The sequence below is a fragment of the Micromonospora chokoriensis genome (assembly GCF_000718555.1).
Lineage (GTDB): Bacteria > Actinomycetota > Actinomycetes > Mycobacteriales > Micromonosporaceae > Micromonospora > Micromonospora chokoriensis_B.
Window position 1 is genome coordinate 168567 of sequence record NZ_JOAN01000011.1, and the last position, 57671, is coordinate 226237.

At 71.7% G+C, this 57671-nt stretch carries 53 protein-coding genes and 1 riboswitch (2 of these 54 cut by a window edge); of the genes, 26 read left to right on the forward strand and 27 right to left on the reverse strand.

What is annotated here, in order from left to right; all coding sequences use genetic code 11:
* On the forward strand, positions 1-53 hold the end of the coding sequence (gene glgA / locus IF46_RS0116530) for a glycogen synthase (protein ID WP_030489245.1). 1153 nt of this gene lie to the left of the window's left edge; the window shows 53 of its 1206 coding nt (coding positions 1154-1206); its start codon lies off the left edge, out of view; the stop codon is at positions 51-53.
* A 14-nt stretch (positions 54-67) separates the two neighbouring features.
* Complete coding sequence (locus tag IF46_RS0116535) at positions 68-562, forward strand: hypothetical protein (protein WP_051723954.1); 495 nt, start codon at positions 68-70, stop codon at positions 560-562.
* Here the strand turns inward: IF46_RS0116535 and IF46_RS0116540 are convergent.
* Positions 534-1487, reverse strand: a complete 954-nt coding sequence (locus tag IF46_RS0116540; protein WP_030489247.1) for an inositol-3-phosphate synthase — start codon at positions 1485-1487, stop codon at positions 534-536. The genes IF46_RS0116535 and IF46_RS0116540 overlap by 29 nt on opposite strands.
* Before the next feature lie 120 nt (positions 1488-1607).
* Between IF46_RS0116540 and IF46_RS0116545 the strand changes: the two genes are divergently transcribed.
* Entirely contained in the window at positions 1608-2846 is a 1239-nt protein-coding gene (locus IF46_RS0116545; protein WP_051723955.1) for an HNH endonuclease signature motif containing protein, read from the forward strand.
* A 181-nt stretch (positions 2847-3027) separates the two neighbouring features.
* On the opposite strand, the gene IF46_RS0116550 is transcribed toward IF46_RS0116545, so the two are convergent.
* From IF46_RS0116550 to IF46_RS0116570, 5 genes are all read right to left on the reverse strand, one after another.
* On the reverse strand, positions 3028-3765 hold the full coding sequence (locus IF46_RS0116550; protein ID WP_051723956.1) for a hypothetical protein: 738 nt from the start codon (positions 3763-3765) through the stop codon (positions 3028-3030).
* A 104-nt stretch (positions 3766-3869) separates the two neighbouring features.
* Positions 3870-4028, reverse strand: a complete 159-nt coding sequence (locus IF46_RS34405) for a hypothetical protein (protein ID WP_157563085.1) — start codon at positions 4026-4028, stop codon at positions 3870-3872.
* A gap of 164 nt (positions 4029-4192) precedes the next feature.
* The gene (locus tag IF46_RS32585) at positions 4193-4846 is read right to left on the reverse strand and encodes a helix-turn-helix domain-containing protein (RefSeq protein ID WP_051723957.1); all 654 of its coding nucleotides are present in this window, start codon (positions 4844-4846) and stop codon (positions 4193-4195) included.
* A gap of 16 nt (positions 4847-4862) precedes the next feature.
* A complete protein-coding gene (locus tag IF46_RS0116565) occupies positions 4863-5060 on the reverse strand; it encodes a hypothetical protein (protein ID WP_030489250.1) in 198 nt (65 codons plus the stop codon).
* Between the two features lie 179 nt (positions 5061-5239).
* On the reverse strand, positions 5240-5692 hold the full coding sequence (locus IF46_RS0116570; protein ID WP_084597937.1) for a type II toxin-antitoxin system VapC family toxin: 453 nt from the start codon (positions 5690-5692) through the stop codon (positions 5240-5242).
* 106 nt (positions 5693-5798) lie between these two features.
* Here IF46_RS0116570 and IF46_RS0116575 point away from each other — a divergent pair, with 106 nt between their 5' ends.
* On the forward strand, positions 5799-7979 hold the full coding sequence (locus tag IF46_RS0116575; protein WP_036392285.1) for an alpha-1,4-glucan--maltose-1-phosphate maltosyltransferase: 2181 nt from the start codon (positions 5799-5801) through the stop codon (positions 7977-7979).
* Positions 7967-10069, forward strand: a complete 2103-nt coding sequence (gene glgB / locus IF46_RS0116580) for a 1,4-alpha-glucan branching protein GlgB (protein WP_030489253.1) — start codon at positions 7967-7969, stop codon at positions 10067-10069. Before IF46_RS0116575 ends, glgB begins: the two co-directional genes overlap by 13 nt.
* Before the next feature lie 407 nt (positions 10070-10476).
* On the opposite strand, the gene IF46_RS34410 is transcribed toward glgB, so the two are convergent.
* Together IF46_RS34410 and IF46_RS0116585 are read right to left on the reverse strand one after the other, a co-directional pair.
* Positions 10477-11079: a hypothetical protein gene (locus IF46_RS34410; protein WP_157563089.1), complete on the reverse strand. Its 603-nt coding sequence runs from the start codon at positions 11077-11079 to the stop codon at positions 10477-10479.
* Between the two features lie 56 nt (positions 11080-11135).
* On the reverse strand, positions 11136-12176 hold the full coding sequence (locus tag IF46_RS0116585; protein WP_030489254.1) for an App1 family protein: 1041 nt from the start codon (positions 12174-12176) through the stop codon (positions 11136-11138).
* Positions 12177-12344: 168 nt separating this feature from the next.
* Here IF46_RS0116585 and IF46_RS0116590 point away from each other — a divergent pair, with 168 nt between their 5' ends.
* From IF46_RS0116590 to IF46_RS0116605, 4 genes are all read left to right on the forward strand, one after another.
* A complete protein-coding gene (locus IF46_RS0116590; RefSeq protein WP_030489255.1) occupies positions 12345-14000 on the forward strand; it encodes an ArnT family glycosyltransferase in 1656 nt (551 codons plus the stop codon).
* Positions 14001-14065: 65 nt separating this feature from the next.
* A complete protein-coding gene (gene yaaA, locus IF46_RS0116595) occupies positions 14066-14863 on the forward strand; it encodes a peroxide stress protein YaaA (protein WP_030489256.1) in 798 nt (265 codons plus the stop codon).
* A gap of 105 nt (positions 14864-14968) precedes the next feature.
* A complete protein-coding gene (locus IF46_RS0116600; RefSeq protein WP_051723958.1) occupies positions 14969-15703 on the forward strand; it encodes a hypothetical protein in 735 nt (244 codons plus the stop codon).
* 131 nt (positions 15704-15834) lie between these two features.
* Positions 15835-16734: a TAXI family TRAP transporter solute-binding subunit gene (locus tag IF46_RS0116605; protein WP_420063574.1), complete on the forward strand. Its 900-nt coding sequence runs from the start codon at positions 15835-15837 to the stop codon at positions 16732-16734.
* A 9-nt stretch (positions 16735-16743) separates the two neighbouring features.
* On the opposite strand, the gene IF46_RS0116610 is transcribed toward IF46_RS0116605, so the two are convergent.
* The 3 genes from IF46_RS0116610 to IF46_RS0116620 form a co-directional block, all read right to left on the reverse strand.
* The gene (locus IF46_RS0116610) at positions 16744-18174 is read right to left on the reverse strand and encodes a sensor histidine kinase (RefSeq protein ID WP_030489259.1); all 1431 of its coding nucleotides are present in this window, start codon (positions 18172-18174) and stop codon (positions 16744-16746) included.
* Between the two features lie 9 nt (positions 18175-18183).
* The gene (locus tag IF46_RS0116615) at positions 18184-18840 is read right to left on the reverse strand and encodes a response regulator transcription factor (RefSeq protein ID WP_030489260.1); all 657 of its coding nucleotides are present in this window, start codon (positions 18838-18840) and stop codon (positions 18184-18186) included.
* A 107-nt stretch (positions 18841-18947) separates the two neighbouring features.
* The gene (locus IF46_RS0116620) at positions 18948-19259 is read right to left on the reverse strand and encodes a hypothetical protein (protein WP_030489261.1); all 312 of its coding nucleotides are present in this window, start codon (positions 19257-19259) and stop codon (positions 18948-18950) included.
* 114 nt (positions 19260-19373) lie between these two features.
* On the opposite strand from IF46_RS0116620, the gene IF46_RS0116625 reads away from it, so the two are divergent.
* Positions 19374-19712 (forward strand): DUF952 domain-containing protein, encoded by a 339-nt coding sequence (locus tag IF46_RS0116625; RefSeq protein WP_030489262.1) that lies wholly within the window; start codon positions 19374-19376, stop codon positions 19710-19712.
* Between the two features lie 55 nt (positions 19713-19767).
* Here the strand turns inward: IF46_RS0116625 and IF46_RS0116630 are convergent, their stop codons facing one another.
* From IF46_RS0116630 to IF46_RS0116640, 3 genes are all read right to left on the reverse strand, one after another.
* Positions 19768-21525: a CDP-glycerol glycerophosphotransferase family protein gene (locus IF46_RS0116630; protein WP_030489263.1), complete on the reverse strand. Its 1758-nt coding sequence runs from the start codon at positions 21523-21525 to the stop codon at positions 19768-19770.
* Positions 21526-21815: 290 nt separating this feature from the next.
* Positions 21816-23945 carry a DUF6077 domain-containing protein gene (locus tag IF46_RS0116635; protein WP_157563099.1) on the reverse strand — a complete coding sequence of 710 codons (2130 nt, stop codon included), beginning with the start codon at positions 23943-23945 and terminating at the stop codon, positions 21816-21818.
* A 131-nt stretch (positions 23946-24076) separates the two neighbouring features.
* Complete coding sequence (locus IF46_RS0116640) at positions 24077-24715, reverse strand: TetR/AcrR family transcriptional regulator (protein WP_030489265.1); 639 nt, start codon at positions 24713-24715, stop codon at positions 24077-24079.
* A 179-nt stretch (positions 24716-24894) separates the two neighbouring features.
* On the opposite strand from IF46_RS0116640, the gene IF46_RS0116645 reads away from it, so the two are divergent.
* The 4 genes from IF46_RS0116645 (at position 24895) to IF46_RS0116660 (ending at position 29968) form a co-directional block, all read left to right on the forward strand.
* Positions 24895-25788, forward strand: a complete 894-nt coding sequence (locus IF46_RS0116645; protein WP_030489266.1) for an ABC transporter permease — start codon at positions 24895-24897, stop codon at positions 25786-25788.
* A gap of 34 nt (positions 25789-25822) precedes the next feature.
* The gene (locus IF46_RS0116650) at positions 25823-26599 is read left to right on the forward strand and encodes an ABC transporter ATP-binding protein (RefSeq protein WP_036392324.1); all 777 of its coding nucleotides are present in this window, start codon (positions 25823-25825) and stop codon (positions 26597-26599) included.
* Between the two features lie 147 nt (positions 26600-26746).
* The gene (locus tag IF46_RS0116655) at positions 26747-28264 is read left to right on the forward strand and encodes a bifunctional cytidylyltransferase/SDR family oxidoreductase (protein ID WP_030489268.1); all 1518 of its coding nucleotides are present in this window, start codon (positions 26747-26749) and stop codon (positions 28262-28264) included.
* 33 nt (positions 28265-28297) lie between these two features.
* Positions 28298-29968, forward strand: a complete 1671-nt coding sequence (locus IF46_RS0116660; RefSeq protein ID WP_030489269.1) for a CDP-glycerol glycerophosphotransferase family protein — start codon at positions 28298-28300, stop codon at positions 29966-29968.
* Between the two features lie 4 nt (positions 29969-29972).
* Here the strand turns inward: IF46_RS0116660 and IF46_RS0116665 are convergent, their stop codons facing one another.
* The 5 genes from IF46_RS0116665 to IF46_RS0116685 all read right to left on the reverse strand — a co-directional run bounded on the left by IF46_RS0116665 (position 29973) and on the right by IF46_RS0116685 (position 34936).
* A complete protein-coding gene (locus IF46_RS0116665) occupies positions 29973-30719 on the reverse strand; it encodes an alpha/beta fold hydrolase (protein ID WP_030489270.1) in 747 nt (248 codons plus the stop codon).
* Between the two features lie 120 nt (positions 30720-30839).
* Positions 30840-31688 carry a C39 family peptidase gene (locus tag IF46_RS0116670; protein WP_030489271.1) on the reverse strand — a complete coding sequence of 283 codons (849 nt, stop codon included), beginning with the start codon at positions 31686-31688 and terminating at the stop codon, positions 30840-30842.
* Between the two features lie 231 nt (positions 31689-31919).
* A riboswitch (cyclic di-AMP (ydaO/yuaA leader) is annotated at positions 31920-32061 on the reverse strand.
* A 284-nt stretch (positions 32062-32345) separates the two neighbouring features.
* Positions 32346-33116, reverse strand: a complete 771-nt coding sequence (locus tag IF46_RS0116675; protein ID WP_030489272.1) for a hypothetical protein — start codon at positions 33114-33116, stop codon at positions 32346-32348.
* A 131-nt stretch (positions 33117-33247) separates the two neighbouring features.
* Complete coding sequence (locus IF46_RS0116680) at positions 33248-33652, reverse strand: hypothetical protein (protein ID WP_030489273.1); 405 nt, start codon at positions 33650-33652, stop codon at positions 33248-33250.
* A gap of 93 nt (positions 33653-33745) precedes the next feature.
* Positions 33746-34936, reverse strand: coding sequence for an acyltransferase family protein (locus tag IF46_RS0116685; RefSeq protein ID WP_084597931.1), 1191 nt, complete (start codon positions 34934-34936; stop codon positions 33746-33748).
* A gap of 288 nt (positions 34937-35224) precedes the next feature.
* Between IF46_RS0116685 and IF46_RS0116690 the strand changes: the two genes are divergently transcribed.
* Together IF46_RS0116690 and pseI are read left to right on the forward strand one after the other, a co-directional pair.
* Positions 35225-36388, forward strand: a complete 1164-nt coding sequence (locus tag IF46_RS0116690) for a glycosyltransferase family 2 protein (RefSeq protein ID WP_084597938.1) — start codon at positions 35225-35227, stop codon at positions 36386-36388.
* Positions 36389-36521: 133 nt separating this feature from the next.
* On the forward strand, positions 36522-37574 hold the full coding sequence (gene pseI, locus IF46_RS0116695) for a pseudaminic acid synthase (RefSeq protein WP_030489276.1): 1053 nt from the start codon (positions 36522-36524) through the stop codon (positions 37572-37574).
* Between the two features lie 43 nt (positions 37575-37617).
* On the opposite strand, the gene IF46_RS0116700 is transcribed toward pseI, so the two are convergent.
* From IF46_RS0116700 to IF46_RS0116715, 4 genes are read right to left on the reverse strand one after another with little or no spacing between them, the layout of a single operon-like run.
* Positions 37618-38061: a hypothetical protein gene (locus tag IF46_RS0116700; protein ID WP_030489277.1), complete on the reverse strand. Its 444-nt coding sequence runs from the start codon at positions 38059-38061 to the stop codon at positions 37618-37620.
* A gap of 52 nt (positions 38062-38113) precedes the next feature.
* Complete coding sequence (locus IF46_RS0116705) at positions 38114-38869, reverse strand: SDR family NAD(P)-dependent oxidoreductase (protein WP_030489278.1); 756 nt, start codon at positions 38867-38869, stop codon at positions 38114-38116.
* Entirely contained in the window at positions 38862-40136 is a 1275-nt protein-coding gene (locus IF46_RS0116710; RefSeq protein ID WP_051723960.1) for an AMP-binding protein, read from the reverse strand. The genes IF46_RS0116705 and IF46_RS0116710 overlap by 8 nt, the downstream gene beginning before the upstream one ends.
* The gene (locus tag IF46_RS0116715) at positions 40133-40384 is read right to left on the reverse strand and encodes an acyl carrier protein (RefSeq protein ID WP_030489280.1); all 252 of its coding nucleotides are present in this window, start codon (positions 40382-40384) and stop codon (positions 40133-40135) included. Before IF46_RS0116715 ends, IF46_RS0116710 begins: the two co-directional genes overlap by 4 nt.
* Before the next feature lie 100 nt (positions 40385-40484).
* Between IF46_RS0116715 and IF46_RS0116720 the strand changes: the two genes are divergently transcribed.
* A complete protein-coding gene (locus IF46_RS0116720) occupies positions 40485-40994 on the forward strand; it encodes a peptide chain release factor 2 (protein ID WP_030489281.1) in 510 nt (169 codons plus the stop codon).
* 102 nt (positions 40995-41096) lie between these two features.
* Here the strand turns inward: IF46_RS0116720 and IF46_RS0116725 are convergent, their stop codons facing one another.
* Positions 41097-42830, reverse strand: a complete 1734-nt coding sequence (locus IF46_RS0116725; RefSeq protein WP_198041457.1) for a hypothetical protein — start codon at positions 42828-42830, stop codon at positions 41097-41099.
* A gap of 365 nt (positions 42831-43195) precedes the next feature.
* Here IF46_RS0116725 and pseB point away from each other — a divergent pair, with 365 nt between their 5' ends.
* Genes pseB through IF46_RS0116760 form a run of 7 tightly spaced genes read left to right on the forward strand, consistent with a single transcriptional unit; the run spans position 43196 to position 50488 of the window.
* On the forward strand, positions 43196-44179 hold the full coding sequence (gene pseB, locus IF46_RS0116730) for a UDP-N-acetylglucosamine 4,6-dehydratase (inverting) (RefSeq protein WP_030489283.1): 984 nt from the start codon (positions 43196-43198) through the stop codon (positions 44177-44179).
* Complete coding sequence (locus IF46_RS0116735; RefSeq protein ID WP_030489284.1) at positions 44176-45333, forward strand: DegT/DnrJ/EryC1/StrS family aminotransferase; 1158 nt, start codon at positions 44176-44178, stop codon at positions 45331-45333. Before pseB ends, IF46_RS0116735 begins: the two co-directional genes overlap by 4 nt.
* 10 nt (positions 45334-45343) lie before the next feature.
* Positions 45344-46192 carry a hypothetical protein gene (locus tag IF46_RS0116740; RefSeq protein WP_030489285.1) on the forward strand — a complete coding sequence of 283 codons (849 nt, stop codon included), beginning with the start codon at positions 45344-45346 and terminating at the stop codon, positions 46190-46192.
* Positions 46182-48008, forward strand: a complete 1827-nt coding sequence (locus tag IF46_RS0116745; RefSeq protein WP_030489286.1) for a hypothetical protein — start codon at positions 46182-46184, stop codon at positions 48006-48008. The genes IF46_RS0116740 and IF46_RS0116745 overlap by 11 nt, the downstream gene beginning before the upstream one ends.
* The gene (locus tag IF46_RS0116750) at positions 48005-48766 is read left to right on the forward strand and encodes a glycosyltransferase family protein (protein WP_269639326.1); all 762 of its coding nucleotides are present in this window, start codon (positions 48005-48007) and stop codon (positions 48764-48766) included. The genes IF46_RS0116745 and IF46_RS0116750 overlap by 4 nt, the downstream gene beginning before the upstream one ends.
* Positions 48763-49818: a PseG/SpsG family protein gene (locus IF46_RS0116755; RefSeq protein ID WP_030489288.1), complete on the forward strand. Its 1056-nt coding sequence runs from the start codon at positions 48763-48765 to the stop codon at positions 49816-49818. The genes IF46_RS0116750 and IF46_RS0116755 overlap by 4 nt, the downstream gene beginning before the upstream one ends.
* A 34-nt stretch (positions 49819-49852) precedes the next feature.
* The gene (locus tag IF46_RS0116760; protein WP_030489289.1) at positions 49853-50488 is read left to right on the forward strand and encodes an alpha-ketoglutarate-dependent dioxygenase AlkB; all 636 of its coding nucleotides are present in this window, start codon (positions 49853-49855) and stop codon (positions 50486-50488) included.
* Between the two features lie 158 nt (positions 50489-50646).
* Here IF46_RS0116760 and IF46_RS0116765 read toward each other — a convergent pair whose 3' ends face one another.
* The 3 genes from IF46_RS0116765 to IF46_RS0116775 all read right to left on the reverse strand — a co-directional run bounded on the left by IF46_RS0116765 (position 50647) and on the right by IF46_RS0116775 (position 55982).
* Complete coding sequence (locus tag IF46_RS0116765) at positions 50647-51165, reverse strand: TrmH family RNA methyltransferase (RefSeq protein ID WP_084597932.1); 519 nt, start codon at positions 51163-51165, stop codon at positions 50647-50649.
* A gap of 243 nt (positions 51166-51408) precedes the next feature.
* Entirely contained in the window at positions 51409-53892 is a 2484-nt protein-coding gene (locus tag IF46_RS0116770; RefSeq protein ID WP_030489291.1) for a DNA gyrase/topoisomerase IV subunit A, read from the reverse strand.
* A 32-nt stretch (positions 53893-53924) separates the two neighbouring features.
* Complete coding sequence (locus IF46_RS0116775; protein WP_030489292.1) at positions 53925-55982, reverse strand: DNA topoisomerase IV subunit B; 2058 nt, start codon at positions 55980-55982, stop codon at positions 53925-53927.
* Positions 55983-56260: 278 nt separating this feature from the next.
* Between IF46_RS0116775 and IF46_RS0116780 the strand changes: the two genes are divergently transcribed.
* Entirely contained in the window at positions 56261-56959 is a 699-nt protein-coding gene (locus IF46_RS0116780) for a hypothetical protein (protein ID WP_030489293.1), read from the forward strand.
* Between the two features lie 186 nt (positions 56960-57145).
* On the forward strand, positions 57146-57671 hold the 5' end (the start) of the coding sequence (locus IF46_RS0116785; RefSeq protein WP_030489294.1) for a hypothetical protein. 731 nt of this gene lie beyond the right edge of the window; only the first 526 of its 1257 coding nucleotides appear in the window; its start codon is at positions 57146-57148; the stop codon falls past the right edge of the window.

The following is a 57671-nucleotide window of genomic DNA, read 5'->3' on the forward strand; positions in this document are numbered from 1 at the left end:
ACGCCATCGCCCGGCAGACGCTCGACGTGTACCGCTCGGTCGGCGCGGCCTGAGGGCAGCGGGCGACATGCGGTACGACGAACTCGAAGCGGCGATCCGCCAGTTGGTCGTCGCGGCGCGGGAGGACGCGCTTCGCGCCTTCGGCCTGGACACAGTCACCCGGCTGGTCCGCAGCGAACTGCTCGACACCGCCGCGGACGACGAGTTGGACGAGGACGCGTGGGCGGCTCTGGCCACCGCCCGCGAGAACGTCCGCACGGCCAGCGCCACGGAGCTACGCGCACAGCTGGAGCGGATCGACGCAGGCGTCCTCGCCGACGGCAACCTGGATCAGGGGCTCCTGATCGTCATCACCGCGCTCGAACACTGGACCACCTACCTGGAGGAGAACCAGCGCGGGGAGCTGTACGAGCTGGCCATCCGCTCGGTCGAGGAGGTCGACTTCCAGGTCTCGGCGGACCTGGACGACTTCCTCGCCACCCCGGAGATGACCGCCGAGTACGCCCGGATCACGCGCCTGCTCACCACCGACCTCAGATCGCCGTTCCCGGAGGCGACTTGAGCAACGACGTCGCCTCGGCGGAATAACCACCACGCCCCTCCCGGAGTGCGCTGGCCGCGATGCGGACGAGGTCGATGTTGACCCCGGCGGCACCACTGGGATCGTGCACCTTCAGCTTCACGTCGAGGCTCACTGCGGTCTCACCCCAACCCTGCGCCTCAAGGTTGAGGTGAGCCACCTTCTGCGACGCGAGATGCGGCAGGTACCCGAGCGGGGCCATCTCGACTGTGTCAACCGCCGGCAGGGCGTTGAGCTTGGACTGCTTCTTGGTGTTGGGGTTCTCGACCAGGTTGCGGAAGTCCTCGGTGCCGCCCAGATTGACCTGGTATGAGCTGACCAGGGTGAGGCCCCGCTCCTTCAGTAGCCGCAGCAGCGCGTTGTGCAGCACCGAGGTGCCGAACTGGCTGGCCAGGTCGTCGCCGAGCAGCGGCAGGCCAGCCGCCGCGAACCTGTCCAGCAGGTGCGGGTCGCGGGCGACCGGGTCGGCGGTGGTGTTGATCAAGGCGATACCCGCGGTGAGAGCTGCCTCGGCGTACGCCTGGGCGGTCGTTGGCCGGCCACTCGGTGCCGAATAGAGCAGCACCTCCGCCCCGGCCAGCGCCGCCGCGACCCGTCGCACCCCGGTCGCGTCGGTCGTGTCGACGAGGCCCTTCGTGACCGGCACACCTGCTCTGGGCAGGTCGCAGTTCAGCCGAGGGAAGTTGTTGGGCGCCAGGAAGATCGCCTCGGTCAGGTCCCGACCGATCTTCTCCTCGGAGGTGGCGAAGGCCGCCACGACGTCGATGTCGCCCACCCCGAGCCCGTCGATCATCGGCCGGCGGATGCCGACCAGGCTGCCGCTCTGGCGGTAGAGAGCAAGCCCCTGCACCAATGCCGACGTGTTGTTACCGACACCAACGACCGCGACTCTCACCCGTTCGATCATGGCGGGAGGTTACGTCACCCTCGCGCATTCCGGCGGTCCTGATGGTCCGCTGCGGCGGGACGATCAACGGCGCCAAAGCGTGTCGCACACCTGCTCTAGTCCCTGCTTGTGATCGATGCGTTGGAGCAGGCGGAAGCCGCGGTGGCGGCCTGCTTCGACACGCCCGCCTGGGCTGCCTCCGAGCGCGATCTGGTGGCGGCACTGGACGCGGCGCACCGCATCGAGCAACGCCTGGCGGCGGTCAAGCTCACCCTCGTGCGTGAGTTGGACGGTCGAGGCACCGCGACCGCGCAAGGCGCGTCCTCGACCGCCGTGTGGCTGCGCGACCGGCTGCGCCTCGGGGTCGGTGCCGCCCGCCGTCTGGTCGAGCTGGCCACGGCGCTCGACGCCGCACCGGCCGGCGTGCGGGACGCGCTGGCCGGTGGAGCGGTCGACGTGGAGCAGGTCCGGGTCATCGCCGCCACGGTCGAGACCGTCCACACCGCCGCCGGCACGGAGGCTGCCGACAAGGCCGTCAGTGTCCTCGTCGAGTGGGCGGCACAGTTCGATGCCGCCCTGCTGCGCAGGCTCGGCACCCGCATCCTCGACCACATCGCCCCGGAGGTCGCCGACGCCGCCGCCGACGCGGCGCTGCGGGCGCAGGAGTCGCGGGCCGCCCGGGACCGGCACGTCACCATCAGCGAGCAGACCGACGGCCGGTTACGCCTCTGCGGCATCCTCGACACCGAAGCCGCCGCCGCGTTGCGCGCCGCCATCGACCCGCTCGCCACGCCCACCGGGCCCGACGACTCCCGCACCCCGGGGCAACGCCGCCACGACGCCCTGGCCGACGTGTGCCGGCTCGCCCTTCGTACCGGTGAGCTACCCGAGAACGGCGGCGACGTCGCCCAGGTCGTCGTCACCACCGGCTACGACGGGTTGACCCGACAGCTGGGCACCCCCGCTCTCGACACCGGCCTGCACCTCAGCGCCGACGCCGTGCGTCGGCTCGCCTGTGACGCCGCCATCCTGCCCGCCGTGCTCGGCGGCGCCGGTCAACCACTCGACGTCGGCCGACAACGCCGCCTCATCAGCGGCCCGCTACGACGCGCCTTGGTGCTGCGCGACCGCGGCTGCGCGTTCCCCGGCTGCGACCGACCACCGCGCTGGCGCGACGCCCACCACATCCACCACTGGGCCGACGGCGGCGACACCAGCCTCAACAACGCCGTCCTACTCTGCGGCCACCACCACCGGCACCTCCACCACAGCGACTGGAAAGTCCAACTCAGCGGCGACGGCCACCCGGAATTCATCCCACCCGCCTGGCTCGACCCCGACCACCTCCCCCGCCGCAACCACTACCACCGACGCAACTAGTGCCGCGACCACCAACGTTCGCCGGGCTGTTGGTTACGCCAACGCCACTTCGCCCGTCTGCTCGGCGGTGCCACCCGCTGCCGCTCCACCGTGCCGCTCCGGCAACGGCTTTCTCCGCCGGCCACGACGGTTTCCTGCTCACCCGCCTGGCCGTGGCTGCCATCGACTCGTACCGGGCTGGCTAGTCCGGGTAGGAGGGGTCGATCACCATCTCCCGAATCTCGATGATCCCGGGCCAGAGCCGGGAGACCGGGTCGGTGCCGCGGCGCAGCCAGAGAGTTGTGCCGTCGGCGGCCGTCGCGGTCTCGATGACGTGGTCGGCATCCGCCTCGATGCGGCCGGTCTCGACCCGGCCCAGGCCAAGCCTCTCCGCCTCGGTCCGCAGGTCGGCGCGGGCGAGGAACAACAGGGCCGCGCGGCCCGGGTCCACGCCGACCGCGGCGGGCTCGACGCGGGCCAGCCACGGATCCAGCGCCTCCACGGTCCGGGCGATCGTGGTCGCCGGGACGCTGACGAAGAGCCGGGCGACGACATCGGCCTTGGCCGGCTCGATCTCCAGGTTGCGGTCGGGGGTGAGGCCGGTGCCGTGGGTCGCGCCCTCCCAGCCCAGTTCCTGGTCGGCCCGGTCGATCACCAGCCGGGTGGCCGGGGGGCCGGACGGGGGTGCGCTGGTCTCGGCGTAGCGGACGTTTCGCATGTAACCGAAGTCCTGCTCACGCCAGCCGAAGCGGTGCAGCAGCCGGTGTGCCATGGCGTGCATGGCGCGTTCCTCGTTCACCGCGACGAGGGAGCCCGACAGCAGCAGGTCCGCGCGTTCGACGTCGACGTCCACCCCGTCAGCGCCGATTTCCTCTGCGAGCGGAGCGTATCGGCGCAGAGTGTCCGCGGCATTCGCGGTGCCGCGTTCCAGCCTGAGCATCGCCTTCGTCGCGAACGGCGGCTTGCTCCTCTTCGTCACACGTGCTCCTTGGTGGAGAGCCTGGCGAACCGGGCCCTATTGTCCATGTCCCAATTCGCCCGGTGTCATCCGACATGGCGGGTGGCGGCGAGTTGGGCCAGGCCGGCCGGAGCGTCGGCGGACCGCCACACGACAGCGACCAGCTTCCGTACCGCCGGCCGGTCGTGCACCTCACTGCGGGCGGTGCGTTCTGCGTCGAGGACCGCCCAACCCGCGCGGTGCATGTCGCCGGCCCGGGCCGATGTCGCGGGCGATCTCAATTGCCTGGTCGAGCGCCTGGCGGGCAGCACGTTCACTTCCCCCGCCTGCGGCGGCAAGGGCGGCTTGAAGGAGCAGCGTCCCGCGCAGCGCCACGCTGGCCGAGGATCCGTCGTGTGTACCGAGGCGGTCAGCGGCGACGAGCGCGGCATCCAGAGCGGACCGCCGTCGACCACGGGACCGCAAAGCCTGACTCAGTGACACGGTGGCGATGCCGGCCACCTGCGGGTCGTGGGTCGCCAGGGCGACTGTCATTCCCCGGTCGGCGGCCAGCCAGGCCAACTCCCCCTGGTCGACCTTGACCAGCGCCAGCGCGATGAGCGCGTACACCGACACCAGCAGCGCGGGCGGCGTGCGCTTCGCGGGCGGTGTGCGCTTCGCGGGCCGCGTCGAGCAGGTCGGGCAGCAGTGCCAGCAACGCCGGGTACCGGGCATGCCGATAGCTCTGCTCGGCATGCTCCAGCCGGGCCCGCAGCTCCTCGACCAGCGGCGGTCGGTCCCTGCCCGGCAGGTGATAGCGGGCCAGCGCCGTCCGAATCCCGTCCACCCCAGCGGCGACCGGAGTCGGTCGCACGGGCCGGGTGGCCAGCAGAACCTCCACGTCGACGCGCAGCGTCTCGGCGACCTCCCGCAGGTTGGACACCCGCTCCAACCGGCGTACCCCACGCTCGACCTTGTCCACCCAACTCTTCGACTTACCGAGCCGGTCGGCGAACTGCTGCTGCGTCATGTTCCGTCGTACCCGCCACTGCGCGACCCGGCGACCCACCGGCAGCTCGTTCACCGCCGGCCCGTCGCGCTCACCGCAGGACCCCCACCACAAACAGCACGAGTACGACCACCGCGATCGCGACGCCGTAGGAGTACTGCCGCCGGGTGAGCGGCGCCCGCGTCGGCTGGGGCGGACCGGGCACCCGGTCCCCGTCCGGCTGCGGAGGCCGCGCGCCAGCAATGGGGTACGCGGGCGGCAACGGCCCGTCCGGCAAACGCTCGTACAACTGTGCCTCCTCGCGGCACGACGGATTGGAACCCGCCCGCCTGACGCCGTTCAGGACCCTCGCACAACCTAGATCCACTCGGGTTCCAGGAAGCCGCCGCATCCGGCTCGCGCCCATGCCGCGCTTTCATTGAACACGAGTGGATCTTGACGGCGGCCGGGCAGCGGCCGGGCCGGCGATCATTCGTCCGGCGTGGTCAGCGTCAAAGTCGGGAAGTACGTGCGGTACCAGGCCCCGTCACGGGTCAGCAGGTGGTATCGGCACACCGCCACATGCGCCCCGACGTAGAAGTCGGCAAGCGCGGACCGCTTCACGCCGCCCAGTTTCCGGTACCGCGCGTACGCCTTGCCGGCGAGGGAGCCCGCCAGGTAGGGCAGCTCCTCGCGAAGGAAGTCCCCCGCCGGCAATGCCTCGTCCAGCTCTTCGATCCGGTCGAAACGAACCGACACCTCGGCGTACACGATGGGGTTGATCACCAGATCGCCCGCGTCGCGGGCCTCAGCGAGGGCGGTGCCGGACCACTCCGCCCACTTGGGGTCGTCGGTGAGGATGTCCAGCAGCACGTTTGTGTCGACCAGGGTCGTGGTCGCGTCTGGTGAGCGGGCAGGCAGGGCGCGGTCACGTAATACCAACGACACGCGACACGTGTCGATTCGCGATCCGAGCGATGTCACTGCGGGAGCGGCACCTGGGGTGCTTGGCCGCGCGCGAACGGATCTCGCGCAGTAGGTTGGCGGGGTGACTGGACGGTTCCCGATCGAAGACGTCTCCCCCGTCGTCTCGTGCGGGCGATACCCGGCGAAGGCGGTGGTCGACGAGCCGGTTCCGGTGTCGGCGCGCGCCTACCGGGAGGGGCACGACGCGCTGGGCTGCAACGTGGTGTGGGCTGGTCCGGACGGCGTGAGCCGACCGTTCACCCGGATGCGCCCCGGCGAACCCGGCCAGGACCGTTGGCACGCCACCATCGCACCGGACGCCGTCGGCTCCTGGACCTTCTCCGTCGAGGCGTTCCAGGACCCGTACCTGACCTGGCAGAACGCGGTGACCAAGAAGATCGCCGCCGGGCAGGGGCCGGAGGACCTGGCCAACGACCTGGCCGAGGGCACGCGGGTGCTCGCGGCCGCCCGGGATCTCGTACCGAGCGCCGACCGGCCCCGGGTCGCCGACGCGCTCACCGCGCTCGTCGACACCGACCTGCCGCTGGCGCAGCGGGTCGATCCGGCGCTGGCCCTGGCCGACCTGCTCTGGGAGCACCCGGTACGAGAGATGGTCACCGCCGGTGACACGTACTCGATCTGGGTTGACCGCAAGCGGGCGCTCTACTCGGCCTGGTACGAGTTCTTCCCCCGCTCCGAAGGAGCGGTGGGGGACGTCTCCGGCACCTTCGCGACCGCCACCGAGCGGCTGGCGGGGGTGGCCGCGATGGGCTTCGACGTGCTCTACCTGCCGCCGATCCACCCGATCGGCCGGGTGAACCGCAAGGGCCGCAACAACGCGCTCACCGCCGGGCCGACCGACGTGGGCTCACCGTGGGCGATCGGGGCCGCCGAGGGCGGCCACGACACGATCCACCCCGATCTGGGTACGCCGGCAGACTTCCGGGCCTTCATCCAGGCGGCGGCCGCGCAGGGCCTGGAAGTGGCGATGGACCTGGCGTTGCAGTGCGCGCCGGACCACCCGTGGGTCACCGAGCACCCGGAGTGGTTCACCACCCGGGCCGACGGCAGCATCGCGTACGCGGAGAACCCGCCGAAGAAGTACCAGGACATCTACCCGGTCAACTTCGACAACGATCCGGAGGGCATCCGGGCCGAGGTGCTGCGGGTGGTCCTGCACTGGGTCGGCGAGGGCATCCGGATCTTCCGGGTGGACAACCCGCACACCAAGCCGTTCGACTTCTGGCACTGGCTGATCGCCGAGGTCAAGGCGGTCGATGAGGACGTGCTGTTCCTGGCCGAGGCGTTCACCCGGCCCGCCATCATGCACGGCCTCGGCAAGATCGGCTTCACCCAGTCGTACACCTATTTCACCTGGCGCACGACGGCCGCCGAAATGCGGGCGTACTGCGAAGAGCTGATCGAGGCGGCCGACTACATGCGGCCGAACTTCTGGCCGAACACGCCGGACATCCTGCACGAGTCGTTGCAGCACGGCGGCCCGCCGATGTTCAAGATCCGGGCGGTGCTGGCCGCGCTGCTCTCCCCCTCCTGGGGCCTGTACGCGGGCTACGAGCTGTTCGAGCACGTGGCCCGGCCTGGCGCGGAGGAGTACCTGGACAACGAGAAGTACGAGCTGCGGCCCCGGGACTGGGCCGGCGCCGAGGCGCAGGGCCGCTCGCTGGCGCCGTTCCTGGCCACCCTCAATCGGGTACGCCACGACAACCCCGCCCTGCACCAGCTCCGCAACCTACGCTTCCACGAGATCGACAACCCGGCGCTGCTCTGCTGGTCCAAGCACGACCCGGAGACCGGCAACACGGTCATCGTGGTCTGCTCGTTCGACTCGCGCGAGGTGCAGTGGGGCAACACCACCCTCGACATGCCGGCGCTCGGCTTCGACTGGCACGAGCGGTTCACGGTGCACGACGAGCTGACCGGCACCAGCTACGACTGGGGTCAGCGCAACGCGGTGCGGCTCGACCCGTACCTGCAACCGGCGCACGTCCTGATGGTCCGTCGCCCGACCCCACCGAGCGTGCCGCTGCCGGCGGGCGCCGAGCCGGCGGACCTCACCGTCGCCGATGTGCCGGACGACCTGTCCGGCGGCACCGCGCCGGCAGCACCCGCACCGACAGCTCCCGTTCCGACTCCGCCCCGCCGGTCGGGCCCGGTTCCGACCCCACCGCGCCGATCGGCGACCCGCCCGCCCGCCTCCGCACCGACCGACGCCGCCCCGAAGGACGCCCGATGGACCAGCTGATCTCCGGCGCGACGCACGACCCGCACGCGCTGCTCGGCGCGCACCCCGCCGACGGCTCGACGACGATCCGCACGATGCGTCGGGGTGCCGGCGACGTCGTGCTGCTCGTCGGCGACGAGCGGCACCCGATGAAGCGGGTGCACGACGTGGGCGTCTTCGAGGCCCAGGTCGAGGGCACTGTGCTCGACTACCGGGTGGAGGTCGACGGCACCGCCCACGACGACCCGTACCGCTACCCACCGACCCTCGGTGAGCTGGACCTGCACCTGATCCGCGAGGGCCGGCACGAGCGGCTGTGGGAGGCGCTCGGCGCGCGGGTCTTCGACGAGGGCGTCGCGTTCAGCGTCTGGGCGCCCAACGCCCGTGGGGTCCGGGTCATCGGCGACTTCACCGGCTGGTCCCCCGACGACGGCTGGCCGATGCGGTCACTCGGCTCCAGCGGGGTGTGGGAGCTGTTCGTCCCCAACGCCCGGGTCGGGGCCCGCTACAAGTACCGGGTGCTCGGCGCCGACGGGCAGTGGCGGGACAAGGCCGACCCCCTGGCCGCGTACGCCGAGGTGCCGCCGGCCACCGCCTCGGTGGTGCACCACTCGACGTACCGGTGGGACGACGCGGACTGGCTGGCCCGGCGGGCCGAACGGCAGCCGCACCAGGAGCCGATGAGCGTCTACGAGGTGCACCTCGGCTCGTGGCGGCCCGGCCTGGGCTACCGCGAGCTGGCCGAACAGCTCACCGCGTACGTCACCGAGTTGGGCTTCACGCACGTGGAGTTCCTGCCGGTGATGGAGCACCCGTTCGGCGGCTCCTGGGGCTACCAGGTGACCGGCTACTACGCGCCGACCTCCCGCTTCGGCGACCCGGACGAGTTCCGCCACCTGGTGGACCGGCTGCACGCCGCCGGCATCGGCGTACTCCTGGACTGGGTGCCCGCGCACTTCCCGAAGGACGAGTGGGCCCTCGCGCGCTTCGACGGCACCCCGCTCTACGAGCACCCCGACCCGCGGCGCGGCGAGCACCCCGACTGGGGCACGTACGTCTTCGACTTCGGCCGCAACGAGGTGCGCAACTTCCTGGTCGCGAACGCGCTCTACTGGTGCGACCAGTTCCACATCGACGGGCTGCGGGTCGACGCGGTCGCGTCGATGCTCTACCTGGACTACTCCCGCAACCACGGCGAGTGGGCCCCGAACAAGTACGGCGGTCGGGAGAACCTGGAGGCCATCGCGTTCATGCAGGAGGTGAACGCGACCGTCTACAAGCACCACGCCGGCGTCGTCATGATCGCCGAAGAGTCCACCGCCTGGCCGGGTGTCACCCGCTCCACGGCCGAGGGCGGGCTGGGCTTCGGGTTCAAGTGGAACATGGGCTGGATGCACGACACCCTGCTCTACACCTCGAAGGACCCGATCTACCGCCAGCATCACCACCACCAGCTCACCTTCTCCCTGGCGTACGCCTGGAGCGAGAACTACGTGCTGCCGATCAGCCACGACGAGGTCGTGCACGGCAAGGGCTCGCTGGCCGCCAAGATGCCCGGCGACACCTGGCAGCGACTGGCGAACGTGCGGGCGCTGCTGGCGTACATGTGGGCGCATCCCGGCAAGCAACTGCTCTTCATGGGCTCCGAGCTGGCCGACGACCGGGAGTGGAGCGAGGAGCGCGGCCTCGACTGGTACCTGCTGCACGACCCGGCCCGCGCCGGCGTGCAACGCCTCGTCGGTGACCTCAACCGGGTCTACCGGGACACCCCGGCGCTCTGGGCCCAGGACACCGAACCGGCCGGGTTCCGCTGGATCGCCGGCGACGACGTCGCCAACAACACCGTGTCGTTCGTCCGGATCGCCCCGGACGGCTCGACGCTGGTCTGCGTGGCGAACTTCTCCGCCCAGCCACTGCATGACTACCGGATCGGGTTGCCGGCCGGCGGGACCTGGCAAGAGGTGCTCAACACCGACGCGCACCACTACGGCGGGTCCGGGGTGGGCAACCTGGGCGCCGTGCACGCCGAGGACGTGCCGTGGCACGGCATGGTGGCGTCAGCGGCGCTCCAGGTCCCCCCGCTGGGAGCCGTCTGGCTCCGCCAGAGCTAACCGGGGCCACCGAGTCGATCATGGAGTTGTGGTGGGTGACAAAGCGCCCGCACAACACCAAACCAGGCACCACAACTCCATGATCGACGGAGCAGCTCCGCCCCTTCTCCGCGATCTTGCACTTTCTGTCGCGGCATAGGAGGCATTACGCGCAATTCGGCGACCGAAACTGCAAGATCGGCGCGGGCGGGGCGATCCCGTCAGCACCGGACCCACAAATGACGCCGTCCGCTTGATCACTTGATGCTGAGTAGCTCTGTGGATCTCCTGGCAACTACTCACCATCAAGTGATCATGGGTGCGAAGCGTGCGCTGGCGCTGAATTAGCCTCCTTCCGAGAGGGTTCACCGAGAAGGGGCTGCTGGATCGCGTCGGTCACGATCGCCACCACCAACATTGCATGACTGTCATCGACTCAAGGCACCCAATTTTGCTCGAACGAAGTCCGCGACCGCTGCTACGAGCTTGCCTTCGGCGAAACCTTCGCGTGTCGCCCCACTTTCTCGATCGGCAAGGCTGAGCAGCACGAGGAACTGCCCGAATCTGAGCCAGAAGGACGAAACTCTGCATTCCCCGTTCTGGCCGTGTACGCAAATCTCCTCAGCATTGTCGGCGCTGGCGAGAGTAAGTGTCGAAACGGTGACCTGGGAGAAGTCTTCCCGATAACCGCCCTCCGGCCCACCATTTCGCCAAGAGACATCGCCCCAGAACAAGTTTCTGGCCTTTGACACCTCGAGGCGGAGGACAACGCCGCTGTCACCGACCTGCCAGCGCCTGACTTTAGTGCCAGCCGCACCGGGTAGATCGAAATTCTCTTCACCGACCAATGGGGCAGGCACAGAGTCGGCGACGACGGCCGCAGGAACGAGCAGACCCTCCACGTTGAAGTTCCGATTCTCCTGTCGCACTACAGGGCGCAGCCCCCACAGCAGGGCCAAGGCCACGACGACAACGAAACCCAGGAGAAGTGTCGCAGCCCTCTTCCCCGCCGCTGCGCTATGGAAGATCATCACGCGCACGATAGTCGATTACCTGCGCCAGCCTCGGAAGGGCCTTTCGGGTGCGGTCAGACCAGGCCGGCGTCGCGCAGCAGCATCCAGAGGCCGGCGCCGTCCGGGGCGGACAGCCACTTCTGCCCCACCGGCCCCGAGGATGGACGGCCGGCCGGGGCGGGCAGGCTACCGGCCAGCACCGACTGGGTCGGGGAGAGACGGCGGATCGCCACCCCGGCGACGTTCTCCGGGTGGGCGGCGGCGAACTCCCGGTAGATCTCCTGGTCGTGCTGGCCGTCGTCGCCGACCAGCAGCCAGCGCACGTCGGGGAACTCCCGGGCCAGCCGGGCCAGCGTGACCCGCTTGTGCTCCATGCCGCTGCGGAACCAGCGGTCGGCGGTCGGGCCCCAGTCGGTGAGCAGCAGCGGCCCGGCCGGGTAGAGGTGCCGGGACAGGAAGCGGGTCAGGGTGGGCGCCACGTTCCACGCGCCGGTGGAGAGGTAGAAGACCGGCGCGCCGGGGTGCGCGGTGACCAGCCGTTCGTAGAGCACCGCCATGCCGGGTACGGCGGCGCGGGCGTGCTCGTCGAGCACGAACGTGTTCCAGGCGGCGAGTAGCGGCCGGGGCAGCGCGGTCACCATGACCGTGTCGTCGATGTCGGAGAGGATGCCGAACTTGACGTCCGGGTCGAGGATGCGCACCGGCGCGTCGACCGGCTCGGCGTCCGGGACGCTGAGCCGGACCGTGCCCCAACCGGGTGGCAGGTCGGCCTCGACAAGCGTGTCGACGAAGCCACTGCGGTCGGCCTGCGTCTCGTGTCGCACCCCGCCGGCCTCGATGGTCACGGTGACGTGCTTGTTGGGCAGGGTGGTGAAGCTGCGCCAGCCGCGGACCTTGTCCAGCCGACCCCGCTGGCGGGTGTCCGGACGGCCGAGCAGGACCCGGCACATCACCCGCACCCAGCCCGGTGCGCCATAGCCGGTGTACGCGACGATGTTGACCCGCCAGCCGGTGCGCCGCAGCCGACGCTGGACGAGCTGGTGCACGGCGTCCTCGATCCGCGCAGCCCGGTGCAGGTTCGGAACGGCCAGTTGGCCGGCGGGAGTGGGTGGCACGCGCCAACCCTGCCACACGCCGTCAGCCACGGCCACGCGAGCCGGTCACGGCCACGCCGACTGAAGCCGAGCTGCGGCCCGCGAGCCAGCCCCGGCAGCGCCGATCCAGCCCGGCGGCCTGGTCGAACGTGAAACACTCCGGTCGGGACGACGACGGGGGCGTTGGTCGTGTCGCATCCAGAGCAGCACCGTGGGCGATGGCGTCCACGACTCGACCGGCCGGCGCTCGTCGCGCTGCTGTTCGGGCTCGCCGGTGTCGTCTACCGGCTGGTCCTGACGCTTTTCACGGTGCCGGTGTCGAACAGCGACGAGGCGACCTTCGGCCTCGCCGCACTGCACATCGCGCAGGGCCGGGAGCGCCCGGTCTTCCTCTACGGCCAGCACTACATGGGGATGCTGGAGTCGTACCTGGCTGCTCCCCTGGTGGCGCTGGCCGGGCCGAGCTGGCCGGTGTTGCGGCTGCCGATGCTCGCGCTGTACGCGGTCTTCCTCTACCTGATCTACCGCCTGGCCCGCCGGCTCTGCACCCCGTGGTTCGCCGCTTTCGTGGTGGGTCTGCTCGCGCTCGGGCCGGAGCGGGTGGTGCGCGACCAGCTCACCGTCGTCGGTGGGCGGCCGGAGGTGAAGCCGGCGGTGCTGCTGATGCTGCTGATCACCGTGGGGTTGGCTGCCGGCACGGTGCGCCGCCGACGACTCGCGATCGGTCTGTTCGGGCTGCTCGTCGGGTTGTCCGTCTGGTCGGACTGGCTGATCCTGCCGTACCTCGCGGTGGCCGGGCTGGCCCTGCTCTGGGCGGTGCGGCGCGAGTTGCTCGGCTGGTCCGGTCTGCTGCTGGTGGCGGGGGCGGTCGTCGGCGTGGCCCCGATGATCCTGGACAACCTGCGAGCCGGGCCCGGGGACGACTCGCTGTCGGTGTTCCGGGAGGTCAGCACCAAGGCCGGGCCGCTGCCGCCGTGGTCCGACCGGATCCGGGGCGGCCTGCTGGAGGGGGTGCCGCTGGCACACGGGCTCTGCCCGGTGAACGGATGCGCACGCTGGCAACAGTGGTTCGGCGTGCTGTACCCGCTGCTGCTACTGGCCGGCGCGGTGCTCGCCGTGCTCGCGTACCGCCGGGCGGGCGCAACGCCGCGCGGGGAGCAGGTCGGCCGCGCGGCCGCAACGCCGCGCGGGGAACGGGTCGGGCCGGTCGTGCAGCTCGCTCTGGTCGTCGGCGCGGCGTTGACCCTGCTGTCGTACGTGCGCAGCCCGCTGGCCGCGACCAGCCCGCTGGACAACGCCCGCTACCTGTCGGTGCTGCAACTGTCGCTGCCGGCGGTGCTGTGGCCGCTCTGGGTGGCGGCGGTGGCCTGCTGGCGGGGCACGGCCGGGGCGTTCGGGCGGTTCACCGGCGCGCTCTGCACCGCCGTGCTGGCCGCGCTGGCCGCGACCACGCTGGTGATCACCGTGCTCTTCGCGGCCACCGGCACCGCGCCGTCGCGGACCGAGGAGCGCCAGGCCCGGGAGTTGGCCGCCGCGCTGCGCGCCGACGGACCCCACGAGGTGTACGGGGACTACTGGACCTGCAACCGATTGATCTTCAACACGGACGAGTCGGTGGTCTGCGGGGTGCTCGGCGCAGACCTGTCCCCGGGGCAGAACCGCTATCGGCCGTACTGGCGGCAGGTGGGGCGGGCCGAGCGGCCGGGCTACGTGGTGGAGGCCGGCTCGCCGATGGAGCGGCGGTTGCGCGGCCTGCTCGCCGACCGGGCCGACGCCGCGCCGGTGCGGGAGGTCGGCGGTTATCGCGTGTACCACCCCGACACCCCGGTGCGGCCCTGGCGGTAGCTGCGGGTCGTACGCTGGCCGAGCCGGCGCGCGGGGCGCCGCCGTTTCGCCCGTCGAGGAGACCCATGCTCATCCTGCTGCCGCCCTCGGAGGGGAAGGCCGACGCCGGCACCGGACGGCGCTGGGCCCCGGACCGGCTCGCGCTGCCCGAGTTGAACCCGGCCCGCGAGCGGGTGCTGGACGCCCTGGTGGCGCTGAGCGCCGGGCCGGACGAGGAGGCCGCACGGGCGGCGCTGGGCCTCAGCGAGGGCCAGCGGGGCGAGCTGCGGCGCAACGCCCGACTGCGGGAGGCGGCCACCGCGCCGGCCGAGCGGCTCTACACCGGGGTGCTCTACGAGGCGTTGGACCTGGCCTCGCTGCCGGCCACGGCGCAGCGGGCGGCCCGCCGGTCGATCCTGATCAGCTCCGGGCTGTGGGGCGTGGTCCGCCTGGCCGACCGGATCCCGCCGTACCGCTGCCCGATCGGCGCGCGCCTGCCCGGGGTCGGGGCGCTGTCGACGTACTGGCGGGGGGAGCTGACGCCGGCGGTGGACGACGCCGCCGGACGCGGCCCGGTGCTGGATCTGCGCTCCGGCGCGTACGCGGCGACCTGGACGCCACGCGGGGAGCTGGCCGAGCGGACGGTCACCGTGCGGGTGTTGCACGAGCGGGAGGTCGACGGCGTGCCGGTCCGCTCGGTGGTCAGCCACTTCAACAAGGCGAGCAAGGGGCGACTGGTCCGCGACCTGCTCGTCGCCGGCGCCCGGCCGCGCACCGCCGCGGAGCTGGTGGGCGCCCTGCGGGAGTTGAAGCACACCGTCGAGGAGCAGACCGCCGCTCCTGGCCGGGTGCGGCAGGTCGATCTGGTGGTCACCGACCTGTAACGGCCGGGCAGCCGCAAGATTTGCTCAAGGCTGGGCCGGAGCGGTTCCGTAACGGCGACGCAGGAGCCACGGTAGGGAAAACCAGACTCCGACAAGGGAGCTTCGTTGACCCGCGAGACCGCCCTGCTCGACCGGCCCCGCTCCCCGACGCCGCCATCCCCGCTGGACTGGCTGACCCTGGGCGACGCGTTCGAGGCCGCCTGCCTGCTGCGCTGCACACCGCCGCCGACCGCCGCCCGACCGAACGAGGCACCTGCCGCGCACACCCCGGGGGTGGAGTTCAACCGGGAGGACGCCGCCCAACGGATGCGGCAGCTGCTCGCCCGGCTGGACATCCCGGTCACCCACGAGGTGGCCGTCGGCGGCCTGCGCCGCCGCTTCGAGCTACACCAGCTGTGGGTGCCCCGGGAGCACCGGGACGCGTACACCCGGATCTTGGACGCGGGTTGGTGGCAGGGGCGGCGCGAGCTGCTCGGCGGGCCGCTGCCCGGCGCCTCGCCGGCCCGCCGGCGGCTGGTGACCCGGCTGGCGGAGGCGGCCTGGCGTTCGGCGCTGCTGGCCGCCGGGCGGCACGTCCGCCGACACATCCTCGGTGTGCGGCTCACCGATCGGGAGTTGGCCGCGGTGCTGATCCGCAGTGCCGCCGTGCTCGACGTGCCGGCCCGGCTCCGCCCCGGCACCGGCTGCTTCCTGGTCAGCGTGGCCGACGGCTCGGACCGGCAGCGGATCCTGAGCAGCGCGGCGTTGGAGCCGGCACGCGGCCCGGTGACAGCGCGCCGGGCGGCCCCGTCGTCGGCGCGCGGTGCGGTCATGGCGCCGGCAGGTCGCGCAGCCTGCTGAACGGGATCCGAGCACGCCCGCCCGGCAGGGGCTTGCGCGCACTGGTCCGACGGCGCACAGTGCACCGCGTGAGTCGTACCCCGTCGAGCCGGCCCGGCCACCGCCGCGCCGGGCCGGCCGCCCTGTTGACGGTGCTGCTGATCGCGAACCTGGCCGCCGCCAGCTGCCGGGACGCCCCGACCGAGCCGACGACGATCCGGATCGCCACCGGCAGCCCCACCGCGGTCTACTACGCGTTCGGGCAGTCCCTGGCGGCCATCCTCAACCGGGAACTCCCCAACGTGCGGGCGAGCGTGGTGATCACCGCTGCCTCGGCGGAGAACGTCCAACTCGTCGGCTCCGGCGGGGCCGAGCTGGGCTTCACCCAGGCCGACGTGCTGCCGACCAGTCCGCAGAGAAGCCCCACTGTCGAGGCCGTCGCCCGGGTGTACGACGACCAACTGCACCTGGTCACCACGAGCGGCGGCCCGGTCCGCACGGTCGCCGACCTGCGGGGCCGGCGGGTCTCCGTCGGCGCACCCGGATCGGGCACCGAGATCACCGCGACCCGGCTGCTGGAGGTGGCCCGCCTCGGCGGTGACGAGGTGCGCCGAGAGCGGCTCGGTCTGGACGACTCGATGACGGCGCTGCGCTCCGGGCGGATCGACGCGTTCTTCTTCTCCGGCGGGTTACCGGTTCGGGGTATCGAGGCGTTGGCCGAGGCCAGTGCCATCCGGATCGTGGACCTCAGCGAGTGGACCGAGCCGTTGCGCTCCCGCTACGGCCAGGTCTACGTCTCCCGGGACATCCCCCGCTCGGTGTACGGCGTGGACGCGGTGACCACGGTGGCCGACCCGAACTATCTGATCGTCCGGCCAAACCTGCCGGAGCCGTTGGTCCGGGAGGTGACCCGACTGCTGATGGAACGTCGGGCCGAGTTGGCCGCCGCGCATCCGGCGGCGGGGCGGATGAGCCCTCGCTCAGCGATCGTCACCGCGCCGCTGTCGCTGCACCCGGGGGCCGCCGCCTGGTACCGCGCGGCCAAACCGTGACGGTCGAGCTCAGCGCGCCGGGCTCGGTCGCAGCTCGGCGACCGGCTCCTGCTCCGCCGGCTCCACCGAGGGGTCGGGCGTCGGGAACCACAGCGCGGCGACCAGCCCTCGCGACGTCCCCGGGCGCATGGTGAGTCGCCCGTCCGACGCGTCCACGAGCACCGCGGCGATGGTCAGGCCGAGCCCCGCGCCGTCCACGTTCTGCGCGTCCGGGGCCCGCCAGAACCGCTCGGTCGCCTGGCCAAGCTGACTCTCGGTCATGCCGGGGCCGGAGTCGCGCACCTCCAACGCCACCCCGCCGTCGCGGCGGGCCACGGTCACCGTCACCGCCCCGCCCGCCCCGCTGAACTTCACCGCGTTGTCGATGAGCGCGTCCAGCGCCTGGTCGACGGCGGTCGGCACGGTCTGGGCGTACGCCGGGGCGTCGGTCGTGGCCAGCCGCAACGCGACCGAACGGTGCCGGGCCAGTGGCGCCCACGCGGCCACCCGGGAAGCGGCCACCGCGGCGGCGTCCACGGTGACGCGTTCGTTCTCCTCCCGTTCGGCCCGGGCGAGGGTTAGCAGCGCGTCGAGCACCAGCGCAAGGCGGTCGGTCTCCTCCAGGGCGAGCTGGTGCTCGGAGCGACCGTCCGGGTCGGTGAGGCTGGGCCCCAACTCCTCCACCCGCAGCCGCAGCGCGGTGAGCGGGTTGCGCAGTTGGTGGCTGGCGTGCGCGACGAAGGCGCGCTGCCGGTCCATCACGTCGGAGACCACGTCGGCCATGTGGTTGAAGCTGGCCGCGAGGCGGCGCAGCTCCGGCGGGCCCAGGCGGTGCTGCACCCGGGCACTCCGGTCGCCCTCGGCGATCTCGTGGGTGACCGCGTCCAGCTCAGTGACCGGACGCAGCACCCAACCGGCCAGCCCGAACGCGGTCAGCACGCAGGCCAGCACGGCGAGCAGACCGGCCAGGGCGAGCAGCAGCCACCACGCGACGACAGCGCGACGGATCGGGCCAGCCGGGGTCACGATCACCACCGCGCCGAGCACCTCACCTCCGTCGTTGATCGGTACCGCCACCACCACCGGGTCAGTCGTCCAGGGCCAGACCGACTCGGGGGCGCTGGTCTGCTGCCCGGACAGCGCGGTGTCCAGCACCGTCGCGGTCCCCGAGCCGGGCCGCCACCTCGGCGACGAGACCGGGATGTTCCGGTCCCGGTCGACGATCGCCGCGCCGATCCCGTACAGGTCGTCGTAGCTGGTCAACTCCGACTCGATCGGGCCCGGCCCGCCATCACGCAGCGCCGGCCCGGCCAGCGAGGCGAACCGGGTGGCGTCGGCGAGCCGGTCGGCCCGGACCCGTTCGGTCTCGCGGCTGGCCATGGTGGCGGCCAGCGGGGTCTCCAACGCGATGAGCACGAGGACCATCAGCAGCAGGTAGCTGATCACCAGTCGACGGCGCACGTCAGCTCCTCACGCGTCGCGCAGCCGGTAGCCGACGCCGCGGACGGTCTCCACCAGGCGTGCGTCGCCGAGCTTGCCGCGCAGCGACCCGACGTGCACCTCGACCGTGTGTCGGTCGGCCCAGGTGGTGCCCCAGGCGTCGAGCAGGATGCGGTCGCGGGGCACCGCCACCCCGGGCTGCCGGGCCAGCGAGAGGAGCACGTCGAACTCCTTGCGGGTCAACGTGACGGCACGGCCGTCCACGGTCACCGTCCGCGCGGCCACGTCGATGCGGACCGGACCGGCCTCGATGAGGTGCCGCTGCGGCGCGGCGTTCGCGGCGCGGCGCAGCACCGCCTCGATCCGTGCCTGCAGCTCCACCATCGAGAACGGCTTGACCACGTAGTCGTCCGCGCCGAGGCGCAGACCCAGCACCCGGTCACGTTCCTCGCCCCGGGCGGTCACCGCGATGATGCCGAGCTGACTGCTGCGCCGACGCAGTTCCCGGCACAGGTCGGTGCCGTCCCCGTCGGGCAGGGTCAGGTCGAGCAGCACCAGGTCGCACGGGGCGGCGGAGAGCGCGGCGGCGACGGTGGCCGCGTGCTCGACCTCGTAGCCGCGGCGGGTGAGGGCGGAGGACAGCGCAGCGGCCACCCGGCGGTCGTCCTCCACCAACAGGATCCGCACCCGTGCCCCCGTCCGTCGCAGCGCTGTTCTGCGAATGGTGGCAGAAGCGCGCGCAGACCGGGAGGCCGCCCGCCCGCGCTGGGCGGGCTACCGACCGAATACGCGGGTCACAGGCCGAAGGTGTCGTCGGCGATGGCGTCCCGGACGCCGTCGGTGAACCCGCGAAAACCCGGGTCCTCGTGGCTGGCCGGCACGCTGGTGACGGTGACCCCGCTGGCCTGGGTCACCGCGTCGACCAGGGGTGGATAGTCGATCTCGGCATCCTGGAAGGCATCATCGTCCGCCTCGGCCAGGTTGATCACATGCTGTACGTCGTCGGACGGAGTGTCCGGATCCTCGGCCCACTCGCCGCCGGCCCGGTAGCACTCGTCGTACAGCGCGCGCTGGCTGTCGGTCCAGTCATCGTCGTAGCTCTGCATCGCCCATCCCTCCGCGGCCCTTGACCTGAGCATGCCCGGCGGGAGGCGACGGGCGCGGCGGTACCGGCGAAAACCGGGCGAGCGGGCCGACGACAGCCCCGTAGGCTGCCCCTTGTGATCTACAAGCTGCTGTCCAGCGCGGAATGGGACGACGCCCTCGCCGCCGGTGCCTTCGCCGGCTCTGCCGTGGACCGCCACGACGGTTTCATCCACCTCTCCGGCGGCGACCAGGTGGTGGAGACGGCACGGCGGCACTTCGCCGGGGCGACCGGGTTGACCCTGCTCAGCGTCGAGGAAGAGCGCCTGGGTGACGCGCTGCGGTGGGAGCCGTCGCGCGGCGGGCAACTCTTCCCGCACGTGTACGGCCCGCTGCCGGTCGCTGCGGTGGTGGCGGCGCGGGCATTGCCGGCGGACCTTCCGGCCGCCGACGCGGTGGCCGCCCTGCTGGGCTGACCCGGTCGCGCCCGGCCCGACAGTGTCGGACCGGGCGCGTGCTGCCGTATGCGGCTCAGCGGCAGAGCCGGTCGATCTCCTGCTGGAACCGGTCCATCGGGTTCGCGTCGGCGGGGCCGAGCAGGTAGGTCTTCAGCTCCCGGCGGGCCTCGGTCATCGGGTCGTCGCCGGCCCGGGTGACCGTGACGATCTTCTCCAGCTCACCGCAGTCCTTGGAGAGCAGGTACGCGGCCCGAGCCGTCGGATAGTCGCGGCGGAAGTCGTCCTCGGAGAGGCCAGCCGGGTTGGCCACCACGTACGGCCGCTGGCTCTGCACAAAGTCGGAGACCACACTGGACACGTCACTGATCAGCAGGTCGGTCTGGTTGAAACAGTCGAACAGCGCCGGCGTACGGCCGGTGACCACCAGGTGCGCGGTGCCGTCCAGTGAGGACGCGTCCGGGTTGCCGCCGGCAGCGCGGATCGCGGCGACGATCCGGTCGTGCACGGTCTTCGCCGCCTTGGAGCGCGACCCGGTGAGCGGGTGCGGCTTGTAGATCAGGCGGACCCGAGGGTTCGTGGCGAGCAGCCCCTTGACGATTCGCGCACCCATCAGCACCAGCGAGGTGTGGTACGGGTCGTCGTCGAGCCAGCCTTCCCAGGTGGGCGCGTAGAGCACGGTGAACGGGCGGTCCACCGACTCGGCGCCGAAGGTGTGCACCCCGGCGAGCTGCGGCCGGCCAACCTCGACGATGTCCGAGTCGAGGACCCCTACTCCGGCCCGCGCGTAGCGTTCCCGGCCGGCCAGGCCGGCAACCCAGACCTCGTCGTACACCTTGCTGTAGGGGTTGACGCTGGCCTGCTTGTCGCTGTCGCCGTGCCCGACGAAGACGTGCTTCGTGCTCGGCTCGCGCAGCATGTGGATGTTCGCGCCGACGTTTGCGGAGTAGAGCGCCGCGCGGATGCCGCCGAGGTCGAGGTTCATGAAGTCGACCCCGGCCGGTACGCAGATCACCGGCAGCCGCGTGTCGGCCAACTCCAGGAACGCCTCCCGGTTGCGCATCAGCACCACCGCGCGCTGCTGGAGCGCCTCGGTCGGGGCGAGCCACATGTTCGCCTGGTAGACGTCCTTGGCCGGGCCGGCGAAGTAGAGCGCCACCTCGGGCCGGTGGGTGTCCAGCCAACGCTGGACCGCCGGCAGCAGCGGGTCCTGCCCCGCACCCCGGCCCCGGAGCCAGGTCAGCGCGATGATGGCGCCCACCACACCGGTCGCCGCGACCGCCACCGCGGCGGCGACGAAGAACGGCGTCGGATCGTGCTGCACCGCGGCGGCCACGGCCGCCGGCACCAGCAGCAGGTTGAGCAGGGGCATCCGGTCACCGGCGACCGCCGCCGCCCAGGCGGGCGGCTGGGGGGCACCGGACAGTGGACCCAACTCGATGTTGCGCACCATGGCGGAGAACGGGTTACGACGCTCGATCATGGTGGAGAACGCCCCGGCGAAGACCGACACGACCCACACCGCGGCCGGCAGCGCCAGCAGCAGGGTCAACTCCTCGCCGCTGAGCCGCACCTCGGCGGCGACCAGCAGCACGGCGGCGAGGTCGCGGGTCAGCTGTCGGTACGACCAGTGCAGGCCCACCTTCTCCAACAGCAACTGCGACGGGGGTGACCAGCGGGCGACGGCGAACTCGCCGATGATGGCGGCCAATCCGGCGACGGCGAACAAGCCGATCCAGCCGAATACGCCACTGACGAGCATGACCAGGTAGGCCAGTACCAGTAGCGCACTCTGGGCGGCCACTCCGAGGCGTCCTGTCAACGTGCCGAACAACGAGTTTCGCTCCCTACGAGGTTGATGACCGGCTCGGGGCGGGTGGTCCCGACGCCTGGGGGCGTCGGGAACGCGGGCGAACCGAGCCGACATGGTGCGCCGCGCAGCAGCCCGATGTCCCGTGGGCCGGCCTCCAGCGTGTGACTGCGACCTTAACGCGAGAGGGCAGAGAGGTAGCACGTGGGTATCGACGACATTTCGGTCAAAAGCCCTCCGCGTTCCCCCCGAACGGGTCGCGGGGCGGCTCGGCTGTCCAACCGAACCGCCCCGCACACCGCTGTTTTCGCTGCTCAGCCCCCGCTGGTGGTCGATCCAGACGCCGTGGTGCGGTAGCAGATCATGCCGCCCGGAGATTTACGCGAGGCGACGGGAACCAGACCGAGCGCCGGCGCGGCGTCATTGGCGATCGTGTTGGTTCTCCACAGGCAGACCGCGCTCACGTCGACGCGGTCCAGCGCGGCGGCGACCTCGGGAACGGAGGGGACCGGGTCGCTGCCGTCGGCGAACCTGCCCAGCAGCAGCCGATCCGTGGCGAACTGGGTCTGCATGCCGTAGTCGGTGAGGTAGAGGTCCCGTGCCATGACCACCCGAACCCGCGTGGTGACCTGGGGCATCGCCCGCATGACCGAGGTCGGGGCCAGTACCAGGCCGGCCGGCAGGTCCTGCTTGGTGATCCAGAAGGTCACGTTCTTCCGGGTTTCCGGAAGGCGCCAACTCGGCTTGTCCGCGACGACGATGCCCGTCCACATTGGCGCGCCCAGGCTGTAGAAGGCGAGCACCAGGGCGACCGGCAGCCCGAAGGCGAGCACCCGGTTCGCCACGGCGAGCCGCGGCAGCTTGATCACCGCGAGCAGGCCGACGAGCATGGGCAGCGGCACGATCCAGGGCACCCGCCAGAGCACCGCCGCGAGCCCACTCAGGTCAGCGCCCAGCACCAGGACACCCGGGATGAGCAGGACCGTCACGCTCAGCGCGGCGCTGGCGCTCAGCAGGCGCGGGACTCCCGGCCGCAGCAGCAGCGGCGAGGCCCACATGGCCACCCCGGCGATGACGCCGAGCACGCCGAGCCACAGGCTCAACCCGTAGATCTCGCGCGGCGGCAGCACCTCGGCGTACGTGGCGATCACGTTGTCGAGGCCGCTCGTGGTCAGCCGGGTGAGCAGAGCGGACAGGAGCGGGTACGCCGCCGCGGCGGCGAAGCACAGGGCCGCCTCCCGTGGACGGCGCATGACCAGCAGCATCGCCGCGGCCGTCGCCGCCAGCAGTGGCAGCAGGATGACCGCGGTCGTGGTCAGGCCGACAGCGGCGACGGACAGCAGCGCGAGCAGGCCGAGGGCACGCCGGGACCGCGTCTCCAGGTAATCGGTGAGGTACACCCAGGCCAGCGGGACGAGCCCGTGCACGAAGACGCTCTTGCCCTGCGTCAGCCGCGGCAGGTGGTAGGTGTTCAACACGTCCGGCGAGCCGGCCACCAACAGGATGTACGCCAGGGCCACGCCGAAGACCAGCAGCGGACGCCGCGGCGCCCAGCGCAGGACCAGCCGCCACAACGCGAAGATCACGAAGACGGCCAGCAACGGCAGCATGAGGTACCAGGTCACCGAGGCCGCGTGCACGTGCAGGACACGGGCCAGCGCACCGATGAACACCTCGAACGAGGGGATCGGCGGGTTGGCCGACCCGCCGGGGAGGGCACCCTCGGTGAAGAGGAAGTCCCGGAACGGAATCTGGTCGCGTTCGGCCACCCAGACCGACTTACCGACGTAGAAGACATCGTCGAGGGAGACCCGGGTGAGCAGCGTCGCGTAGTACGCGCCGGCCAACGACACGGCGAGCACCACGTAGCCCTGCAACGGCGTGGTCGTCGGGCCGCCGGTCGCGGAGCCGGCGCCCACGGAGGCGCTGCCGCCGGGCATCCCGCCTCGCAGTGACGTCCACGTGGAGACGACCGCGACCACTCCGAGGGCGATCGCCAACCACCAGGTGAGCGAATCGGTGCCGAACGACGCGAGCAGCCCCGCGCCGAGGGCCGCACCGACCGGAAGCGCGTACCGACGCAGCAACGCCGGCCAGCCGAGGCCGGCCGTCGCCGACTCAGGCTCCGCGGCGGACGGGATCTGCTCCTCGACCCTGCGACGCGAGCGCAACCGCCAGCCAACGGCCACCGCGATCACCACGGCGACGACCCACGCGGCGAAGACGACGGAGGGACGCAGGTCCAGGGCCAGGTTGAGGTGGTACAGCAACGTCCACAGGGCGAAGCCGGCGATCGCCGCGTCGGTCAGGACGACGGGCGCGGCGGCCACCCCGGCGTTGAGCCGCCGGATCAAGCCACCGCCGGCTGCGGCCCGAGGGGCGCTCGTACCGTCGCTACGCTCGGTGGGCGTGGGTGCCACAACAACGTCGTCCACTTTCGTCACGGGGCGTCCTTGTCGTCCGGCGGATCAAAGGCGAGGAGAGGTGTCGGCGTGGTGACGGCCGAGTGTCATCGGAGCTTAGCGGAGACGAATTGAAGATCCGGTTCCGCGTACAGCGGGTGTCGCGGGCCTGGTCAGCCGCCGACGGACGCTGCCCGGGGCCGGGGTACGGCGCTGTCGGCGCCGAGTCCGGCGGCCACGGATTCGACCAGGTTGTCGAGGTAGTCGTCGGTGAGCGGTAGGCGGGCGATGGCGAGCCGCCAGTAGAGCGGGCCCACGATGAGGTCGATGGCGGCGTCCAGCTCGGTGTCGGCGGGCAGTTCGCCGCGCCGCACGGCACGGGTGACCAGGTGGCCGCCGATCTCCTGCTGCCGGGTGTGCAGCAGCTGGCGCAGGGTCGCGTCGATGCTGGGGTTGCGGGCCGCCTCGGCCAGCAGGTCCGGGATGATCTGCGACGCCAGCGGGTGACGTAGCGCATGGGCCACCACCTGGAACAGCAGCGCGAGATCACCGCGCAGGCTGCCGGTGTCCAGGGCGGGGAGTTTGCCGTGCGCCGCCGCGGCGACGATCTCCAGCACCAGCTCCAGCTTCGAGCTCCACCGTCGGTAGATCGCCGTCTTGCTGACGCCGGCCCGTCGGGCCACCGCCTCGATGGAGAGCCGGCCGTAGCCGACCGCCGCGAGCTCCTGCATCAGCGCACGGCGGATCGCCGTGGTGATCTCGTCGCGCAGCACCGCCGCCCCGGCCGGGGCCCGCCGCTTCTCGGTCGTCATCGAGGGCTCTCATCGCAGGTCACGCCGGCTAGCGTAGCGCAACGACGGTACGGTTGCGTCCCGACGTGTTTCGGACTACTGTCCTCGCAGCGACGAGGCGACGCCCCGCGCGCATTTCCCACTAGGATTCGATCGTCGCGAGCAACCCCGTCTGCACGAAAGATCGGAGCGCCATTTCCATGGCCACCACCGCGCTGGTCGACCCCGACACGGGCCTGACCCAGGCGCAGCTGGCCGCTCGGCACGGGCTTCGGGTCGCCGGTGAGCGACCCAGCCTCGTCGAGTACAGCCGCCGACTATGGGCCTACCGGCACTTCATCGCCGCGTACGCCAACGCCAAGCTCGTCGCTTCGTACAGCAACGCCAAGCTGGGTCAGCTCTGGCAGGTGCTCACCCCGCTCACCAACGCGGCGGTCTACTACCTGATCTTCGGGGTGGTGCTGAGTCAGAACGAGATTCCGAACTACATCGCGTACCTGACCACTGGGCTGTTCATCTTCAACTTCACCCAGAGCGCGGTCCTGGCCGGCACCCAGTCGATCAGCAGCAACCTGGGGCTGATCCGGGCGCTGCACTTCCCCCGGGCCAGCCTGCCGCTGTCGACGACCCTCACCCAGTTCCAGCAACTGCTGGCCTCGATGGTGGTGCTGATCGGCATCGTGCTGGCCACCGGCGAGCCGCTCACCTGGGAGTGGTTGCTGCTGGTGCCGGCCCTGTTCCTGCAGGCGGTGTTCAACGCCGGGGTGGTGCTGGTGGTGGCCCGGTTGGGCTCCAAGTCGAGCGACCTGAAGCAGGTCATGCCGTTCATCATGCGCACCTGGATGTACGGCTCCGGCGTCCTCTACAGCGTCAGCCTGTTCGAGCGGCTGCCCAGTTGGGCGACGACGCTGGTCCAGTACAACCCGCTGCTGGTCTACATCGAGCTTGCGCGGTACACGCTGCTGGAGAAGGCACCGCTGCTCAACGAGTCGCTGACCCAGCTCTGGCTGGTCGGCGCCGGTTGGGCGCTGGTGGCCGGCATCGGCGGTTTCATCTACTTCTGGCGCGGCGAACAGGAGTACGGCCGTGGCTGACCACTTCGACGCCCCCACCGAGGCGAGCGCGACGATGACCCAGACGCAGGAGCGCATCCCGACCGTGGTCGTGGACGACGCGCACATCATCTACCGGGTGCACCAGGGTGCCGCCGGTGGCACCACGCCGGTGGCCGCGCTGCGCCGGCTGGTCAAGCGCACCCACGCGCCGAACGTCCGGGAGGTGCACGCGGTCAAGGGTGTCTCCTTCACCGCGTACCGGGGTGAGGCGATCGGGCTGATCGGCAGCAACGGCTCCGGCAAGTCCACAATTCTGCGGGCCATCGCCGGCCTGCTGCCGGTCAACCGGGGCGCCATCCACACCCAGGGGCAGCCGTCGCTGCTGGGCGTGAACGCCGCCCTGCTCAACGACCTCTCCGGGGAGCGCAACGTCGTCCTCGGGTGCCTGGCCATGGGCATGCACCCCGACGACGTGGCCAAGCAGGCCGCGGGGATCATCGACTTCTCCGGCATCAACGAGCGGGGTGACTTCGCCAGCCTGCCGATGCGGACGTACTCGTCCGGTATGGCGGCCCGGCTGCGGTTCTCCATCGCCGCCGCCAAGAAGCACGACGTGCTGCTCATCGACGAGGCGCTCGCCACCGGCGACAAGGGCTTCCGTAAGCGCAGCGAGCAGCGGGTGCGGGAGCTGCGGGAAGGCGCCGGCACGGTGTTCCTGGTCAGCCACCAGCTCTCCTCGGTACGCGACACCTGCGAACGGACGATCTGGCTGGAATCGGGCCTCATCCGGATGGATGGCCCCACCGACGAGGTCATCCGGGCGTACGAGGCGTACGCGAACAGCAAGTAGGGTTCCGGCGAACGTCCGGCATCGACACAGCACCTGGGGACCGCGTCGCCCGCGTGGGGGCGGCGCGGTCCGCGCGTTAAGGTTCATTCCGTCGCCGCCCCGGCGGAACCTTCCGTTAACGCATCCGAAGAGAGTGAGGATCCGGCAATGACGCAGGACCAGACCACTGGCCCGGACGCCGAAGCGGAGACCCCGACGCCGTGGCGGCCCTCGCGGACAGTGGCGGTGGTTCTGGCCGGCGGCACCGGGACCCGGTTGGGCCTCGGCATCCCGAAGCAGCTGCTGAAGATCGCCGGTAAGCCGATCATCGAGCACACCCTGGCGGTCTTCGAGGCGGCACCGGAGATCGACGAGATCATCGTGCTGATGGCGGCCGGGCACGTCGACGACGCCCAGCAGATCGTCGAGAAGGCCGGCCTGCGCAAGGTCACCAAGGTGATCGAGGGCGGCGACACCCGCAACGCCACCACCCGGATCGCGCTGGACGCGGTCGGCCCGCAGGACTGCAACATCCTCTTCCACGACGCGGTACGCCCGCTGCTCAGCGGCCGGATCGTGCGCGAGTGCGTCAACGCGCTCTGGACCTACGACGCCGTCGACGTGGCCATCCCGTCCGCGGACACGATCATCCAGGTCGACGAGAACGACTGCATCACCGACATTCCGGTGCGCTCCCGGCTGCGTCGCGGGCAGACCCCACAGGCGTTCCGCTCCCCCACCATCCGGGAGGCGTACCGGATCGCCGAGGACGACCCGGACTTCGCCGCCACCGACGACTGCGGCGTGGTGCTGCGTTACCTGCCCGGCACCCCGATCAAGGTGATCGACGGCTCGGACGAGAACATCAAGGTCACCCACCCGGTCGACGTGCACCTGGCGGACAAGCTCTTCCAGCTCGCCGCGGCGCAGGCGCCCCGGTTGACCGACCACCGCAGCTACAGCGAGGAGCTGACCGGCCGCACCATCGTTGTGTTCGGCGGCAGCTACGGCATCGGTCACGAGCTGACCGAGCTGGCCCGGCGCTACGGCGCCCAGGTCTTCCCGTTCAGCCGTTCCAGCACGGGCACCCACGTGGAGCGGGCCGAGGACGTCAAGGCCGCGTTGACGACCGCTTTCGAGGCCACCGGCCGGATCGACCACGTGGTGGTCACCGCCGGCATCCTGGAGAAGGGCGCCCTCGCCGAGATGGACGAGGAGACCATGGACCGGCTGCTCCAGGTCAACTTCGTCGGCCCGGTGACCATCGCCCGCCAGGCCCTTCCGTATCTCCAGCAGACCAAGGGCCAACTGCTGCTCTACACCTCCAGCTCGTACACCCGGGGTCGGGCCCGCTACGCGCTCTACTCGGCCACCAAGGCCGCTCTGGTCAACCTCACCCAGGCGCTCGCCGACGAGTGGGCCGACGTCGGCGTCCGGGTCAACTGCATCAACCCGGAGCGCACCGCGACCCCGATGCGCACGCGGGCCTTCGGCGACGAGCCGGAGCACACCCTGCTCGCCGCGGAGGCCGTGGCGCAGTCGTCACTTGACGTGCTGATCTCCGACCTGACCGGTCAGGTGATCGACGTACGCCGGGCGCCCGGGGACGGGCCCACGCCGACCGTGCCAGCCCAGTCCGGGCCGGGTCTCCTCGACGCGCCGGCCGCCGCGACGTCCCTGAACTGACGCCGACGGCTGCGGAACCACGAACGGAGCGACATGCGCGGCGACCTGGTCCGAAAGCTGGCTGCCCGGTGTCTGACCACCGGGTTGGCGGTGCTGGCCTTTGTCGTGCTGGCGCTCAGCGGCGCCACCGGCTGGGGGCTGGCGCTGGCCGTCGCCGCGCTGGCCGCCTGCGCCGCCGAGCAGCGGATCCGGCCCAGCGCTGACCTCGTGGCCGAGACGACGTTGATCGCCGCCGCGATCCTGGTCGGCTACTCCCGGCGACTGGACGACGGGCTCGACCTCGCGCTTGTCGCCACCGGGTTGGTTCTACTGGGGCTGGTGCTGCTGGTGGGGCCCCTGCGCACCGCCGGCAACCTGGAGATCCGGGCGGCCAATCTGCCGGTCCGCGCCTGGACGCCGCTGATCGCCGACCGGCTCGGCACCGCCCTGCTCGGGCTGCTCGCCGCGGTGGCGCTCGCCGCCGCGCTCGCCCTACCGGCCGGCGTGGCGCTGGCCGTCAGCCTGCTGGTGGGGGCGGGCGCCGGGGCGGTGGCCCTGGACCTGGCCCGGCGGCGGTTCCGACCCCAGGTCGGCGGCGGGCCGGTGGCCCGGGCGCTGCGCCGACACCAGCCGGAGTTCCTGCTCTACTTCTCCGCGCCGCCCGGGTCGGAATACCAGGTCACCATGTGGCTGCCGTACCTGCAACGGATCGGTCGGCCGTTCCTGATCGTGCTGCGCGAGCCGGAGTTCCTGGCCCCGATCGCGGCGGCCACCGACGCGCCGGTGGTCTACTGCCCCACCCTGAAGACGATGGACGAGGCGTTGGTGCCGAGCCTGCGGGTGGCGTTCTACGTCAACCACGGGGCGAAGAACAGCCACTGCGTCCGCTTCACCCAGCTCACCCACGTTCAGCTGCACCACGGCGACAGCGACAAGGCGCCGAGCGCCAACCCGGTGTCGGGGATCTTCGACCGGATCTTCGTGGCCGGGCCGGCGGCGATCGAGAGGTACGCCCGCGCCGGGGTGCGGATCCCGGCGGAGAAGTTCGTGGTGGTCGGTCGCCCGCAGGTCGAGTCGATCGAGGTACGCCCGGAGCCGGCGCGGGGGTTGGCGCACCCGACGGTGCTGTACACCCCGACCTGGACCGGGCACCACGCCGACGCCGACTACTGCTCGCTGCCGGTGGCCGAAGGGCTGCTGCGCCGGCTGCTGGAGCGCGGAGCGACGGTGATCCTGCGGGCCCACCCGTACACCGCGCAGAACCCGGCATCGGCCCGCCAGCTGGGCCGCCTGACCGAGCTGCTCGTCGCCGACCGGGCCCGCACCGGCCGCCAGCACGTGGTCGGGGCGGCGGCTCGGGAGCTGAGCCTGACCGAGTGCGTCAACTCCTCCGACGCGCTGGTCTCCGACGTGTCCGGGGTGATCTCGGATTACCTCTACTCCGGCAAGCCGTACGCGGTCACCGACATGGGTGACGCGGGTGACCGGTTCACCGAGCGCTTCCCGTTGGCCGGGTCGGGTTACGTCCTGCGGCGGGACATGTCCAACGTGGACGACGTGCTGACCGCGCTGCTGGACACCGACCCGCTGGCCGAGGCCCGCTGGGCCACCCGCCGCCGCTACCTGGGCGACTTCCCGGCCGAGTCGTACGCCGATGCGTTCCTGACCGCCGCCCGCCAGGAGCTGACGCCCGCGCAGACACTCACCGCGTCCGCGCCGGCATAGTCGCTCAGCGGTACGGGTCGAGCAGCGCCAACACCGCCGCCGGGTCCTCCACGTGCGCGTTGTGCCCGAGACCGGGCAGCGTGGCGACCGGTACGCCGTACTCCTTGAGCTGCTCGTCGGTGACCATCGGGTCGTGTTCCCCGCGTGCCAGCACCACCGGCACGTCGGTCGCGGCCAGCAGCGCGGCCAGGTCGGGCTCGCCGACGGCGAAGGCGGTCGGGTCCATGGCGAGACGCCACCGGCCGTCGACCTGGCGCAGCCCGGCATCCACGACCGGGTCGTCCGGCCCGACCAGCCCGACCAGCCCGGAGACGCGCAGGTAGCGGCGAGCCGCCTCGGCTCGGCTGGCGAACCAGCTCACCGGGCGGGCGGCGACCTCGGCGGCACGGGCCAGCTCCGCCGGTGACCAGAGCGCCTTGATGCCCAGCCCGACCACCGCGTCCACAGGCGTCCCGGCGTTCCGGGCGGCCAGCGCCAGGCCGACCACCCCACCGAGCGAGTGCCCGAGCACGACGAGCCGGTCGTCGGGGGCGAGGGCCTGCGCGACCCGCTGGGCGAAGCCCGCGAACGAGTACGACGGCAGCGGCGACGCCCAGCCGTGACCGGCGAGGTCCGGTGCGAGCCACCGCCCCGGCCAGTGCTGCTCAAGGTGCGGCGCCCAGGACAACCACACGTCGCCTGTCGCGCCCATGCCGTGCAGCAGCAGCAGGACCGGCCTGCGGCCGGTGTGACCACCCGATTCATCCACCACGGCCGCAGTCTCCCACGGTTCATGGCCCGTTTACGAGAGCAGAGTGGCAGCACGGAACACAGACGCCGCGGGCGCCGCCCCCTCGTGGGAGACGGCGCCCGCGGCGGTCATCCGCCCGGGTCAGGCGGAGTAGCCCCGGCTGGCGATCCAGTTGGCCAGGTCGATCGTGGTGATCCAGTACGACGGGTCGGCCGGGTTAGCCGAGTCGGCGATCCGCACCGTACGACCGTTGTCCTTGTAGCCCACGACGGCGATGTAGTGCCCGCCGCCGTAGGAGTGCCAGCCGCCGTCGGTGTCGGTGGCGTCCCCGACGACGTTGGCCACCACGCCCCGGCCGTCGGTGACGGCCTTCACGACGTCGGCCTGGAGCTGGTCCATCTGCGCCGGGCTGGGAGCGCCGGCGAACATCCGGGTCCGGTACGGGGAGCCCTTCACCTCGGCGTTGAGCACCCGGGTGGTGTCCTCGGCCGAGTTGGTGCCCATCTCGGTGGTGCCCAGCTCGGCGCCGAGCTCCTCCTGGGTGCGGTCGATGCCGGTGGCGCTGAGCGCGTTACGGGTGGCTGCCGGACCGCAGTTGTAGTAGGTGTTCTGCGCCTCGTACTCGTAGTCGAGCACCTTGGTCGCGGGCGGCTTCGGGGGGGCCGGCTTGCGGGTCAGGTCCGGGTTGCTGCTGGCCTTGGCGGCGGGTGACGCGGCGGTGGTGGCCGGGGCGGCCGTGGTCGGCGCGGCGCTGGCCGAGGGGGACGCGTCCTGCACGTCGACGCCGGAAGCGGCGACGTCGCTGCGCATCTCGGCGACCGTGGTCGCGGTGCGCTGGCTGGCCGGGGCGTCGTCGGCCGTGGTGAGCAGGGCGCCGGTGGTGGTGGCGATCGCGAGGGCTGCGGCCGAGGCGGCGACGATCTGGTACGGGCGCTCGGTGGCGAGGCGGCGGAGCTGACGCTTCAGGGTGTGCTTCACGGGGTCCTCCACGGATCGGGGGGAGAGCGGCACACCGGGGCCGGACCGGTATCCGGGCAGGCGCCAGCGCGCGGACCGTGGTCCGCGGATGGTGAACCGCTCAGGGGAACGCCCGGCGCGGCCGGGCGGTAAGGCGATGACCCGGGGGTCAGCTCACCGTCACGCGACGATTGAGCGGGTGCACCGCCGCGCCGTGGAGGCGAGGGAACAACCGAGGGGTGGAAAGGTGCTGCACGAGGATGGGACTCCTTCCGACACCGCCTACCGGGTTAGCTGACGGATTCGGGCGGGAAGATCGCCCTACCGCGGGCCGTGGCTCGCGGATTCACCCCGGACTTACTGATGGTTCCCCGGTTCGTTGATCACGATTAAGCGGGTCGATGCGGCGTCGCCTATTGCGATCGGTTACCGCACCGGACGGGACGACACTACTGGCCGCTCAGCGCCCTGCCAAGCCAGGTTCACCTGTGCAAACCTCAATTGGCACAACAATTTCTGCGCGTATTGCCGATGATGTGACTCGATGGGACAACCGGTTACGGTGACGCCTGCGGGCGACAACCGGACAGGCCGCCGAGAATGTGACCACAATCGCGGGAACAATCGCGCCGATCGCGCCGGACGCCCGATTTCGTCAATGCGTGACCGGGAACACAGCACGGATTGGGATCAACTCGCCCGCGCTGGGCGCCAGCGGGCCACCACTGCGGGACGCCACACACCGGCCACCTTGCGGCGAACCGGCACCGTGTTCGGGCGCAGCCGGGCAGCCGCCGCGTACGCCTCCTCGGCGAGGGTACGGGCCGACTCGGCGGCCAACTCCGCATCCCGCCAGGCGGCCCGCTCACGGCCGGCGGCCACCTGGTAGTCGGCCAGCCGCGCGTCCCGGATCACCCGGCTGATCAGCACCTCCTGCTCGACCGGGTGTCGCCGGGGATCCCAGCCGTGCCGGTGCCCGAACACGTCGCCGAGCTGCGTCATGGTCAGGTCGCCCCGCCAGTACGCCGCCATCGCCGCGCGGTGCAGATAGCGCTCCCGGGCGGCGTACTCGATGGGGGTTCGCGGGGTCTGCGGGGTGGGCAGCGCCCCGGCACCCGAGAAGCGACGCGCGGCGGTGTCCGCCTCGTCGTACCCGATCCAGGCCTGTTCCATCCGCTCCTGAGCGGTCAGCCAGGCGGCGCGACGCCGCCGGGCGGTCGTGGCCGCGCCGGCCGCGGCGACGGCCACCTCCTCGGCGTACCGCTGCCTGTCGACGGCCTCGGCCGCGGCCACCTCCCGAGCGGTCGGCGCGGTCGGAAGCGGGTCGTCCGCGGGCAGGTCCCGTTCGGGGCGGGCGGCCAGCACGGTGAGCAGGCCCAGGGTCAGCAGGAACAGGGTCGACCAGATGGCGGCGGCCTGCGGCACCTCGGTCACGAACTGGTAGAAGACGACAGTCTCCATGGTCGGCACCTCGGGGAGAGAGCAGTGCGATGGGGCCGCACCGACCAGCGGGCCACGGTGGCCACGGGTCGGCGGGGGTACGGAGTGGGTGGGTCGACAGGGCACGGCGGCGGGACGGTCGTCCCGGTGGCTCAGCGACCGGGTGGGGCCCGCGGCGCGCGGCCGCTCGCAACGTCGAGGAGGGGCCGCCGGTCCGACTCGGCCGCGCGCACCGGCAGCACGCCGGCCGCGATGGCGCCCTGGTCGCCGGGGAGCGTCGCCGATGCGTCGACCGACCAGGCGAGGGCGGAATCCTCGGCGGCCTCCGACGGGATCGCCGCCGCCGAGCGTGGCGCACCGTACGCCTCGGTGTGCGGGCAGGAGGTCACCAGCGGCCCGACAGCGAAGGAGGCCGGCACCGGGCTGGGCGTGGGCGCGGCGGCCGTGGCCGGGCCTGCGCCGAGCGCCAGGGCCGCGACGACGGCGAGGCTGGTCAGCACCCGCGTCGCCCAGCGCGCCACCCACCACAGCGGACAGGTGAACGCGACCGGAAGCACGTCCCCACGCTACCGTCCGCGCCGACCCCGGCACACCGACCACGGGCGTGTCGGATCGCGCCGCGCCGACCCCGTTGACCAGGGTGGACGGTGTCAGCGCGAGTCGACGTACGGTGCTCGACTGCCGGCCTGACCGGCCTCGCTGGCGGCTTGCGGGTCTGCCGTGCGTTGTCGGGGGACGGGCGTGGGGCGGGCCGCGCGGCGCGGCGCGAGTCGGCGCATCATCGGGGTCTCGACGAAGCGGTGCAGCAGCCCGGCGAGGAGCAGGTTCACCACCAGGAAGCCGAGCACCACGGCCGGGCCGCGCCAACCCGTGAAGCCGGTCCCCCAGTGCCCGCTCCAGCGCAGCACGCTCGTCATCACCAGGACGTGGACCAGGTAGAAGGCGAAGGAGACCTCACCGAGCCAGACCAACGGCCGGGACCGCCACGGTGAGCGCTGACCCCGCACGTCCGCGTCGGCGGCGGCGGCGATCACCAACAGGTACGCGACCGCGAGCAGCGTGGTCCACAGCTCGGCGCGGATCCACTGCGCGGCCGCCACCCAGGTAGCCAGGAAGATCCCACTGGCCACGCTCAGATTGGGACCGCGCCAGAGCCCTCGGCGCATCAACTCGGCCGCCACCGCGCCCAGCCAGAACTCCAGCGACCGCACCGGCGGGAAGACCTGGGTGAACCACCACCGACTCACCTCCGGCACCAACTCCTGGGCCGGCCAGAGCGCGAGGATCAGCAGCGGCAACGCGACGATCAGCGCCCAGAGCAGCTTCGGCCGGGCCCGACGCAGCAGCGGCAGCGCCAGCGGCAGACAGAGGTAGAAGAAGAACTCGCAGGAGAGCGACCAACTGACGGTGTTGATGCTGTAGAACCAGCCCGGTCGGGGATCCCAGGCCTGCAACAGCAGCAGGTTCTCCAGGGCGGCCGCCGGCAGGACCGGGTCCGCGAACCACCAGGCGACAATCAGCGCCGCCCCCCACAGCACCAGGTGGTTCGGGTAGATCTTGGCGATTCGTCGCCGCCAGAAGGTACGCCGAGAGTCGCCCTCGCGCGCCGACCAGACCAGCACGAAACCGCTGAGAATGAAGAAGAACTGCACTCCGGAGAGGCCGAGGGTGAACATCGCGTCGACCACGGCCTTGTAGTCCGGCTCGACGATGATCCGCATCGTCCCCGCGTGAAACCCGAAGACCAGCAGGGCGGCGATCCAGCGCAGCCCGGTCAGCGAGGGCAACCGGGGTGGGGCGGGTGCGGGCCGGACGGCCGAACCGGCGGCGGTGCTCGTCATGCCGGGAACGCCACGCTCGGCAGGGTCACCAGCACGGTCGTATCCTCCTCGGCGCGGCGTCGGACGGCGCGACGGCGACGCCCGCGACGGCCCCGCAGGGCCGGCCCGAGGCACCTTACCGGGTGACTCCCGGGTGAACCGGACGCATCCCACCCGCCCAGACCTCTGCGGACTGGAACCGCCGCCGGTCGGCGTTAACCTTCCGCTCGGCGGGAGTTCAGAGACTCCACCATCGGCGGCAACGCCAGGTTCCGGGGCCGGCCACTCGGGTCGTCGAAGGTGGCGGACGTGGTCAATGAGCCGACGCACGCACCGCTGCTGAGCATCGTCGTGCCCGTCTACGGCGTCGAGGCGTACCTGTACCAGTGCCTCGAGTCGATCCGGGCCGACATCCCCGCCGGCGAGTCGGACGCGGTCGAGCTGATCGCCGTCGACGACGCCTCCCCGGACGGCTGCGGTGACATGCTCCGCTCGTACGCGCTCGGCCGCGACGGCGTACGCGTGGTGCACCTGAGCAGCAACGTGGGTCTGGGGCTGGCCCGCAACGCCGGGCTCGACGTGGCCACCGGCCGGTACGTCTGGTTCATCGACAGCGACGACTGGTTGCCGCCGGGCACGATCGCGGCGGTGCTGGACCGGCTGCGCCAGCACCAGCCCGACGTGCTGATGCTCGACCACCTCCGGGTGTACGACGACGGCCGGCGGGAGATCGACGCGAGCAGCCCGCTGCTGCGCGGGATTCCCGACGTGACCCGGCTGGCCGACCAGCCGCAACTGCTGCGGGTGCAGCACACCGCCTGGAACAAGGTGGTCCGCCGCGACTTCATAGACGAGCTGGAGCTGCGCTTCTTCCCCGGCTGGTACGAGGACATCCCGTTCAGCCACCCCCTGCTGATCGGGGCCGAGAAGATCTCCGTGCTGGACCGGGTCTGCTACCTGTACCGCCAGGGCCGACAGGGCGCAATCACCTCCACCCGCAGCGGCCGGCACTTCGACGCCTTCGCCCAGTACGAGCGGCTGATGGACTGGGTCGCGCGCAAGCACCCGGACGAGCGGTTGCAGGCCGAACTGTTCGAGCTGATGATCAGCCACTACCTGGTGGTGGTGGGCAACGACGGCCGACTGCACCCACACCTGCGGCGCGACTTCTTCCACCGGGCCGCCGCGCACTACCGTCGGTACCTGCCCACCGCCGGCTACCCGCTGCCGGCGGGCGTGACCGGCCTCAAGCACCGCCTCGTCGGGCGGGGTGACTGGTTGGCGTACTCGGCACTGCGCCAGGCCCACCGGGTCGCTGGACGCCTGCGTCGGCCCGGCCTGGTGGGTGGCGCCGACCCCGGTTCGGCCGCCGCCGACGAGGACCCGGCCCGAACGGTGGGCACCGCGACGATGCGCGACGGTGGGCTCGCCCCGGAGCTGCGCGATGCGCTGGCCGGTGGCCGCCTGCCGTGATCGCCCCCACCGCTGAGCACGCCGGGAGCCGGGGCGGCTCCCGGCGCCCCCGTTTTCCAGGTCGTCCGCCCGCCGGGTGGACGACGACAGCACCACCGCACTTCGGTGCGGACGTACCTGAGCAGAGGTCGGAATGACGGCGACAATCAAGATCGGACCGCACGCGGTCGGTGCCGGGGAGCGACCGTTCGTGGTCGCCGAGATGTCCGGCAACCACAACGGCGATCTGTCCCGGGCGCTGGCCATCGTCGACGCGGTGGCCGAGAGCGGTGCGCACGCGCTGAAGCTCCAGACGTACCGGCCGGACACGATCACCATCGACGTCGACACCCCGGCGTTCCGGATCTCCGGTGGGCATGAGCTGTGGGGCGGCGAGAACCTGTACCGCCTCTACGAGCGCGCGCACACCCCGTACGAGTGGCACGCCCCGATCTTCGAGCGGGCCCGTGAGCGGGGCCTGACCGTCTTCTCGTCGCCGTTCGACGCGACCGCCGTGGAGCTGCTGGAGTCGCTGGACGCGCCCGCGTACAAGATCGCTTCGTCGGAGCTGGTCGATCTGCCGCTGATCCGGCTCGTGGCCAGCACCGGCAAGCCGATGGTGATCTCTACCGGGATGGCGACGGTCGCCGAGATCGACGCCGCTGTGCGTACCGCCCGGGACGGTGGCGCGGCGGGCATCGTCCTGCTGGCCTGCACCGCGTCCTACCCGGCGCCACCGGCCGACAGCAACCTGCGCCGACTGCCGGTGCTGGCCGGTGCGTTCGACGTGCCGGTCGGGCTCTCCGACCACACGCCCGGCATCGGGGTGGCGGTCGCCTCGGTGGCGCTCGGCGCCTGCTTCATCGAGAAGCACGTGACGCTGGACCGGGCCGACGGCGGCGTGGACTCCGACTTCTCGCTGAACCCGGCCGAGCTCACGGCCCTGGTGGAGGAGTCCGGTCGCGCGTACGCGGCACTGGGTGGCACCGCGATCGGCCCGACCCCCGCCGAGCAGGAGGGGCTGCGGTTCCGCCGGTCGCTCTTCGTGGTCGAGGACGTCCGGGCCGGCGACCCGGTGACCGCGCAGAACGTCCGTTCGATCCGGCCGGCCGGCGGGCTGGCCCCGGTGGAGATCGACCGGGTCCTGGGCCGCACCTTCACCACCGACGTCCCCCGAGGCACCCCCCTGACCTGGAACCAGATCTAACCCACCCCGCCCCGCCCCGCCGGTCTTGCAGTTTCGGTCCCGACTAACGGCGTGAATGCCGCGATTCGTCGTCCGAGAGTGCAAGATCGCGGGGCGGGAGGGTCGGGGCGTAGCCGACGGTTACCACCAGGTCGGCCATGCGCAGGGTCCGCCAGAGCGCCGATCCGTCGGCCGGGGCGCCGAGGCCGTGCCGTCGCCACCAGGTCGCGATCGGCACGTCGGCCAGCTTGCAGCAGCATTCGGCCCGGGTCCACCGGGCCCAGAAGTCACCCGCGCCGAACCGGCGGGCCAGGGCCGGCGGCACCGGCGCGTCGGCGCGCTCCGCGTCGATGGCCACCCGCCAGCCGGGCGCCGGTGGGCCGTACCAGCCGACGCACCGCCCGTCGTCGAGGTGACTGCGGGTCACCGCGTCGGCCATCTCGGCCGCTGATCCGACACGCAGGTGCTGCTCGGCGGCGACGAGCAGCCCCGGCACCGGACGCGGCACGGCAGTGCTGCCGTGCCGCGTTGGTTCCACCGGAAGGGGAACCGGCCGCAGGTCAGATGGCGGCGGCACCATCCACCACGATGACCTGGCCGTTGATGTTGGTGTGCTCCCGCAGCAGCATCCGCACCACCGGCGTGACCTCCTCCGGCTCGGTCAGGTGACCGGTCGGGGTGCGGCGCACGATCTGGTCGAGCTGGGTCGGGCCGAGCACGGCCGACATCTCCGAGGCGAAGAAGCCGGGCGCGACCGAGTTGACGAGCATCCGGCCGCCCAGCTCGCGGGCGAGCGAACGGGTGGCGGCGTCCATGCCGCCCTTGGTGGCCGAGTACGCGACCAGGCCCGGGAAGCCACGCTGCCCGCAGATCGAGGTGATGTTGACGATCCGCCCGCGCAACCCCTTGGCGAGCATCCGGCGGATCACCAGCCGGGTCAGCTGCAGCGGGGCCGTCAGGTTGGTCTCGATGATCCGGGCGATGTCGTCGGTGGCGGTGTGCGCGTGCAGGGAGTCCTGCCCCATGGCGGCGTTGTTGACGATGCCGTCGATCGGGCCGAGGCGCTGCTCCACCTCACGGACGAAGCTCTGCGCGGCGCGCAGGTCGGTGACGTCCACCGAGCCGACGTGCACCCGGTCGGGGTGTTCGGCGGCGAGCTTCTCCAGCTCCGGGGTGATGGTGCGGGCGAACGCGGCCACGCGTACGCCCGCGTCGAGCAGGTCGGTGACGATGGCCAGGCCCAGGCCACGGGAACCGCCGGAGACGAGGACCACGGAGCTGGGCGGGACGAGTGGGGTGTCGGCGGGCTCAGACATCGCTCTTCAGGGTCTCCTTGACGGGAATGTCGGTCAGGACGCGGATTCGGCGTGGCACCGCGTGCTCGGGAAGACGGTCGGCGCACCAGCGCACCAGCGCGGCCTCGTCGGTGACGGCCGAGGCCGGCTCGGACGCATCGGCGGGGGCGAGGACCACCTCGGCGACCACCATGTGCCCGAGCACCGGAGCGCGGCGGCCGGTCACGCGGGCCCAGGCCACCGCCGGATGCCCGGCGAGCACGCCGCGGACCACGCCCGCCGAGACCTTGCTGCCCCCGACGTTGATCTCGTCGGAGTCGAGTCGGCCGGTGATCAGCACCCGGCCGTCGAGCACCTGCACCCGGTCACCGGTGCGGACCGGACCGGCGAGACCGGCACCGTGGTACGGAGAGGTGACCACCAGCTCGTCATCGCGCACGGAGAGCGTCGGCCGGCCAGGGGTTTCCCGGTCCAGCCAGGCGAGGGGGAATCCGGCCCGCCCGTCGTGCACCACAATGGACGCCCCCACCTCGGAGGACGCGTAGATCCAGGAGATCCGGGCCGTCGGGAAGACCTCCCGCAGCTGGTCCAGGATCGCCTGGTCCACCGGCTCCCCGCCGAGGGTGAGCTGGCGCAGCGGCACCCGGGCCAGCGCGTCGGCGTCGCGGTAGAGGGTGCGACGCCAGAAGGTCGGAGTGCCGGAAGCCGCGTCGACCCCGTGCGCGGCCGCGACCGTGGGCCAGTCGTCCAACTCGTCGGGCTCGACCACCACCAGGTGCTGGCCGGGTTGGGTCAGCGACAGGGTGACGACCTGCCACCAGGCGTACGTGCCGGGGGCGTACGGGCAGAGCCAGGTCCGGTCGGGCTGGTCGGCCCGCACGGTGGTCAACGTGTCGAGGGTGTGTCCGACCCGCTTGGGACGCCCGGTGGAGCCCGAGGTCAGCAGCCAGAGCCGGCCAGGCTCGGCGGCTCGCGGCTGGGCCGGGACACTCGGGTGCGCGCCGTCGTCGTCGAGGACGCTGACGGTGAACCCGGCCTCCAACAGCTCCGTACGCATCGCCGCGTCGACCCGACTCGCGGTGCTGAGCAGCAGCTCAGTGCCGTGCACGGCGTGTTGCCGCGCCGCGGTGAGCGCGTGCACGGCGCCGTGGGCGAGCACCGCCGCCGGGTCGGGCAGGGTGGGGGTCGGCAGCGAGCGCCAGGTCAGCGCGGTGCCACCGACGACGAGTCGGTTGTCGACACCGGCCGGCTCCGGGTGCGTCAGGTGGCGCGACGTCGCGACGGTCACTGGTGCTGAAGCTCGACGAGGAAGTCGAGCACGTCCCCCACGGTGGCGATGCGACGCAGCCCGGGGGCGTCGAAGTTGAGCTCCTCCCCCGTCTCGTCCTCCACCCGAAGGGCCAGCTCGGAGAAGTCGAGCGACCGGAAGCCGATCTCCCGCAACTGCGCCGCGTCGTCCGCGGGCAGCTCCTTGTCCTGGTTCTTCAGCACCTGAGCCATGAGGTCGCGGATCTGCGTGCGACTCAATTCGTTCATGCGCCGCAGTCTACAACCCAACGAATGGATATCTGATTTCCCGGTAGGCCCGGGTAAGGTGCCGGAACCCGACGAGTTCAGCTAGGAAAGCGAGACGCACGTGCTGCGCGAAGCGACGGCGGACGACGTTCATCTGATGTTGTCCTGGCGTAATCAGGAAACCAATCGACAGGTCAGCAAGACCAGTCACGAGATCACCGCCGAGGAGCACGCCCGGTGGTGGTCGGCGGTCCGCGACGACCCGTCGCGGCGGGTCCTGGTGTACGTCCGCGACGACCTGGCCTGCGGTGTGGTCACCTTCTTCGACCTGCGGTTGGACGGCCCTCGCACCGGCGCGTGGGGCTTCTATCTCGACGCCGACGGGCTGGCCGGGCGAGACGAGACCCTGCCCGCCTGGCTGGGGGTCATGCGGGAGGCCGTCGAGTATGCCTTCGACGGGCTGCACCTGGACCGACTCGACGGCGAGGTGCTCGGCCACAATACCGTCGTACGACAGATGAACCGGCGTTTCCGATTCGTCGAGGGCACCCCGCGACAGGAGTTGTCCGACGGCCGGGAAATCACCGTCATCCCGATTTCTCTGGCTCGGGCCGACCGCCGTCAGCGCTGATTCACAGGCACTTTTCCGCAATGGACGAAAGTCATTAACCGACCGTGCTCCCGGTGGACATCCGCCGTTCACGAATAGCGGTGTCCACCGGGGCGTGGCGGGTCAGATGCGCCGCCACGCCGCCCAGTGCTGCTCCGGGTTGCCGCCGAGTCGGACGAAGCCGTACGCCGTGCCGTCCCAGTCGTCGGCCTGACCGGGCGCCCAGCGGGCGAACACCACCTGTGCCCGGGCCGGCGGCTGCTTGACCCCGAACCACCGGACATCGGTCCAGGTCACCTGGTGGCTGAGGTTGAACCGGAGGACGTAGTGCACCCCGGTCGAGGCCCACACCCGCTCGCCGGGACGCACCCCGACGTCGGCCACCCGGGGCGTCGGCGCGGTGGTCGCGGCGGTCGGCTGCACGATCCGCTGATCGATCACCTGCATCGTGACGAGGTTGACCACGATGAGGGCGCCGAGGATCGGCAGCCGCAGGCGGGGCACCCGGGCCGCGGCGACGAGCAGCACACAGCCGGCGATGCCGATCAGCGACCCGACCACCGGCCGCATCTCCCGCAAGCCACCGGTCAACGCCACCAGGTCCGGCGCGCTGAAACCGCCGTAGCGCAACGCGTGGCCCTGACTGGCCACGTACGCGAGTCGGACGGCGATCAGCGCGCCGCCGCCGACCAGCAGCGCGACCGCGACGGACACCCGGCGCAGCACCAACCGCCAGCCGGCGGTGCAGAGCATCCCCAGCCCGACCAGCAGCCAGAACGGCGCCAACATCTGCACGTAGCGGCCGTAGATCGCGTCCAGCGGCTTGCCGGTGATGCCGGACAGGATCACCGACGCGCCACCGGCCACCCCGACGGTCGCCACCAGCGCCACGCCCATCGTCCAGCGGCCCGCGTCGCCGTGCCGTGGGCGCCACAGCTCGCGGACAGCGCCGGCCCAAGCCACCCCCGCCAACCCGAACGTGATCACCACGAGGTACCAGAGCTGGGTGGTGACGGCCGCGCTCACCCGGACCATCCCCTGGGCGGAGGCGACCGCCTCGAACGTGCTGCCACCAGGGGTGCTGCCGAGCAGGTAGACCTTGCCGCCGAGGTGGCGGATGGCGGCCTCGTTGACCAGCGCCATGGCGAGCACCGGCAGCAGCGCCGCGAGCACCGCGGGCGGGTTGATCCGGCGGCGGACGAACAGCAGCAGGACCAGCCCGGCGTGCACCACCACGATCACCAGGCCGCGGGAGTGCAGCAGGTGGAACCCACCGACCAGCAGGCCGACGGTGGCGGCGGCGAGGAGACCGGGCCGGGCGATCCAGCGGTGCACGGCGAGCAGCCAGGCGACCACCAGCGGCGCCATCACCGCGTCGATCATGGCGACGCCCGCGTAGAAGGCGGTGGCCGGCAGGGTCGCCGCCGCGACCGCGCCGAGCAGCGCGTACGAGCGGCGCAGCCGGAACAGACTGCGACCGAACAGGTACGCCAGCGGCAGCAGCGTCGAGTTCACCATCGCGTTGATCAGCTGGACGATCCGGTAGCTGTCGGTGAAGTCCCGGTCCCCGAGGAACGCCGGCGAGATCAGCATCGGGTAGCCGACCCGGCGCAGCAGCTCGTTCTCGCTGCTGAAGCCCCCCGGCCCGCCGGCCAGCGCGCGGGCGGTGTTGAGGTAGCTGTCCTCGTCGGTGTGCGCGATCGGCAGCACGATGTGCCGGGACCACCACATCCGCCAGGCCACGCTGAGCACCCACCCGACGACCAGCAGCAGCGGCACCAGCCACCGCCGGGCGGGCGCAGCGCTCGGCGTCTCGGCCACCACCGGCCGTTCGATCACGTCACTACCGGATGCCATCAACGCCTCCAGAATTACCGGCCGGACCGGGCCCACGCGGACCCGACGGGCCCGCTGGCCGGCATCGGTGACGCTCGGGATGGCCCGCTCGCACCGAGCTGGTGTGAATGTCGGGTGAACGCGAAAACCGGCTGCGCGCAGGGCCGCCGGGTCGTTCGCGCGGTCACTGTAGCGGCCCGGTCCGGCCAGTTCAGCCCACATCCCGAGCGGTCGGAAGTGTTCGCCTACGCGGTGTCCGGCATTCACGGGAGCAGAGATTGAGGTTCACCCACGAGCGCCGAGGAATTAACCCGCCATGGCTAGCGTCTCACCCCGGTCGGCCGGCCCTGGGCCGCTCGTTCATCCACGAACACGGGAGCACCAAATTGAGTGAGTTGAATGGATCGTCCATTCTGATCACCGGGGGAACTGGTTCCTTCGGCAGGACGTTCCTGCGGCACATCCTCAACGAGGCCGACCCCGCCCGCGTGGTGGTGTTCTCCCGCGACGAGCTCAAGCAGTACGAACTGCGTCAGCAACTCGGCGACGACCCGCGACTGCGCTGGTTCATCGGCGACATCCGGGACCGCCACCGCCTCACCCGGGCCATGCACGGCGTGGACCACGTGGTGCACGCCGCCGCGCTCAAGCAGGTGGACACCGCGGAGTACAACCCCTCCGAGTTCATCGCCACCAACATCACCGGCTCCCAGCACGTCGTCGACGCGGCGATCGAGGCCGGCGTCAAGAAGGTCATCGCGCTCTCGACCGACAAGGCGTCCAGCCCGATCAACCTGTACGGCGCGACGAAGCTGGTCGGTGACAAGCTGTTCGTCTCGGCCAACCACTACGCCGCCCAGCACCCGACCCGGTTCTCCGTCGTCCGCTACGGCAACGTGGTGGGCAGCCGCGGCTCGGTCGTCCCGCTGTTCCGCCGCCTGGCCGCCGAGGGCAAGAGCCTGCCGATCACCGACAAGCGGATGACCCGCTTCTGGATCACGCTCGACCAGGCCGTGCAGTTCGTCATGGACTCGTTCGACCAGATGCAGGGTGGCGAGCTGTTCGTGCCGCGCATCCCGAGCATGCGCATCCTCGACCTGGTCGAGGCCGTGGCCCCGGACGCCACCACCCACGAGATCGGCATCCGGCCGGGCGAGAAGCTGCACGAGGAGATGATCGCGCCGGACGACAGCCGGCGGACGCTGCGCGCCGACGGCCGGTTCATCGTCCAGCCGACCATCGCCACCTGGGGCTACCAGGCGCCGGTCGACTGTGACCCGGTGCCGGACGGCTTCGCGTACCAGTCGGACACCAACGACGAGTGGCTCACCGTCGAGCAGTTGCGCGACATGCTCGGCATCAACGGATGACAGGGATGCTCCCGTACGGCCGGCAGTCGATCAGCGAGGACGACGTCGCCGCTGTGGCCGACGTGCTGCGCGGCGACTGGCTCACCACCGGGCCGCAGGTCGACGCCTTCGAGGCCGACCTCGCCCGGTGGACCGGCGGGGTCGGTGTCGCCGCCGTCTCCAACGGCACCGCGGCGCTGCACGTGGCGTACGCGGCGGCCGGGGTGGGACCTGGCGACGAGGTGGTCGTCCCGCCGATGACGTTCGTGGCGACCGCGAGCAGCGCGGTCGCCCTCGGCGCGAAGATCGTGTTCGCCGATGTCGACGACGAGACGTTCTGCCTCGACCCGGCGGCGGCCGCCGCCGCGGTCACCTCGCGGACGAAGGTCGTCGCCGCGGTCGACTACGCCGGCCACCCCGCCGACTACGACGCGCTGCGCAAGTCGGTCGAGGGCACCGACGCGCTGCTGCTCGCCGACGCTGCGCACTCGATCGGCGGGACGTACCACGGTCGGCCGGTGGGTTCGCTCGCCGACCTGACCACGTTCTCGTTCTTCCCCACGAAGAACCTGACCACCGCCGAGGGCGGCGCCGTCGCGGCGCTGGACCCGGAGGTCCTGAAGCGGGCCCGCCGGTTCCGTGGTGTGGGCGTGGTCCGCGAACGCGACGAGCTGCGTTTCCCGGACGAGGGTGGCTGGCATCAGGAGGTCCACGAGTTCGGCCTGAACTACCGCCTGCCGGATGTGCTCTGTGCCCTGGGCCGCAGCCAACTGCGTCGGCTGGGCGAGTTCACGGCTCGCCGCAGCGCCCTGGTCGCCCGTTACAACGAGGCGCTGGCCGACCTGGACGGCGTGCTGCTGCCGAACCGCAAGTCGTGGGCCGACCCGGCCTGGCACCTCTACCCGATCCGGGTGCTCGACGGGCGTCGCCGCGAGGTGTACGACCGGATGCGCGCCGCCGGCATCGGCGTCCAGGTCAACTACATCCCGGTGCACTGGCACCCGGCCTTCGCCGATCTGGGTTACCGACGCGGATCCTGCCCGGTGGCCGAGTCGTTCTACTCCCAGCAGCTGTCGCTGCCGCTCTACCCGGGGCTCAGCGACGCCGACCAGGATCGCGTCATCGACGCGCTGACCGCCGCGGTACGGGTCGGCTCGGTGCGTTCCGCCGCCTGATGGGAACCTGATGCACCACGCCAACCACTTCTACGGCCACGCGCACGTGCTGGCCCGGTACGCCGGCCTCGGCGACCGGCATCCACCCCGGATCAACGGGTACGTGCAGCACGGCTGGAACATCGGTGACGGTCTGGCCCCCGGCCACCCGTACGCCGAGCGCACCCCCAGCCTGCTCTGGTCGGAACAGACCCGCCGCCGCGCCTGGTCGGTGGGGCGACGCAACGTGGTAGTCATCGGAGCGCCGTTCAGCTACCTGCTGGCCATGCGACCCGAGGATCCACCGGCCGAGGAGCGTGAGGGCACCATCTGGTACCCGTTCCACGGCTGGGAGGGTCAGCACGTCAAGGGCGACCACCGGAAACTGATCGCCCTCATCCAGGCCACCGAGCCCGGCCCGGTCACGGTCTGCCTCTACTGGCACGAGTACCGGATGCGCAACGTGCGCCGGCTCTACGAGCGCGCCGGCTTCCGGGTGATCTGCCACGGTTACCGTGGGCACTGGTGGAAGGACACCGACCCGGAGTTTCTCGACCGACAGCTCACCGAGCTGCGCCGACACCGCCGAGTAGCATCCAACCGGCTGACCAGCGCGATCTTCTACGGCATCGCGGCGGGGTGCGAGCCGGCGGTCTACGGCGACCCGATGATCCTGTCCAACGAGGACCCGACCTTCGGCGGCACCGCTCGGATCCGACGGCAGTGGCCACAGCTGCACGGCACCACTGTCGACCTGCCCACCGCGGTCGAGATCGCCCGCGCCGAGCTGGGCACCGACCACCGCTGCACCCCGGCCGAGCTACGCGAGCTGCTCGGTTGGGCGAACCTCCAGGAGGAAGAGGAAGACCGTGACGACTGAGACGGCACCCGCCGGCCGGATCACCCTGCCGGGCGGCGAGATGCTGGCCTGGTCGGACCTGCCGCAGGAACGGCTGGCCAACGGTGGGCCCCTCGCCGCGCTGGCCACCCGACTGGTGCCGCCCGGCGCCCGGGTCCTCATCGCCGGCCCGCACGACCCGGCGCTGCTCGACCAGCTCACCCACGCCGAGGTGACCTGCCTGCTGCGCAGCCACCCGGACGCGGTGGCGCTGGCGCACCGGGCCGCCCGCGTGGTGGTGGGTGGCCCGGCCGGGCTGCCCGACGACGAGACGTACGACGTGGTGATCGCGCCCGCCGGGCTGGACCCGGTGGAGTCGGTGGAGGGCGCCCGGCTCGGCTGGGACGGCGTGCTGGCCCGACTCGTCGCCGCGGTGCGACCCGGTGGCGCGCTGCTGCTGCGCCTGGAGAACCCGCTGGGCCTGCACCGACTTGTCGACACCACCCCCTGGTACGCGAGCCGGGACGATTCCGCCTGGGCGATCGGCGGCGTGCTGGACCGCGCCCACCCCGCCAACCGGGACCAGCTTCGTGAGCGGCTCACCGCGGCGGGGCTGCGACCGACCGCGTGCTGGGCCGCGTACCCCGATGTCAGTGCCCCCACTGCGCTGCTCGACGCCGACCACCTCGACCGGGACGCGGGCTCCGGCCTGTTCGACGCGGTGCTGCACGGCGCCTGCGCCGGCGGTTTCACCAACGCCACCGTGCTCCAGGACCCGGCCCGGCTGGCGGTGGACGCGCTGCACGCCGGACGCGCCGCCGACCTCGCACCGGGCTGGCTGACCCTCGCCCACCGGCCCGCCGATTCCACGGACCCGACCACGCCAACCGCCGAGGCGGACCTGCCGGTGGCTCTCGTGCAGACCGGTCGGCCCGGAATCGGCGTCATGGAGGTGCTGCACGGCCCCTCCGGATGGCGCTGGGGGCTCACCCCGGCCACCGACGCGACGACGCCGGCCGTCGCGCCGTTCGCCAGCCGCGAGGCCGCGTACCGGGACGCGGACGCGCTGTCCGGGCCGATCCCGTCCGGCCGGCTGCTGCGTACCCTGCTGCTCGACGCGGCCCTGCGCCGCGACCTGGCCACCCTGCGGACGCTGCTGCACGGGTACGCGGGCTGGCTCGCCGACCAGGCCGACACCGACGGCCGGATCGCCGGCGCGGCGGCGCTGGCCGGCACCGACAACGTGGTGGTCGACGACGAGCGGTACGCGGTGCTCGACCCGAGCTGGCGGGCCACCGCCACGCTCCCCGCCGACGTGGTGCTCGCCCGTGGGCTGTGGCGCTTCGCGGCGGGCCTGCTCACCGGTGGGTACGCCCATCCGTGGTCGTCCACCCTCGACGTCGCGGGCCTGACCGTGGTGCTCGGCGGCCTCGCCGGCCACGACCTAGACCGGGCGACCGTCAGCGAGGCGGTGGAGGCCGAGGCGGCCATCGCCACCGCGCTGCACGGGCTGGACACCGACGGCCGGATCGACCTCGCCACCGAGCTGCACGCTGTCACGCCGACCGACCCGCCGGTCGGCGCGCACAGCTACCAGCAGTTGCGCGAGGCGTGGCTGCGCCAGCGCGAGGAACTCACCCGGCTGGCCGCGCTGACCGCCTGGACCGAGGAGCTGCTCACCTCGCGGGAACGGGCACTGCGCCGGGCCGAGGCGACGATCGGCCTGCTCAGCGGGTCACTCAGCTACCGGGTGGGCCGGCTCGCCATCACCCCGGCCCGGCTGGCCAAGCGAGGCGCCCGCGCCGCCAAACGCCGGGCCGTCGCGGCGCTCGCCCCCAAGCAGGAGGAGCAGCAGTGACCGGCGTACGCCCCACGGATGGCTCCGGGCCACGGATCGTCGGCATCGTGCAGGCACGCATGGGTTCGTCCCGGCTGCCCGGCAAGGTGCTCCGCCCGCTCGCCGGGCGTTCCGTGCTGGGCCGGGTCGTACGCGCCGCCTCCGACAGCGGCGTCCTGGCCGACCTGGTGGTCGCCACCAGCACCGACGCGGTCGACGACGAGGTGGTCGCCGAATGCGCACGGCTGGACGTGCCGTGCCACCGCGGACCGGTCGACGACGTGCTGGATCGATTCGTGGGCGCCCTCGCGGCGCACCCGGGGGACGCAGTCATGCGGTTCACCGCCGACTGTCCGCTGCTCGACCCGGAGATCATCACTCTGGTCGCGTCGGTGTACCGGGCGGTCCCCGGGCTGGACTACGCGAGCACGTCGATCGCCCGGACCCTGCCCCGCGGGCTGGACGTCGAGATCATCCGAGCGGAGACGCTGCGCACCCTGGGCCGGCTCGCCACCGACCACCACCGGGTGCACGTGACCTCGTACGCGTACAGCCACCCGGAGCTGTTCCGGGTGCTCGGGGTGACCCTCACCCCGGACCGGTCCGCGCTGCGGCTGACCCTCGACACCGAGCAGGACTGGGCGCTGGTCAGCGCGATCATCGACCACTTCGGTGACGTCAGTGTGCCGCTGGCCAAGCTCGCCGACTGGCTCGACGGTCAACCCCGGCTGCGCGCGCTCAACGCCGACGTACGACAGAAGCAACTGGAGGAGTCCTGAGCACCCTGCGGGTCGGGTTGCGCTGCGACGCCGGTCCACGGCGCGGCGTCGGCCACCTCGTCCGCTGCCTGGCGCTCGCCGAGGAATTCCTCGCCCGTGGCGCCGAGGTCGCCGTGCTCGGCACCGTCGAACGGCTCGACTGGGCCACCGCGCAGCTCGCCGCGCGGGGCATCCCGCTGCTGCCCGGCCCGGACTCGGCGACCGAACTGGTCGAGGCAGCCCGCCGACACGACCTGGACGTGATGGTCCTCGACTCCTACGAGCTGGACCCAGCCGGGGCGGGCGCCCTGCGCGCCGCCGGCGTGTACACCCTCGCCATCATCGACGGGGACAGCCGAGGCCAGGTCGCGGACCTCTACCTCGACCAGAACTTCGGAGCGGAGCTGCCGGGGCTGGCTGGTCGGCTGCTCGCCGGCAGCGGGTACGCCCTGCTGCGCGACACCGTGATCAGCGCGCGGCCATCGGTCGCCCCGCCCGCCACGGCGGTCAACCGTCCCCGGGTGCTGGCCTTCTTCGGCGGCACCGACGCGGTCGGCGCGGCCCCGGCCCTGACCCGGGTGCTGGTGGCCACCGGCCACCCGATGGACCTCACGGTCATCGTCGGGCGACCCGAGATCGAGGCGGAGGTCGAGGAGGTCACCCCCGGCCGAGGGCAGATCATCCGGCCGGTCCCGCCCACCACGTCGCTGCCGGCCCTGATCACCGAAGCCGACCTGGTGGTCAGCGCCGCCGGCACGTCCACCTGGGAACTCTGCTGCCTGGGCGCACCCAGCGCACTGGTCTGCGTGGTCGACAACCAACGTGAGTCGTACACCCGGGTGGTGCGGCACGGCCTGGCCGCCGGCCTGGGCGAGCTGCCGGAGCTGACCGCCGCCGGGGTCGCCGGACGAGCCGCCCGCGCGACGGCGGCGCGGACCCTGCACGGGCTACTCAGCTCACCGCAGCGACGCGCGACGCTCGCCGCGCGCGCCTGGTCCACCGTCGACGGGCAGGGCCGGGCGCGGGTCGTGAACGCGGTGTTCGACGCCGTAGTAGAGCGGGTCCACAGCTAGCACGGGTGTACGAAAGTGCTGCTAGGGTGGCCGCATGACGCCTGTCGCCTACCAGCCGTCGATGCTCGACCTGGCCGATGCCGGGCCGACCCTGGGGCCAATACCTGGTCAGATCCGCCGGCACCAGCTCAGCCGGGGTGCCTGGGTCGACCACCTCCCCGGCTGGGTGCACGGCTCGGACACGATCCTCGACACCCTGCTCACCGAGGTGCCCTGGCGTGCCGAACGACGCACCATGTATGACGCCGAGGTCGACGTGCCCCGCCTGCTCTGCTGGTACGACGGTGCGAGGCAACTCCCCCACCCCGTGCTCACCGCCGCGCGGGCGGCACTCACCAGGCACTACGAGCCCGAGTTGGGCGAGCCCTTCGTCACCGCCGGCATGTGCCTCTACCGCTCCGGGCGCGACAGCGTGGCCTGGCACGGCGACACCATCGGCCGCTCAGCGCACACCGACACGATCGTCGCGATCGTCTCCTTCGGAGCGCCCCGACCGCTGCTGCTACGCCCCCGAGGCGGCGGCGACAGCCTGCGCTTCCCGGTGGGCCACGGCGACCTGATCGTCATGGGCGGCTCCTGCCAGCGCACCTGGGAACACGCCATTCCGAAGACCACCCGCCCGGTCGGCCCCCGGGTAAGCGTCCAGTTCCGCCCCATCAACGTCGCCTGACCTGCCCCCGCCTCGCCCCGCCCCGCCCCGCCCCGCCCCGCCCCGCCCCGCCGATCTTGCACTTTCGGACGCCGTTATGCCCCCTTCACGGTGCATTTATCGGAGCAGAAAGTGCAAGACCGGCGCGCGCGGGGGCGGGGACGGCACGGGGGGATGGGCTAGAGGAGGCCGGCTAGTTTGTAGAGGACCAGGGAGCCGGCTACCGCCACGTTCAGGCTGTGGCCGTGGCCAACCATGGGAATCTCCACCGCCGCGTCCAGATGGTCGAGCACCTCGGGCGGGATGCCGGTCGCCTCGTGGCCCAACAGCACCACGGTGCGGCCCCGAGCGGCGGGCAGATCACCGAGCCGGACGGCCTCGTCGGCCAGTTCCACCCCGAGGACTCGGGTGCCCGCGGCCCGTTCGGCGGCCAGCCAGCGCAGCGGACTACCGACCCGGTGGACGCAGCCCGGCCCGCGCAACGTATTGCCCCGAGCCACGGCCTCGTCCACCCAGCGAAACGGGGGTACGGCGAGGCACGCACCGACCGCGTCGCAGGTACGTAACAGGGTGCCCAGGTTCGCGCCGTGCATCGGCCAGAGTGGCGCGGCAATCAGGTGACCCCAGCAGCGGTGTGGCCGGGGACGGCGGGCGGCGCGTAGCTCACGCCTCGGCCGGACCCGGATGGCGGCGCTCACGCCGCGCCGGCGACTCCGCCGGACAAAGAAGAGATCATGTTGAGGGGTGCTTAGCGGCGCACCCAGACCCTCACCGACAACAGAGCCCTCACCATACCGCGCCAACTGACGCCCCACTCCGCATGATCGTGCTCGATCCTGGAAGTAGTGGCATCACCGACGCGGCGACGCCACTCGATCCTGGATCGAGCGCACGATCATGCGGGCGCACTGGGGGCGGCGCGACAACCCGAGGCGGGTGGGTCAGTCGCGTTCGATGAGGTGGCCCACCACCGTTGGACCGAGCATCACCGCGAAGCCGCTGCCGTCGCGGCGCGGGTCGGCGGCCGGCAGCTCCACCGGGTCGCCGGTGGCGGTCGCGCCGACCGGTCGCGGGCCCACCCAGGCAACGGCCACGTCCGTCTCGCCCTTGAGGAAACGATGCGCGCGCACGCCGCCGGTCGCCCGGCCCTTCGCCGGGTACGCCTTGAACGGCGTCACCTTGACCGTCGCGCCGGTGGAGGTGACCACCATCGGCTCACCATGCCCCGGGTCGTCGGTGCGGACCGCGCCGAAGAACGCGACCTGCGCCCCGGCCGGCAGGTTGATTCCGGCCATTCCGCCGCCCTTGAGGCCCTGCGGACGGACCAACCCGACGGGGAAGCGCAACAGCGACGCCTCGGACGTGACGAAGGTCAGCGTCTCGGTGCCGTCGGTCAGCCAGGTCGCCCCAACCACCTCGTCACCGTCGCGCAGACCGATCACCTCGAACTCGTCGGAACGCACCGGCCACTCCGGCGCGCAGATCTTCACCGCGCCCTGCCGGGTGCCCAGCGCCAGCCCCGGTGAGCCCTCCGCCTGCCCGCCGAGCGGGGCCAGGCCGACGACCGTCTCCCCCGCCGCCAAGGGCACCAGCTCAGCCGCGGACATGCCGCCACGCAGGGACACCGTGCCGGCCTGCTCGGGCAGCACCGGCAGCGGCAGGACGTCGACCTTGAACGCCCGACCGGCGCTGGTCAACAGCAGCACCCGACCACGGGCGGTGGAGTGCACGATCGCGCGTACCGTGTCGTGCTTGACCCGGCCGTTGCGTCGGCGCCCCTCGGCGCTCTCCTCCGACTCGGCCGCGGTCCGGGCGACCAGCCCGGTCGCGGAGAGGATCACCTGGCACGGGTCGTCGGCGACCTCCAGCGGGCCGGCCGGCGCGGACGCGGCCAACACCTCCTTCAGATCACCGTCGACAAGGGTCGTACGCCGTTCGGTGCTGAACTGCTTGACCACGGCGGCCAGCTCGTCGGAGACCACCTTCTTGAGCACCCGCTCGTCGTCGAGGATCTTGCTCAGCTCGGCGATCTCGGCGCGCAGCCGCTCCTGCTCGGTCTCCAGCTCGATCCGGTCGAACTTGGTCAGCCGGCGCAGCGGAGTGTCCAGGATGTAGGTGGCCTGGATGTCGGAGAGGCCGAACCGGGTCATCAGCCCGTCCTTCGCGGCCTGCGCGTCGTCGCTGCCTCGGATCAGCCGGACCACCTCGTCGATGTCCAGTAGAGCGATCAGCAGACCGTCGACCAGGTGCAGCCGCTCCTGACGCTTGCGCCGACGGTACGAGGTGCGCCGGGTGACCACCTCGTAGCGGTGGGTCAGGAACACCTCCAGCAGCGCCTTCAGCCCCAGCGTGCGCGGCTGCCCATCGACCAGGACCAGGTTGTTGACGCCGAACGACTGCTCCAGCGGGGTCAGCCGGTAGAGGTCGGCGAGCAGCGCCTGCGGGTTGACGCCGACCTTGCACTCGACGACGAGCCGGGTGCCGCTCTCCCGGTCGGTGAGGTCCTTGACGTCGGCGATGCCGGTCAGCCGCTTGGTCTTGGTGACCTCATTGGTGATCGCGGCGATGACCTTCTCCGCGCCGACGCCGTAGGGAAGCTCGACCACGGTGATGGCCTGGCGGCCCCGGCTGCCCTCGATCGGGCCGATCTCCACCTTGCCGCGCATCCGCACCACGCCGCGACCCGTCTCGTACGCCCGGCGCACCTCGTCCAGACCGAGCAGCACCCCACCGGTGGGCAGGTCCGGGCCGGGGACGAACTCCATGAGTTTATCCAAAGTGGCGTCCGGATGGTTGATCAGCCAGCGGGCCGCAGAGACGACCTCCGCCAGGTTGTGCGGGATCATGTTGGTGGCCATCCCGACCGCGATCCCGGACGCGCCGTTGACCAGCAGGTTGGGGAAGGCCGCCGGCAGCACGGTCGGCTGGGTCAGCGACCCGTCGTAGTTGGGCTCGACGTCGACGGTGTCCTCGCCCAGCTCACCGACGAGCAGCATGGCCTCGCGGGACATCCGAGCTTCGGTGTAGCGCGACGCGGCCGGGCCGTCGTCTGGCGACCCGAAGTTGCCGTGCCCGTCGATGAGGGGAACGTTGAGGGAGAAGTCCTGTGCGAGGCGGACCATCGCGTCGTAGATCGCTGTGTCGCCGTGTGGGTGGTACTTACCCATCGTGTCGCCGACGATGCGCGCGGACTTCACGTGCCCGCGATCAGGTCGGTAGCCCTGCTCGTACATCGACCAGAGGATGCGCCGGTGCACGGGCTTGAGGCCGTCGCGCGCGTCGGGCAGGGCGCGGGAGTGGATGACCGAGAACGCGTACTCCAGGTAGGAGTCGGAGACCTCGGTGACCAGCGGGTTGTCGAAGACCCGCGCGCCGGCCTGGTCGAACGAGGAGAGATCGACCTTGTTTTCCTTACGGCGTGCCATGACTCAGCTCTCCACTCGAGAAAAACGCTCGCTCATGCGTCGATCGCATCGCGGTCGACACGGTCGGCGGAGTCGATCAGCCAGTTGCGGCGCGGCTCGACCTTCTCGCCCATCAGCAGTTCGAGGATCCGCTCGGCGGCGTCCACGTCGTCGAGGGTGATCCGGCGGACGGCGCGGGTGGCCGGGTTCATCGTGGTGTCCCACAACTCGTCGGCGTCCATCTCACCGAGACCCTTGAACCGTGGGATGGGCGTGACGATCTGCTTGCCGGCCTTCTCCAGCTTGCGGACCGTCGTCTCCATCTCGGCCTGGGTGTAGGTGTAGACGGTCTGCGGGCTACGCCCCTTGGTGGTGATCTTGTGGAGGGGCGGCATCGCGGCGTAGAGCCGACCGGCCTCGATCAACGGCCGCATGTAGCGGGCGAAGAGGGTGATCAGCAGCGTCCGGATGTGGGCGCCGTCCACGTCGGCGTCGGCCATGATCAGCACGCGGCCGTAACGCAACGCGGAGAGATCGAAGGTACGCCCCGAGCCGGCGCCGAGGACCTGCACGATGGCCGCGCACTCGGCATTGTCCAGAACCTGCTGGAGGTTGGCCTTCTGCACGTTGAGGATCTTGCCGCGGATCGGCAGCAGCGCCTGGTATTCCGAGGAGCGGGCCATGCGGCTCGTCCCCAAGGCGCTGTCACCCTCGACGATGAACAGCTCGCTGCGGTCGATGCCGGTGGCCCGGCAGTCGACCAGCTTCGGCGGCATCGACGCGCCTTCCAGGGCGGTCTTGCGCCGGGCGGCGTCCTTCTGTTGCTTCTGGGTGAGGCGCACCCGGGCGGCGTCGACGATCTTCTGAAGGACGGTGCGCGCCTCGGCCTTGGTGCGCTTGTCCTCCAGCCAGGCCTTGACGTGCGCGTCGATCAGGGTCTGGATGACCTTGGTGATGCCGCTGGTGGAGAGTTCGTCCTTGGTCTGCGAGGTGAACTGCGGCTCGGGGATCCGCACGTGCACCACGGCGGTCATCCCCTCCAGGACGTCGTCCAGGGTGGGCGGCTCCTCCTTGGCCTTGAGCAGACCGCGGGTGTTGCGGATCGCGTCGGCGAGCGCGCGGACGAGGGCCCGCTCGAACCCCTTGCGGTGGGTGCCGCCGTGCGCGTTGCGGATGGTGTTGGTGAAGCACTCGACGGTGCGCTCGTAGCCGGTGCCCCACCGGAACGCCACCTCGACCTCGGCCCGCCGCTGCACGTTCGACTGCATGACGCCGTTGGCGTCGGCGGCGTTCTCCCGGTAGGTGCCCTCGCCGTTGACAAGCAGCGTGCCGGAGACCGGCCGGTCGCCGGCCGGGGCGAGGAACTCCACCATGTCGCTGAGCCCGTTGGGGTAGTGGAACCGCTCCTCGGCGGGCGCCTCCCCGGTCAGGTCGCGCAGCAGGTAGGTCACGCCAGGGACCAGGAACGCGGTGTTGCGCAGCTTCATGCGGACGGCGTCGACGTCGAGTGCGGCGCCGGTCTCGAAGTAGCGGGCGTCGTGCCACCAGCGGATCGAGGTGCCGGTGCGCTGGTTGCGCTTCATGGCGCCGGTCACCTGGAGGCCGGGGCCGGCGGTGAAGGCCGCGTCCGGCCCGTCGCCGTCGAAGATGCCCGGGACACCGTGCCGGAACGACATCGCGTGGACCTTGCCGGCACGGCGGACGGTGACGTCGAAGCGGCGGGACAGCGCGTTGACCGCCGACGCGCCGACGCCGTGCAGGCCGCCGGAGGTCTTGTAGCCGGAGCCGCCGAACTTGCCGCCGGCGTGCAGTCGGGTCAGCACCAGCTCGACGCCGGAGATGCCGGACTTGGCGTGCACGTCGGTGGGGATGCCCCGGCCGTCGTCGTCGACCTGCACCGAGCCGTCGGCGTGCAGGATCACCTCGACGTGGCTGGCGTGACCGGCGACTCCCTCGTCGGTGGAGTTGTCGAGGATCTCGTTGACGAGGTGACCCACGCCACGGCTGTCGGTGGAACCGATGTACATGCCGGGCCGCTTGCGAACAGCGTCCAGCCCCTCAAGGTGGGTGAGGTCATCGGCCCCGTACAGGGTGTCAGGCTCTGCGGTCAACGCGTCGTACTCCCCGGTCTCGGCGGTGTGCTGCCGGTCACCGGCGACATCAGCCGGCGTGGCGCGCCGCAGCGAGCCTAGCCCGAGGCTAGGACAAGTCCCGGAGGACCTACGCGACCCGCCGCGCGTCGGGGCCCGGACGTGAGCCAACGAACAACCGACTGGTGATCATGGGACCACGCAGAGGCACCGTCACCGGTACTCTCCCGCATAACGTGGTCGGTTGAGCGCAGAGGGTGGCACCGGCCCGGAGTCGGGGAGATCGGGGGGCGGTCGAGGTGGACGAGACGACACGCGAGGCCCTGCGGCGCTCCCTCGGCACCCGGGCCCGGCGATGGCTGCTCGTGGGCACCCTGGTGGCGGGGCTGCTGGCCGCCGTGGCGCTGGTCGCAGCGGTGGCGCCCGCCGACCGGACCTTCGCCGAGCTCTCGGGCACCGTGCAGAGCCTGATGTCGGTTATGACGCCACTCTTCGGCATCCTGCTGGTCCGCGATCTGCGCCGAGCGCCGGTCCGCGTCCCGGTCCTGCCCACCGTGCTCGCGGTGGGGCTGCCGGCGGTGGTCATCGGCGTTGTCGGTGTGCTGATCTGCGCCGCGACGCTGGCCCTCACCCCGGCCGAGGTCGCCGACGAGCCGTGGCGGTTCGCCGGGACGGTCGCGGTGGGCAGTGTGCTGGTGCAGATCGTCGCCGGCCTGGTCGGCACCGGGCTGGGCCTGCTGCTGCGCTCAGTGGTGGTGGCGTTCCTGGCCACGATCATCCTGCCGCTGGGCTTGTTCGCGCTGCTGGGCGCCGTGGACGCCCTCCGTCCGGCGCAGCCGTGGCTCACCCCGCTCGGCAGCGTACGCAACCTGCTCTCGGGCGAAATGAGCCCAGCGCGGTGGGTGCAGTGGCTGTGCGTACTCCTGATCTGGGGTGTCGGTCTGAACACCGTGGGCGCGGCTCTGCTGCGCCGCCGCAGCGGCCCGACCGGTCGCTAGCTCCGCGCGCCGACGGGCGCGGGTCAGTGGGGTCGACGACCCGGCGCGCGGGCGCATAGGACGTCGCGCCTACACGCACGTGTCTTTCATCGAACGATTCTGTTACGGGCCATTGACGCCCGTCGCACGGGGGTGATCTGATCGCGCTCTCAGAGAATCTTTCATCTTTCGATGGATGGGGGCCCCATGCCCAGGATCCGGCGTACCGCGCTCGCCGCGGCACTGACGATCGCCATGGCCGCGTTGTCGACCGCCGTCGCGCTGCCCGCACCCGCGTCCGCCGCGCTGCCCACCGCCGCGGTGGCGCTCGGGGACAGCTTCATCAGTGGCGAGGGCGCCGGGGCGTACACCCCGGTGGTCGACGCCAACGGCGTCAGCCAGGGCTTCCCCGGTTGGACGGCGGCGAACAACAACGCGTTCTTCTGCCACCGATCGGCGAACGCCTCGCTCAACCAGGCCAACCTGCCGGGCATCCAGAACCGGTTCAACCTGGCCTGCTCCGGCGGCCAGCCACACGACATCGCCAACGCCTCCCAGGCGCGGACCAACGGCCGCACCGTGGCCTCGCAGCTGAGCCAGCTGCGCGCCGTCGCGCAGACCCAGGACATCGACCTGGTGCTGATCGGCCTCGGCTCCAACAACAGCTCGTTCACCTTCGGCAGCGTCGCGGAGAAGTGCGCCAACCGGTTCATCGCCGACGCCTGGACCGGCT

Bases quoted from the DNA above. Each gene is read 5' to 3' on its own strand.
- IF46_RS0116535 (WP_051723954.1), top strand. From the start codon at position 68: ATGCGGTACGACGAACTCGAAGCGGCGATCCGCCAGTTGGTCGTCGCG.
- IF46_RS0116540 (WP_030489247.1), bottom strand. From the start codon at position 1,487: ATGATCGAACGGGTGAGAGTCGCGGTCGTTGGTGTCGGTAACAACACG.
- IF46_RS0116550 (WP_051723956.1), bottom strand. From the start codon at position 3,765: ATGCTCAGGCTGGAACGCGGCACCGCGAATGCCGCGGACACTCTGCGC.
- IF46_RS34405 (WP_157563085.1), bottom strand. From the start codon at position 4,028: ATGCACCGCGCGGGTTGGGCGGTCCTCGACGCAGAACGCACCGCCCGC.
- glgB (WP_030489253.1), top strand. From the start codon at position 7,967: ATGGACCAGCTGATCTCCGGCGCGACGCACGACCCGCACGCGCTGCTC.
- IF46_RS34410 (WP_157563089.1), bottom strand. From the start codon at position 11,079: ATGATCTTCCATAGCGCAGCGGCGGGGAAGAGGGCTGCGACACTTCTC.
- yaaA (WP_030489256.1), top strand. From the start codon at position 14,066: ATGCTCATCCTGCTGCCGCCCTCGGAGGGGAAGGCCGACGCCGGCACC.
- IF46_RS0116620 (WP_030489261.1), bottom strand. From the start codon at position 19,259: ATGCAGAGCTACGACGATGACTGGACCGACAGCCAGCGCGCGCTGTAC.
- IF46_RS0116640 (WP_030489265.1), bottom strand. From the start codon at position 24,715: ATGACGACCGAGAAGCGGCGGGCCCCGGCCGGGGCGGCGGTGCTGCGC.
- IF46_RS0116645 (WP_030489266.1), top strand. From the start codon at position 24,895: ATGGCCACCACCGCGCTGGTCGACCCCGACACGGGCCTGACCCAGGCG.
- IF46_RS0116650 (WP_036392324.1), top strand. From the start codon at position 25,823: ATGACCCAGACGCAGGAGCGCATCCCGACCGTGGTCGTGGACGACGCG.
- IF46_RS0116655 (WP_030489268.1), top strand. From the start codon at position 26,747: ATGACGCAGGACCAGACCACTGGCCCGGACGCCGAAGCGGAGACCCCG.
- IF46_RS0116660 (WP_030489269.1), top strand. From the start codon at position 28,298: ATGCGCGGCGACCTGGTCCGAAAGCTGGCTGCCCGGTGTCTGACCACC.
- IF46_RS0116675 (WP_030489272.1), bottom strand. From the start codon at position 33,116: ATGGAGACTGTCGTCTTCTACCAGTTCGTGACCGAGGTGCCGCAGGCC.
- IF46_RS0116685 (WP_084597931.1), bottom strand. From the start codon at position 34,936: ATGACGAGCACCGCCGCCGGTTCGGCCGTCCGGCCCGCACCCGCCCCA.
- pseI (WP_030489276.1), top strand. From the start codon at position 36,522: ATGACGGCGACAATCAAGATCGGACCGCACGCGGTCGGTGCCGGGGAG.
- IF46_RS0116705 (WP_030489278.1), bottom strand. From the start codon at position 38,869: ATGTCTGAGCCCGCCGACACCCCACTCGTCCCGCCCAGCTCCGTGGTC.
- IF46_RS0116715 (WP_030489280.1), bottom strand. From the start codon at position 40,384: ATGAACGAATTGAGTCGCACGCAGATCCGCGACCTCATGGCTCAGGTG.
- IF46_RS0116725 (WP_198041457.1), bottom strand. From the start codon at position 42,830: ATGGCATCCGGTAGTGACGTGATCGAACGGCCGGTGGTGGCCGAGACG.
- IF46_RS0116735 (WP_030489284.1), top strand. From the start codon at position 44,176: ATGACAGGGATGCTCCCGTACGGCCGGCAGTCGATCAGCGAGGACGAC.
- IF46_RS0116740 (WP_030489285.1), top strand. From the start codon at position 45,344: ATGCACCACGCCAACCACTTCTACGGCCACGCGCACGTGCTGGCCCGG.
- IF46_RS0116760 (WP_030489289.1), top strand. From the start codon at position 49,853: ATGACGCCTGTCGCCTACCAGCCGTCGATGCTCGACCTGGCCGATGCC.
- IF46_RS0116770 (WP_030489291.1), bottom strand. From the start codon at position 53,892: ATGGCACGCCGTAAGGAAAACAAGGTCGATCTCTCCTCGTTCGACCAG.